Source organism: Flavobacterium adiutor (assembly GCF_048282555.1).
In the GTDB taxonomy this organism is placed as follows: Bacteria; Bacteroidota; Bacteroidia; order Flavobacteriales; family Flavobacteriaceae; genus Flavobacterium.
Genome location: NZ_CP182487.1, coordinates 1095756 through 1153426, shown reverse-complemented (window position 1 = coordinate 1153426; position 57671 = coordinate 1095756). Strand labels below are relative to the sequence as shown.

General features: G+C 34.0%; 58 protein-coding genes and 1 pseudogene (2 of these 59 cut by a window edge). 33 read left to right on the top strand and 26 right to left on the bottom strand.

Annotated features, from left to right (window positions below; genetic code table 11):
* Positions 1-2994: the 3' portion of a PKD domain-containing protein gene (locus tag ACNC7R_RS05080; RefSeq protein ID WP_417939887.1), read on the top strand. 1371 nt of this gene lie to the left of the window's left edge; the window shows 2994 of its 4365 coding nt (coding positions 1372-4365); its start codon lies off the left edge, out of view; the stop codon is at positions 2992-2994.
* Positions 2995-3011: 17 nt separating this feature from the next.
* Positions 3012-4013: a type IX secretion system membrane protein PorP/SprF gene (locus tag ACNC7R_RS05075; RefSeq protein ID WP_417939886.1), complete on the top strand. Its 1002-nt coding sequence runs from the start codon at positions 3012-3014 to the stop codon at positions 4011-4013.
* A gap of 65 nt (positions 4014-4078) precedes the next feature.
* On the opposite strand, the gene ACNC7R_RS05070 is transcribed toward ACNC7R_RS05075, so the two are convergent.
* Positions 4079-5002, bottom strand: coding sequence for a hypothetical protein (locus ACNC7R_RS05070; RefSeq protein ID WP_417939885.1), 924 nt, complete (start codon positions 5000-5002; stop codon positions 4079-4081).
* A gap of 313 nt (positions 5003-5315) precedes the next feature.
* Between ACNC7R_RS05070 and ACNC7R_RS05065 the strand changes: the two genes are divergently transcribed.
* The 14 genes from ACNC7R_RS05065 (at position 5316) to ACNC7R_RS05000 (ending at position 13830) form a co-directional block, all read left to right on the top strand.
* Positions 5316-5495: a hypothetical protein gene (locus ACNC7R_RS05065; protein WP_417939884.1), complete on the top strand. Its 180-nt coding sequence runs from the start codon at positions 5316-5318 to the stop codon at positions 5493-5495.
* A gap of 77 nt (positions 5496-5572) precedes the next feature.
* On the top strand, positions 5573-7249 hold the full coding sequence (locus ACNC7R_RS05060) for a tetratricopeptide repeat-containing sensor histidine kinase (protein WP_417939883.1): 1677 nt from the start codon (positions 5573-5575) through the stop codon (positions 7247-7249).
* Between the two features lie 6 nt (positions 7250-7255).
* Positions 7256-7924 carry a response regulator transcription factor gene (locus tag ACNC7R_RS05055; protein WP_417939882.1) on the top strand — a complete coding sequence of 223 codons (669 nt, stop codon included), beginning with the start codon at positions 7256-7258 and terminating at the stop codon, positions 7922-7924.
* 145 nt (positions 7925-8069) lie between these two features.
* On the top strand, positions 8070-8228 hold the full coding sequence (locus ACNC7R_RS05050) for a hypothetical protein (protein WP_417939881.1): 159 nt from the start codon (positions 8070-8072) through the stop codon (positions 8226-8228).
* A gap of 53 nt (positions 8229-8281) precedes the next feature.
* Positions 8282-8539 carry a DUF4236 domain-containing protein gene (locus ACNC7R_RS05045; protein ID WP_417939880.1) on the top strand — a complete coding sequence of 86 codons (258 nt, stop codon included), beginning with the start codon at positions 8282-8284 and terminating at the stop codon, positions 8537-8539.
* Between the two features lie 8 nt (positions 8540-8547).
* The gene (locus tag ACNC7R_RS05040) at positions 8548-8754 is read left to right on the top strand and encodes an excalibur calcium-binding domain-containing protein (RefSeq protein ID WP_417939879.1); all 207 of its coding nucleotides are present in this window, start codon (positions 8548-8550) and stop codon (positions 8752-8754) included.
* A 21-nt stretch (positions 8755-8775) separates the two neighbouring features.
* Entirely contained in the window at positions 8776-9171 is a 396-nt protein-coding gene (locus ACNC7R_RS05035; protein ID WP_417939878.1) for a hypothetical protein, read from the top strand.
* A gap of 3 nt (positions 9172-9174) precedes the next feature.
* Positions 9175-10443, top strand: coding sequence for an ABC transporter permease (locus tag ACNC7R_RS05030; RefSeq protein ID WP_417939877.1), 1269 nt, complete (start codon positions 9175-9177; stop codon positions 10441-10443).
* Between the two features lie 4 nt (positions 10444-10447).
* Positions 10448-11350: a hypothetical protein gene (locus tag ACNC7R_RS05025; RefSeq protein WP_417939876.1), complete on the top strand. Its 903-nt coding sequence runs from the start codon at positions 10448-10450 to the stop codon at positions 11348-11350.
* Positions 11351-11453: 103 nt separating this feature from the next.
* Positions 11454-12518: a type I restriction endonuclease gene (locus ACNC7R_RS05020; protein WP_417939875.1), complete on the top strand. Its 1065-nt coding sequence runs from the start codon at positions 11454-11456 to the stop codon at positions 12516-12518.
* Between the two features lie 53 nt (positions 12519-12571).
* Entirely contained in the window at positions 12572-12805 is a 234-nt protein-coding gene (locus tag ACNC7R_RS05015) for a hypothetical protein (protein WP_417939874.1), read from the top strand.
* Positions 12802-13083 carry a membrane protein insertion efficiency factor YidD gene (gene yidD, locus ACNC7R_RS05010; RefSeq protein WP_417939873.1) on the top strand — a complete coding sequence of 94 codons (282 nt, stop codon included), beginning with the start codon at positions 12802-12804 and terminating at the stop codon, positions 13081-13083. Before ACNC7R_RS05015 ends, yidD begins: the two co-directional genes overlap by 4 nt.
* Positions 13084-13191: 108 nt before the next feature.
* Complete coding sequence (locus ACNC7R_RS05005; RefSeq protein ID WP_417939872.1) at positions 13192-13602, top strand: hypothetical protein; 411 nt, start codon at positions 13192-13194, stop codon at positions 13600-13602.
* 12 nt (positions 13603-13614) lie between these two features.
* A complete protein-coding gene (locus ACNC7R_RS05000; RefSeq protein WP_417939871.1) occupies positions 13615-13830 on the top strand; it encodes a hypothetical protein in 216 nt (71 codons plus the stop codon).
* A 51-nt stretch (positions 13831-13881) separates the two neighbouring features.
* Here ACNC7R_RS05000 and ACNC7R_RS04995 read toward each other — a convergent pair whose 3' ends face one another.
* The 7 genes from ACNC7R_RS04995 to ACNC7R_RS04965 form a co-directional block, all read right to left on the bottom strand.
* Entirely contained in the window at positions 13882-14292 is a 411-nt protein-coding gene (locus tag ACNC7R_RS04995; RefSeq protein ID WP_417939870.1) for a VOC family protein, read from the bottom strand.
* 199 nt (positions 14293-14491) lie between these two features.
* Complete coding sequence (locus ACNC7R_RS04990) at positions 14492-14905, bottom strand: lipocalin family protein (protein ID WP_417939869.1); 414 nt, start codon at positions 14903-14905, stop codon at positions 14492-14494.
* A gap of 213 nt (positions 14906-15118) precedes the next feature.
* Positions 15119-15589: a hypothetical protein gene (locus tag ACNC7R_RS04985; protein WP_417939868.1), complete on the bottom strand. Its 471-nt coding sequence runs from the start codon at positions 15587-15589 to the stop codon at positions 15119-15121.
* Positions 15590-15794: 205 nt separating this feature from the next.
* Positions 15795-17234 (bottom strand): TolC family protein, encoded by a 1440-nt coding sequence (locus ACNC7R_RS04980; RefSeq protein WP_417939867.1) that lies wholly within the window; start codon positions 17232-17234, stop codon positions 15795-15797.
* Positions 17227-20394, bottom strand: coding sequence for an efflux RND transporter permease subunit (locus ACNC7R_RS04975; RefSeq protein WP_417939866.1), 3168 nt, complete (start codon positions 20392-20394; stop codon positions 17227-17229). Before ACNC7R_RS04975 ends, ACNC7R_RS04980 begins: the two co-directional genes overlap by 8 nt.
* A gap of 89 nt (positions 20395-20483) precedes the next feature.
* Entirely contained in the window at positions 20484-21563 is a 1080-nt protein-coding gene (locus ACNC7R_RS04970) for an efflux RND transporter periplasmic adaptor subunit (RefSeq protein WP_417939865.1), read from the bottom strand.
* A 170-nt stretch (positions 21564-21733) separates the two neighbouring features.
* Positions 21734-22087: a hypothetical protein gene (locus tag ACNC7R_RS04965; RefSeq protein ID WP_417939864.1), complete on the bottom strand. Its 354-nt coding sequence runs from the start codon at positions 22085-22087 to the stop codon at positions 21734-21736.
* 355 nt (positions 22088-22442) lie between these two features.
* Between ACNC7R_RS04965 and ACNC7R_RS04960 the strand changes: the two genes are divergently transcribed.
* The 7 genes from ACNC7R_RS04960 to ACNC7R_RS04930 all read left to right on the top strand — a co-directional run bounded on the left by ACNC7R_RS04960 (position 22443) and on the right by ACNC7R_RS04930 (position 28900).
* Positions 22443-22943, top strand: coding sequence for a tetratricopeptide repeat protein (locus tag ACNC7R_RS04960; protein ID WP_417939863.1), 501 nt, complete (start codon positions 22443-22445; stop codon positions 22941-22943).
* A gap of 189 nt (positions 22944-23132) precedes the next feature.
* Complete coding sequence (locus ACNC7R_RS04955) at positions 23133-24032, top strand: MerR family transcriptional regulator (RefSeq protein WP_417939862.1); 900 nt, start codon at positions 23133-23135, stop codon at positions 24030-24032.
* Positions 24033-24066: 34 nt separating this feature from the next.
* Positions 24067-25527: a phytoene desaturase family protein gene (locus tag ACNC7R_RS04950; protein WP_417939861.1), complete on the top strand. Its 1461-nt coding sequence runs from the start codon at positions 24067-24069 to the stop codon at positions 25525-25527.
* 10 nt (positions 25528-25537) lie between these two features.
* A complete protein-coding gene (locus tag ACNC7R_RS04945; protein ID WP_417939860.1) occupies positions 25538-26377 on the top strand; it encodes a phytoene/squalene synthase family protein in 840 nt (279 codons plus the stop codon).
* A gap of 14 nt (positions 26378-26391) precedes the next feature.
* Complete coding sequence (locus tag ACNC7R_RS04940; RefSeq protein WP_417939859.1) at positions 26392-26832, top strand: carotene hydroxylase; 441 nt, start codon at positions 26392-26394, stop codon at positions 26830-26832.
* Between the two features lie 122 nt (positions 26833-26954).
* Positions 26955-27422 (top strand): SRPBCC family protein, encoded by a 468-nt coding sequence (locus ACNC7R_RS04935; protein WP_417939858.1) that lies wholly within the window; start codon positions 26955-26957, stop codon positions 27420-27422.
* A 182-nt stretch (positions 27423-27604) separates the two neighbouring features.
* Positions 27605-28900 (top strand): cryptochrome/photolyase family protein, encoded by a 1296-nt coding sequence (locus ACNC7R_RS04930; RefSeq protein WP_417939857.1) that lies wholly within the window; start codon positions 27605-27607, stop codon positions 28898-28900.
* A 73-nt stretch (positions 28901-28973) separates the two neighbouring features.
* Here the strand turns inward: ACNC7R_RS04930 and ACNC7R_RS04925 are convergent, their stop codons facing one another.
* The 7 genes from ACNC7R_RS04925 to ACNC7R_RS04895 form a co-directional block, all read right to left on the bottom strand.
* Complete coding sequence (locus tag ACNC7R_RS04925; RefSeq protein WP_417939856.1) at positions 28974-29492, bottom strand: hypothetical protein; 519 nt, start codon at positions 29490-29492, stop codon at positions 28974-28976.
* Positions 29493-30091: 599 nt separating this feature from the next.
* Positions 30092-32320: a hypothetical protein gene (locus ACNC7R_RS04920; RefSeq protein WP_417939855.1), complete on the bottom strand. Its 2229-nt coding sequence runs from the start codon at positions 32318-32320 to the stop codon at positions 30092-30094.
* 334 nt (positions 32321-32654) lie between these two features.
* Complete coding sequence (locus tag ACNC7R_RS04915; protein WP_417939854.1) at positions 32655-34073, bottom strand: SDR family oxidoreductase; 1419 nt, start codon at positions 34071-34073, stop codon at positions 32655-32657.
* Between the two features lie 6 nt (positions 34074-34079).
* Positions 34080-34763, bottom strand: coding sequence for an SDR family NAD(P)-dependent oxidoreductase (locus ACNC7R_RS04910; protein ID WP_417939853.1), 684 nt, complete (start codon positions 34761-34763; stop codon positions 34080-34082).
* Entirely contained in the window at positions 34760-35026 is a 267-nt protein-coding gene (locus tag ACNC7R_RS04905; RefSeq protein WP_417939852.1) for a TIGR03643 family protein, read from the bottom strand. The genes ACNC7R_RS04910 and ACNC7R_RS04905 overlap by 4 nt, the downstream gene beginning before the upstream one ends.
* Before the next feature lie 8 nt (positions 35027-35034).
* Complete coding sequence (locus ACNC7R_RS04900; protein ID WP_417939851.1) at positions 35035-36342, bottom strand: ABC1 kinase family protein; 1308 nt, start codon at positions 36340-36342, stop codon at positions 35035-35037.
* Positions 36339-37001, bottom strand: a complete 663-nt coding sequence (locus tag ACNC7R_RS04895; RefSeq protein WP_417943142.1) for a TetR family transcriptional regulator C-terminal domain-containing protein — start codon at positions 36999-37001, stop codon at positions 36339-36341. The genes ACNC7R_RS04900 and ACNC7R_RS04895 overlap by 4 nt, the downstream gene beginning before the upstream one ends.
* A 98-nt stretch (positions 37002-37099) precedes the next feature.
* Here ACNC7R_RS04895 and ACNC7R_RS04890 point away from each other — a divergent pair, with 98 nt between their 5' ends.
* Entirely contained in the window at positions 37100-38011 is a 912-nt protein-coding gene (locus ACNC7R_RS04890; RefSeq protein ID WP_417939850.1) for a TIGR01777 family oxidoreductase, read from the top strand.
* Between the two features lie 5 nt (positions 38012-38016).
* On the opposite strand, the gene ACNC7R_RS04885 is transcribed toward ACNC7R_RS04890, so the two are convergent.
* From ACNC7R_RS04885 to rmuC, 4 genes are all read right to left on the bottom strand, one after another.
* Complete coding sequence (locus tag ACNC7R_RS04885) at positions 38017-38586, bottom strand: YceI family protein (protein ID WP_417939849.1); 570 nt, start codon at positions 38584-38586, stop codon at positions 38017-38019.
* A 210-nt stretch (positions 38587-38796) separates the two neighbouring features.
* Positions 38797-39192 (bottom strand): VOC family protein, encoded by a 396-nt coding sequence (locus ACNC7R_RS04880; protein ID WP_417939848.1) that lies wholly within the window; start codon positions 39190-39192, stop codon positions 38797-38799.
* A gap of 17 nt (positions 39193-39209) precedes the next feature.
* The gene (locus ACNC7R_RS04875) at positions 39210-39758 is read right to left on the bottom strand and encodes an acyl-CoA thioesterase (RefSeq protein WP_417939847.1); all 549 of its coding nucleotides are present in this window, start codon (positions 39756-39758) and stop codon (positions 39210-39212) included.
* 46 nt (positions 39759-39804) lie between these two features.
* Positions 39805-41178 (bottom strand): DNA recombination protein RmuC, encoded by a 1374-nt coding sequence (gene rmuC, locus ACNC7R_RS04870; protein WP_417939846.1) that lies wholly within the window; start codon positions 41176-41178, stop codon positions 39805-39807.
* A 181-nt stretch (positions 41179-41359) separates the two neighbouring features.
* Between rmuC and ACNC7R_RS04865 the strand changes: the two genes are divergently transcribed.
* The 4 genes from ACNC7R_RS04865 (at position 41360) to ACNC7R_RS04850 (ending at position 45375) form a co-directional block, all read left to right on the top strand.
* A complete protein-coding gene (locus tag ACNC7R_RS04865) occupies positions 41360-42217 on the top strand; it encodes a protease complex subunit PrcB family protein (RefSeq protein ID WP_417939845.1) in 858 nt (285 codons plus the stop codon).
* A gap of 140 nt (positions 42218-42357) precedes the next feature.
* Positions 42358-42909, top strand: coding sequence for an RNA polymerase sigma factor (locus ACNC7R_RS04860; RefSeq protein ID WP_417943141.1), 552 nt, complete (start codon positions 42358-42360; stop codon positions 42907-42909).
* Positions 42906-44831, top strand: a complete 1926-nt coding sequence (locus ACNC7R_RS04855; RefSeq protein ID WP_417939844.1) for a hypothetical protein — start codon at positions 42906-42908, stop codon at positions 44829-44831. The genes ACNC7R_RS04860 and ACNC7R_RS04855 overlap by 4 nt, the downstream gene beginning before the upstream one ends.
* 10 nt (positions 44832-44841) lie before the next feature.
* On the top strand, positions 44842-45375 hold the full coding sequence (locus tag ACNC7R_RS04850) for a MepB family protein (RefSeq protein ID WP_417939843.1): 534 nt from the start codon (positions 44842-44844) through the stop codon (positions 45373-45375).
* Positions 45376-45429: 54 nt separating this feature from the next.
* Here ACNC7R_RS04850 and ACNC7R_RS04845 read toward each other — a convergent pair whose 3' ends face one another.
* The 3 genes from ACNC7R_RS04845 to ACNC7R_RS04835 all read right to left on the bottom strand — a co-directional run bounded on the left by ACNC7R_RS04845 (position 45430) and on the right by ACNC7R_RS04835 (position 50382).
* Positions 45430-48828, bottom strand: coding sequence for a choice-of-anchor J domain-containing protein (locus tag ACNC7R_RS04845; protein ID WP_417939842.1), 3399 nt, complete (start codon positions 48826-48828; stop codon positions 45430-45432).
* Between the two features lie 278 nt (positions 48829-49106).
* Positions 49107-49859, bottom strand: coding sequence for an SDR family NAD(P)-dependent oxidoreductase (locus tag ACNC7R_RS04840; protein WP_417939841.1), 753 nt, complete (start codon positions 49857-49859; stop codon positions 49107-49109).
* A 145-nt stretch (positions 49860-50004) separates the two neighbouring features.
* Positions 50005-50382 carry a hypothetical protein gene (locus ACNC7R_RS04835; protein WP_417939840.1) on the bottom strand — a complete coding sequence of 126 codons (378 nt, stop codon included), beginning with the start codon at positions 50380-50382 and terminating at the stop codon, positions 50005-50007.
* A 141-nt stretch (positions 50383-50523) separates the two neighbouring features.
* Here ACNC7R_RS04835 and ACNC7R_RS04830 point away from each other — a divergent pair, with 141 nt between their 5' ends.
* On the top strand, positions 50524-51096 hold the full coding sequence (locus tag ACNC7R_RS04830) for a pseudouridine synthase (protein WP_417939839.1): 573 nt from the start codon (positions 50524-50526) through the stop codon (positions 51094-51096).
* An 80-nt stretch (positions 51097-51176) separates the two neighbouring features.
* Complete coding sequence (locus ACNC7R_RS04825) at positions 51177-51632, top strand: tRNA (cytidine(34)-2'-O)-methyltransferase (protein WP_417939838.1); 456 nt, start codon at positions 51177-51179, stop codon at positions 51630-51632.
* Between the two features lie 109 nt (positions 51633-51741).
* Here the strand turns inward: ACNC7R_RS04825 and ACNC7R_RS04820 are convergent, their stop codons facing one another.
* The 4 genes and pseudogenes from ACNC7R_RS04820 to ACNC7R_RS04805 all read right to left on the bottom strand — a co-directional run bounded on the left by ACNC7R_RS04820 (position 51742) and on the right by ACNC7R_RS04805 (position 55341).
* Complete coding sequence (locus ACNC7R_RS04820; protein ID WP_417939837.1) at positions 51742-52518, bottom strand: ABC transporter ATP-binding protein; 777 nt, start codon at positions 52516-52518, stop codon at positions 51742-51744.
* Between the two features lie 98 nt (positions 52519-52616).
* Positions 52617-53029 (bottom strand): annotated as a pseudogene (locus tag ACNC7R_RS04815) (GxxExxY protein).
* Between the two features lie 139 nt (positions 53030-53168).
* Positions 53169-54137, bottom strand: a complete 969-nt coding sequence (locus tag ACNC7R_RS04810; RefSeq protein WP_417943140.1) for an iron chelate uptake ABC transporter family permease subunit — start codon at positions 54135-54137, stop codon at positions 53169-53171.
* Between the two features lie 61 nt (positions 54138-54198).
* On the bottom strand, positions 54199-55341 hold the full coding sequence (locus ACNC7R_RS04805; protein ID WP_417939836.1) for an ABC transporter substrate-binding protein: 1143 nt from the start codon (positions 55339-55341) through the stop codon (positions 54199-54201).
* 148 nt (positions 55342-55489) lie between these two features.
* Between ACNC7R_RS04805 and ACNC7R_RS04800 the strand changes: the two genes are divergently transcribed.
* From ACNC7R_RS04800 to cobT, 3 genes are all read left to right on the top strand, one after another.
* Positions 55490-55852, top strand: coding sequence for a DUF5522 domain-containing protein (locus ACNC7R_RS04800; RefSeq protein WP_417939835.1), 363 nt, complete (start codon positions 55490-55492; stop codon positions 55850-55852).
* Positions 55853-56012: 160 nt separating this feature from the next.
* The gene (gene cobU / locus ACNC7R_RS04795; protein WP_417939834.1) at positions 56013-56522 is read left to right on the top strand and encodes a bifunctional adenosylcobinamide kinase/adenosylcobinamide-phosphate guanylyltransferase; all 510 of its coding nucleotides are present in this window, start codon (positions 56013-56015) and stop codon (positions 56520-56522) included.
* Positions 56523-56724: 202 nt separating this feature from the next.
* Positions 56725-57671, top strand: the 5' portion of a protein-coding gene (gene cobT / locus ACNC7R_RS04790) for a nicotinate-nucleotide--dimethylbenzimidazole phosphoribosyltransferase (RefSeq protein WP_417939833.1). The gene runs 733 nt beyond the window's last position; only the first 947 of its 1680 coding nucleotides appear in the window; its start codon is at positions 56725-56727; the stop codon falls past the right edge of the window.

Below are 57671 nucleotides of genomic sequence, written 5' to 3'. Positions count from 1 at the left end.
ACCGGTTATTCTCCAACCTATTGTGGTAAAGAAACTTCACCAGGATCAGGAAAAGGTCAATGGAATTTTGCAAACGGAACATATTCCTCTTCTAAAAACCCTGCTTTTAATTTTATAACCCCTGGAATTTATTATCTAAGACTTAGAACATGGAATTCTTGTGGAATAGAGCGTGAAACCACTCAGGCAATCCATGTAAAAAAGAAACCTGTTATTTCCATAAAACCAATTTCAGATTTTTGTAAAACGGCAACGATTTACCCTGAAGGAAAAGTAGAAGAAACCTGTTCTCCTGCTTCAGAAATAACATACGAATGGAGTTTCCCTGGAGGTACACCTTCAACTTCTACGTTACTTAATCCTGGCCCTATCAATTATACCAAAACAGGTAATTATGAAGCCATTTTTAAGGTTACAAATAGTTGTGGTACAGAAACAAAGAGTACAAGATTCTCTGTAGATATGGTTCTTTCTCCTGTTATAACTCCTAAAACAGCAAAAATATGCAGTGGTAATTCTTTTCAAGTTACACCTGTAAGCAACGGCACAACCGATAATGTCCCCTCAGGAACTACTTATGTATGGTCTAATCCAGTAGTTTCTCCTCCGGGTGCAATAAGTGGTGCGAGTGCACAATCGAGTCCTAGAACAAGTATTAGTCAGACATTAATAAACAATACAGCTAGTCCGGCAACAGTAACGTATACTGTATCACCATTATCTTCATCGTGCCCTGGACCTGATTTTACAGTTACCGTTACGGTAGAACCAACAATAAAAGTAGTTCAGACTATAAAAAATGGCAAATGTTATGGGTCAAATGACGGGAGTATCAGCATAGTTGTAAGTGGAGGAACACCTTATGTGACAGGAACCCCTTACATAATATCGTGGACAAGTCCTAACGGATTTACGAGTTCAGATCAGAATATCTCTAATTTAAAAGCGGGTACCTATTATTTATCAATCAGAGATAATGGAGGCTGTCCTTTTACTACTTCATATAATGTATCAGAGCCGGGAGAATTTAGAATTACAGGCGAAAGTAAAAATGACATCACCTGTTTTGGATTAAAAAACGGAACTATCAATACTTCTGTAACCGGCGGTACACCTCCTTACAATTTTGTCTGGACAAAAGATGGAAGTCCTTATCCCGGTAATTCCGGAAACCTGAATAATCTGGAAAAAGGAGTTTATCAGGTAAAAATAACGGAAGCCAATAATTGTGGTGGGCTTACAGGACAAAGTTTTACTATTATCGAGCCACCATTACTGGAAGTAAAATGGGAAAGCCAGGTTGATGTTTTATGCTACGGATATAATACTGGTGAAATTAATGTAAGTTCATCAGGAGGAAGACTTCCTCATCGTTACAGCTGGACAGGACCAAACGGATTTAGGAGTAATCTTCAAAATTTAAAGAACCTCTATGCCGGAACTTATAATTTAACGGTTACGGATAATTCAGGCTGTACAAAAGATTTAAAAGTTGAAATACTTCAAAACCCTGAAATTAAATTAGACTACTCTGTAACTCATTTGACTTGCTACAGTATTAGGGACGGAGTCATAAAAATTAATAACATAACCGGCGGCGTTCCTTTTGCAACCGGCGATCCGTATATTATAAAATGGAGCAATTTAGGAACTGGCATGGAGCAATCTAATTTATCTGCCGGAAATTATTCAATTACAATTACAGATGCCTTAGGATGTCCGAAAGTATTTCCGATAACGGTTAACAATGCGCCAGTTTTTAAAATCGATCCGGATTTCCAAAACATTTCGTGTCACGGTGCAAATGATGCACATATCCGACTTAATCTTGTTGGCGGGCAGGCACCGCTTAAACTAGAATGGAGTGATGGTTCTACAGCCGGAATTGAAAGAAATAACCTTGTTCCTGGAAGCTATAAAGTAAAAATTACCGATGCCAAATTATGTGTACTAGAGGCAGAATATATCGTAGTTGATCCGCTTGAATTAAAAATAAGAGGAGATGTCTCCAACCCGCTTGACTGCGTTAAAGCAAATACCGGTGTTATAGACCTTATTGTTACAGGAGGTACAGCCCCTTATACCTATGCCTGGTCTAATGGCGCAACAACTGAAGATTTGAGCCAGCTTACACCTGATAACTATACGGTTACAGTAACCGATTCCAGAGGCTGTAAAAAATCAGATACTTTTAAAATTATCCGATTTGAGCAGCTTACCCCTACAATTGAAGTTTTAACTGATTTTAATTGTGATACCCGATTTGTAGATCAGACATTCGTGGGACATGTAAAAGGAGGAATTCCGCCTTATACTTTAAAATGGTCAGACGGAGTTGTTTCCGGTGTCAATGGCGAAATAATGAAAACCGATAATAAAGGATTAATCATTTTTACTGTGACCGATAGTTTTGGCTGTACTATGGAGGCAAATCATAATGTGGTTAAACCTGTTTTAGGTGTCGCAAATTTCTCTACAAACTCTTACGGAAAAGAGATGTTTGATCTTTATTCTATTTACGATCCAGTTAAATTTACAAATCAGGCTACAGGAGATTTCACAAGTACATCATGGGATTTTGGAGACGGTAACTTTTCAACAGAAACAAGTCCAGAACATATTTATACCAGAGAAGGCACCTATACCATCAAACAAGTTGTGAACTATCCTTTTGGCTGCCAGTATTCTTATGAAACCAGTATTCTGGTAGAAAAAGGATATAAGCTCATTATGCCAAATGCCTTTACGCCTAACAATGACGGAATCAACGATTCGTTTTCACCTGCATTTCAAGGACTTAACAATGTAACTCTGGATATTTATGACACATGGGGAGGTATCATCTACACAGAAACAGGTGTAAATATTCATGGCTGGCGAGGAAAAATTAAAGATCTGGATGCTGAAAACGGCAATTATTATTACAGGATAACGGCCAAAACTTTCTACAATCATACCATAACCGAAAAAGGATCATTAACATTAATTAAATAAAAGCAACATATTAAAAAATGAGATTAAAATTACTAGCTGTTATACTGATAACATGTTGTTTTTATACCAAAACAAGAGCACAGGATCCAATTTTTACACAATATTTTTTAGTTCCCGAAACCCTAAATGCTGGTTTTACCGGTTTCATGGAAACTACCTATGCCGGAATTATACATCGCGAACAGTGGCCAGAATTAGATTTAAGTGTCGATACAGATTATGCCTTTGTAAATACCTGGAGTGACAAACTTAACAGTGGAATTGGATTAAATATTTTAAATCAAAGAGAAAACGCTTCCAAATATAATTTTACACAAATCAATGCCAATTATGCCTACAGGGTAAGAATTAATGACACCTGGACTTTCAGACCGGGTATTGAAGCAGGATTTGGATTAAAATCATTTGCCTTTGGTAACTTATTACTGGAAGATCAGATTAATATAGGCGGTTCAAACAATGCAGCTTCTATCGATCCGCTGCTAGCCAATGACAGGGTTACTTTTTTTGATGTATCTGCAGGAATGGTTTTCAATACAGATGATCTTTGGATCGGTCTCTCGATGAAACACCTCAACAGACCAAATATTGCCCTGAGTGCAAATGGAAACCTGCCATTAAATACTTTTTTCTCGCTAAGCAGCGGATATGAATTTCTGGTAGCCGATTATATTGATGTATTGTTTTTTCCGTACGAAACTAAAATGTTTTTTACTTCAAACTACATGCAGCAAGGGAGATATAACCGATTTGATTTAGGTGCTTCCATCTTATTCGAAAAAATGTTTTTTGGAACTACATTTGTTACCAATCCTGCTAAAAATGGGATGAATAATGAATTATTAACTTCTGTAAACTTTTTTACAGGACTGCAGTACGAGCATTTGCGATTGGGACTTTCATACGACCTGAACACGACCAAAATAGGAAGAACAGGAGGCGTTTATGAACTTTCATTAACCTATCAGTTTGATTTGTCACGAAAATGTTTCGGATGCCCGAATTACGGGGATAACTAAATTTTAAAAACGATAACATTCATTTAACCTCACGGAAGCAATTTCGGGAGGTTTTTTAATTTCAGCTATTTATTTATCACGTATTTATCAATAATATATTTCGTTACGGGTCTTAATGGTTTTTTCTTTTGTTCGGGATGCATACCATGTGTATTAAAAAACTCTACACTATCTCCTGTTTTCGCATACCAAATAACTGCTTCTCCGTTTTTAAAAAAAGTAGTGGTATCGCAAACCTTAATTTTTCTAAGATTGATTATTCTTTCATCGAAAGGTTCGACCACATTGTAGGTTCCTATTCCCTGTATTTCTAAATCACAGCTTACTTCTTCATAATGATCACCAGACCATTGCATACATTCGTTTTTTTGTGCGAAGTAATAATAAGCTAAAAATAACAGACAAAAAACACCTGCAGTTATTATAAATATATTTTTTGTTGTTCCAACAGCTTTTTTTGGAGGTTGCTCTTTTTCGACATCGATAAATAAACTTACTGGTTTAAAAAATATATCTGAACTATTCGTTTCATTTTGTTCATTTATTTCACCTTCACAAGTACTTCCCTCTTTATCTTTTTGTTCATCTTTTGAGATAGATAATTCTATTGTTTTAGCCTCTTCAAATATGCCTTTAGATTTAAATTTATTATAAGGCCTCGGATAAAAATCAACTAAAATTGCTGCCATTTCAATTCTAGACCTGTTAGCTGTATTTCCGCCTTTTAAAAAAGAGATTATAGGCTTAAATTTTCCAATATTAAAATTCTCAATTGATTTCTTCAAATAAAAATTTTCCTTCGCCTCTAGAAATATTTTCATGATTTCTTCATCAGCATTAGTCAAACCTTTTTCAAAGATTCTCAAATAAAAATCTCGTAATTGAGCAGGTGTGGGATCTGATAATATTCCTGAGACATCCTCTTTAGTGGCTACTTCATATTTAGCAAGAATGGCTTTTTTGTAATCTTCAATAGTAATGTTACTCATAATTTTCTACGGAATTATTAGAAATATCAGAATCATCGGAAATATCGGAATCATCTATAAACACAGCAAAAAAACTGCTGTTACTTTGCTTCAACAAAACGAGTTAACACTTTGATCTGCAGACCTAAAACAAAAGTACAAAACTAGTTCAATTAAAAGTGCGGAAAACCGTAAGACGGACTTTATCCGGGAAGTATAAATAAAATTTTACTGTTCTGCGCACTTCACTTCCCAACCAAAATTTGGTATTGAAACATGATCCGGAAAAGTTTCGGACGGCAATACCCATGTCTAATTTTTAAATCAAAAAAAGATGAAAACTTTATTTTTAATGGGAGCGTTTGCGCTATTGACAACTACATTATTTTCCTGCACTGCAGATGAATATGAAACAGCTGAGAAAAAAAACGAAATAAATAAACCAATTCCCGCAGAGAATACTGCACAGGGCCCTGATGATGATCCTGTACCAGTTACACCTCCAAAAAAATGACAAATAAAATTAAGCGTGTATAATTAATTAGTAAATTCGGGAAAAGTAAAATTATGTTGCGATTCCCGAATTTTTACATGTTCATCTTTCTCGTTTGTGTCTCTTGTCAGGAAAAAACAACTGTTACTTTTAAACCAAATTTGCCTAATGAAGGGGCTAAGTCTTTACAGGAAAAAGGAATAGCTCATTTTCAAGAAAGCAATTATAATAATGCTTTTTATTATTTCAACAAGTCTAAAGTATTATTTGAAACCTCTAAAGACAGTGCCAACATTGTTTTCAATTTAATCCAGATGGCCAACATCCAACAAATAAATGGCGATTATTATGGAAGCAAAGAAACTTTAACAGAAGCGTTACCTTACAGCAAAAATGACAATAATTATATTGTAGCTATCAATAATTTTTTTGGAATTGCTGACAAAGAACTTTCTATTTATGATGACGCTATTTTTTATTACAATCAGGCCATTAAATCTTCTAAAGACTCCATTTCAATACAATCGCCTTTAAACAATATTGCGGTTGTTTATATCAAGCAGAAAAAATATGATAAGGCAATTGAGCTTCTGAAATCTATTTTAAACAAAAAGATTGTAGATAATCAATTATCATTAAAAAGTAAAGCAAGAGTTATCGATAATCTTGGTTTTGCCTATTTTAAAAAAGGCATGAACAATAGCGGCATTGAACTCCTGAATGAAGGCTTAAAATTAAGATTGGAAGCGAATGATGACTACGGAAGTATTGGCAGTTACCTTCATTTAGCCGAATTTTTCTCAAAAACTAATTTTGAAAAATCAAATGAATACGCTAAAAAAGCTTATGAAAAAGCAACCAAATTTAACAGTGTTGACGAGCGTTTGAAAGCATTATCCCTTCTAATTTCGAATGGTTCAGGGACAGTATATGCACAAAAATATATTGCAATAAACGATAGCATAATAAAAATCAGAAATAATTACAAAAACAAATTTGCCAAAATCAAATACGATTCTAAAAAAGAAAAAGATGAAAACCAGAAACTGCGGTTAGAAAAAGCAGAAAATTTACTGACGATTCAGGAAGCAAAATATCAAAGAATCTTTTTTATAATTGGAATTATTTCTCTATTCTGTTTACTGGCTTATCTGAAAAAAAGGTATGAAAACCAAAACCGAATAGATAAAATAAAAACAGCCTACGACACCGAAACCAGAATAGCTAAAGATATCCATGACGAGCTGGCTAATGATGTTTTTCAAGCTATCACTTACACACAAACCCAATCTTTAAATTCGGGAGACAATAAAGAAACCTTATTGCAAAACCTCGATCATATTTATTCACGCGTTCGCGGAATTTCCAGAGAGAATAGCAATATTGAAACCGGCCCCAATTATGCTGCTAACTTAAAAGAAATGCTTTCGACTTATAATAGCGACAGCACCAATGTTATTATTACAAACATTGAAAAGATAAACTGGGAGAATCTGGATGATGAAAAAAAGGTTGCTATTCATAGAATACTTCAGGAATTAATGGTCAATATGAAAAAGCACAGTGAAGCTCATTTGGTCGCTATTACGTTTGACAGCAAATCGAATTTGGTAACGATCAAATATAGTGATAACGGAAAAGGCTGCGAAAAATCAAAAATCATAAAAAATGGTTTAAACAATATGGAAAACCGTATTCTGGCCATAAAAGGAACAATTACTTTTGACACAGAACCTAGTAAAGGTTTTAAAGTAAAAATAACAATGCCAAAATAAAAGCCTATGTTTAAAAAAGTAATAATAGCCGAAGATCTTGATGCAATGAATTTAGGAATTCAGGAAGTCTTAAAAGATTTAAAGATTGTTAATTTTCAGCATTCAAAATATTGTGATGAAGCATTTTTAAAAATCCGAAAAGCCATTCAGGATCATGATCCTTATGATTTATTAATCAGTGATCTTTCATTCAGAACAGATCATCGTGAAGTAAAAATTGCCAATGGTGATGAACTCATTCAAAAAGTACGTGAAATACAGCCCGATATTAAAATCATAGCGTATTCAGTAGAAGATAAAAGTTTCCGGATTAAATCGGTTTTTGATAACGCCGGAATTGATGCTTTTGTGCTTAAAGGTTTAAACAGTATTGAAGAATTAAAGAAAGCAATCAACATTATTTCGACTTCAGACCAAAAGTTCATCTCTCCGGAAGTTGCTTCTGCCTTACAGGAAAAAAATAATTACGAAATTGACGATGTAGATATTCTGATTCTTAAACATCTGTCTGCCGGAACTTCTCAGGATGAAATCATCGAGATTTTTAAAAGCTCAGATATTAAACCCAACAGTAAAAGTGCCGTAGAAAAAAGATTGGCTAAACTCAAAGACTTTTTTAAAGCAAACAATACAGTTCATCTGGTTTCAATTACAAAAGATATGGGGATTATTTAATTTCTCCTCATTATATTTTTCAAGCTCCTTAGGGAGCTTTTTTTATTGCTAAAATTTAAAGTTTACGGATTATGGTTTTCCGTAAAATACTGATTTAAAATAGGTTTAAGTTTGAATTATCAAAATCAATTTAAAATTTAAAAACATGAAAAAATTAGTCGTTTTATGCAGTTTGTTCTTCCTTATTATAGGAAGCAGTATTGAAGCTCAAAGTGGTCATTATAAGGGTGGCAAAGGCAGCTCCCATAAAGGAGGAAAGTACAAAAACTCAAGTACTCATAATCACTACAAAAAAAGAAAATAACATTTCTCAACTTCGATTAACATGAAAAAGAAAAGTCAAAAGAAGTTTCATTAATGGTAAAGCTTTTATTAACTAAACTTAAAATCATGGGCTTTCGATTTCAAAAAAGAATTAAGCTTGGAGGCGGACTCGGACTAAATATTAGCAAATCGGGAATTTCTCCAAGTTTAAGAACTAAAATAGGCACATTTAGTAAAAATGGGTATTCTGCAAAAACAGGAATTCCCGGAGTTCGATACCAAAACAGCGGATGTTTGATATTATTTGCCTTTACAGGCTTTATCACATTTTTAATTTATAATCTAAAATAATTTTAACCATGAAAACCAAAAAAATTACAACACTTCTATTTTCAATTCTAGCAATTTTTATACTAGTTATTTCTTGTTCAGAATCTGATTCAGATTGTCCGACAAAAACCTGTGGCGATTTTGCAACTCATGCGGAAGCACAAGCAGCATTCAACAGTAATAGAAGCTGTTACAAAAATCTGGATGCAGATGGAGATGGAATTGCATGCGAATAAACAAATAAATAACCAAAAACCATGATAACACTAGAACTAAAAAGTCATTTTTTAAGATTATATCAAATGGCATTATCAGATGACCACTTTGATGTTTTGGAACTTCAAATGCTGTATCATTTTGCAGATGAAAGAGGCATTCCAAAAGAGGAACTTGACAAGCTTTTTTCAAACCCAGTCAATACCGATTTTGTAGTTCCAGAAGCCTTAACTACAAAAATTGAATATCTGTATGATCTTACCCGAATTATCTGGGCTGACGGAAAAGTTACGGATGATGAATTGAATATGCTTAGAAAATATTGCAGAAAATTTGATTTCGTTGAAGAAAACATCAATGATTTATCTGACTATCTAATCGATTGCGTACAGAAAAACATTGGTAAAGAAGAAATTATTAGTCAACTAAACGCTTAAGCCATGAAAACACTTTCACAATTATTTAGTTTAAAAAAGTCCACAGATGCTACTTCTAACCTTTTCGAAGAAAATGAAGAAGACAGAGAACAAATCAGAATTACCTATTATCAGAGCGGTTTCGCTGCTTCAATAAAAGCAACAGGCAAACCAATTGTCCTGAAAGCCTGTTTACAAAACTTATACATGAGTTTTGAAGATCAGTGCCGAAAACAAAAATTAGAACAGGACAGATTAAAACAGCCTTATCGGGAAGAACAGGAAAAGAATCGCACAGAGCTCAAAAAGTGTGAAGCCGCAATAGGAATTTACGAAAGAAAAGAGCAAGATATCAACGAGTCTGCTGATCTGATAAAAAATGAAATCATCGAAGTGAAACGCAATCCTGATAAATTCGGAATTGAAGATGGTAAAGGTTTAAAGGCACAGTTTTATATTGGTTTGTTTTTGCTGCTCCCTATTACACTTTATGTTTTAGTGTTTTACATCTCGGCTTCTTATTCTGCTTTTTTCAAAGAATTCTCAAATGATAGTTTAACGGCAGCCATTTTTGATGCCGATGCCTTAACAAATTCTTTTAAAGCGAGCTGGTTGGAAGGTGTTTTGGTAATAACAATCCCTTTTGTATTCATGGGATTGGGGTATGTAATTCACATGGTACAAAAAGGAAAAGGAATCAAAAATATTTTCAGAATGATTGCCCTTTTTCTCACTACCTTTCTATTTGATGCTTTATTAGCTTATCAAATCGAAAAAAAAATTTATGAATTTAATAAAACCACAGATTCTGCTCCTTATAACTTAAATATCGCTTTGGGCGAAGCCGAATTCTGGATGATCATATTTGCAGGTTTTGTTGTCTATATTATTTGGGGACTTGTTTTTGATTTTGTAATGAAAGAATTTGAAAACATTGATAAAATCAGAGCTTTTATAAGAGGTAAAAAAGAAAATCTGATGGATCTGGAAAAACTGAAAACAGAATATACCAATAAGATAAATGATTTCAAACAGCAGATTGTAACGGCAAACGGAAGAATCTCAGAACTCCAGTCTAAAATTGACGGATTTGTATTTCCGGTAAAAGAATACCTGCACTATCATCATCAATACAAAGAAGGATGGTTTCAGGCCATAAATACCGAGATTGCTTTGGCACATAAAGAAAAAACAGAGCTTTTGGAAAGCTGCGAACTTCACTCTGAAGAACATCTGAGCAAATTAAACCTGGTTGATCCTGATTTTCAGCATTTGGTATATTCTAAAAATTAATATTATGAACAATATTCTTAAAATTTTCACCCTATCATCTCTAATCTTTTTGACATTTTCCTGCAAACAGGAACCTGAAAAAAACAAAGAAGAAGTTGGCTCTAAAAATACTAAATCCGAAAACTACAACATTAGCATACTTCTCGATTTATCGGACAGAATAAGTATCCAAAAAAATCCTAACCCAACGATGGAATATTACCAAAGAGATTTGGGATACATAAAATCAGTTTCAGAAGCTTTTACAGCACATTTAAAATCGAAAAGAATAAGACAAATTGATGATAAAATGCAGTTATTTTTTAATCCTGAACCCAAAGATCCGGGTATCAACTCAATTTCACAGGAGTTAAAAATTGTTATTGATAAAAATAATGCTTCAAAGGATTTACTGAATTCCATCAATGCAAATTACACTTCACAGACTTTAAAAATATATGAATCTGCTATAAAGGATAACAACTTTGTCGGCTCTGACATCTGGAACTTTTTTGATACTAAAGTAAAAGATCAGTGCATAGAAAGCGATGACCGAAATATTCTGGTCATACTAACAGATGGCTATATGTTTTATGATAATACCATAATGAAAGAAGGAAACCGGACATCCTACATTACTCCCGAATGGATTCGGAAAAATGGTTTAAATACCAAAGACTGGGAAAAGGATTTTAAGAATAAGGATTTTGGTTTCATTAAGACAAGTGATGATTTATCTAATCTGGAAGTTTTGGTTTTAGGAATTAATCCGAATCAAAATAATCCTTATGAAGAGAAAGTAATAAAAGCCTATTGGACAAAATGGTTTACCGAGATGAAGATCAAACATTTTGAAATTAAAAATGCTGATCTGCCTTCAAACATGGAGAAAATCATTAAGGACTTTATACTAGAAAAGAAATCCTGAATCGATTTGAATTAAAATTTTATAATCAGCCTTTACGGATTTCCATAAAATACTGATTTTAATTGACTCTACATTTGAATAAATTAATTTAAACCAATAAAAAATGGAAATCAATATTCAACTAAAATCATTAGCCGATAAAATCAATCAGCTAAAAAACAAAATTGATACAGAAGAATCTACCAAACACGCTTTTGTTTTGCCTTTTATACACGTTCTAGGATATGATGCTTTTAATCCGCTTGAAGTGGTACCTGAATTTACAGCCGATCTTGGCTTGAAAAAAGGAGAAAAAGTAGATTATGCTATTTTCCAGAACGGAGAACCCATCATAATAGTAGAATGCAAAAGCTGGAAAGAAAAACTGACCATTCATAATTCGCAGTTGTTTCGTTATTTCCATGTTACCAAAACCAGATTCGCTCTTTTGACAAATGGAATTAATTACCAGTTTTTTACCGACTTAGATGCTCCGAATAAAATGGATGAAAAACCATTTCTGGAATTTGACGTTACGAATCTTAAAGAAAATACGATTAATGAGATTACCAAATTTCACAAGTCCAATTTCAATGTGGATAATATTGTCAGCAATGCCAGTTCTTTAAAATACATCAAGGAAATTAAAAAGCAGATCAATGCAGAACTCGAAAATCCATCGAATGATTTTACTAAACTTTTTGCCAGTAAAGTGTATTCTGGAAGATTAACTGAAAAAGTCGTGGACGAATTTAAAGATTTGGTTCAGAAATCGGTTAGTCAGTACATAAACGACCGGATTAATGATCGTCTCAACGCTGCACTAACAAAAGAAACAATTAAGCAGCAGGATGAAGAAATCGTAATTCCTGAAGAAGAAGGCAAAATAGTTACCACAGAGGAAGAACTGGAAGCGTACCGAATTGTTGTGGCGATTTTGAGAAGAAAAATTCCAATTAAGAGAATCGTTCACCGGGACACACAATCCTATTTCGGAATCCTTTTAGACGATAATAACCGAAAACCCCTGTGCAGGTTACATCTTAACGGTGGAAAAAAATACATCAGCCTTTTTAATGATAATAAAACCGAGTCAAAAACAGCCATTTTATCTATCGATGACATTTACCTTTTTGAAAAAGAATTGCTTGATACTGTGGAGATTTATGATGGCCAGGTTCAAGTGTAAAACATTTATTTTAGGAAATTCAAATCAAATATTTAATCTAATAAATCAAAAAAGTGGAATATAAAGTAGTACCGTTTGCCGCCTCAATTGACCCAAAAAAAGGAACCACAAATGATGTTGCGAAACAACTGGAAAGTTTGATAAAAAATTTTACAAATAATGGATGGGAATATGTACGTTTAGAAAGTGTATCAACATTTGTACATCCAGAATCAGGGTGTTTTGGAATTGGAGCTCAGCCAGGTTTCACAACAAATAATCAAATGGTTGTTTTTCAGAAAAAATGAAATATCTAATACTGTTCGTAATTCAAATATACTGGAAATTCATACCTGCTTCTAAAAGAAAAAAATGCATTTTCAAAAAATCCTGCTCAAATTATGTTTTTGAAACCACTCAAAAAGAAGGTTTTATAAGCGGTTTAAAAGCATTCCTGTTTCGATTCCAAAATTGCAGAGCAGGTTTTCAGGTCTTTAAAAATCCAATAAATGACAGAATACAAATAATTCTTCCCTCTCAAATTATAGTTGAAAGTGAAGAAATGGCAGAAAGATTTATTTATTAGGCTTTAAAAAAATAGTACTATTAAAATCAAGTATAAATACTGATTTTACAATAGCAGAATTGTATTTAGATTCATCCCCACATTGACCAGCTTTAAACCAAATCGCCTATGAAAAAAAACTACTCCATCCTGTCTTTACTATTTTTTATATTTTCCTGCAAAAAAACTGATGCTCCGCCTCTACCACAAATCAACTCTTTTTATAAAGAAGTTACCTCAGCAGATGACCGTAAAACCATTACACCAGAAGAAGCCAAAACGTATCATGTGGACAAAACGTATCAATACGAATACAGAACCGGATATTCAGGACATTATGAGTATAATTATGATGTAAAAGGAATCAATAATAAAGGCGATTCTGTTTTCGGAAATATAAACGTCGAAGGAAAATACGGTGCCGGAATTTTAATGAACGATAGCATTGGCGATATTGAAATTAATACTGAATGGATTTCTTTTGGGAAACTAAAAGCTTTTGATAAAAAAAGAAACGAATATTATTTAATGGTCAAATAAATAACACTATACATGAAATATAATCTATTATTAATTCTCATGGTTGTTTTGCTTTCTTCTTTTCAGCCTGTAGAGAACAGTGTTTTTATATGCGGCCCAAGAGGTGCAAAAAAATATCACTATTCTGAAAATTGCCGCGGACTTACTGCCTGCAGACACGAAATTATAAAAACTTCGCTGAAACAGGCTCAGGGCTATGGACTCACACTTTGTGGTTGGGAAGATTGAAAAAGAATAACCTCTCTGAATATATCTGAGAGGTTTATAACCAATAGAATACTAAGCTGGTTCCCAAAGTTCAATTTTATTTCCTTCAGCATCCATAATATGCACAAATTTCCCGTAATCGTAAGTTGCAATATCATCTAGTATAGTTACTCCGTTTTCTGTGAGTTGCGCTACTAAACCCTCAATATTCTGAACGCGATAATTAATCATAAAATCTTTTTTCGACGGAGAAAAATAGTCATCTCCTTTTTTGAAAGGACTCCATTGGAGCGAATTTATTTCTTCTGGTTTGTTGAGGTCTCTGGATTCAAAACTAGAAGTACCCCAGTCACTGATTTCAAAACCTAAATTTTTAGCATACCAGTCTTTGGTTTTCTGCGGATCATCTGAAAAGAAAAAAATCCCGCCAATTCCTGTAACCTTGGGTATTAAACTATCTGCATTATTTTTTTGATCTTCCATATTTATTGTTTTGAGTTAGTCAAAATCATCAACTAATATAATCAAAATCAATTGTGTGTTATTTTATTTATAAACAAAATTCCATTTGAACTGTTTCATTTTATTTTCGCCTTATAAATAAAAAAAACGGAAATAACATCTGTCAGTTATTGCCGTTTTTGGTACTAATTCAAATAAATATTGTTGACTTAAGACATCACTATCTTTTATAAACTGTAATAACACCGGTTGTTTTGTCTTTTAATTTCAACTCTTTATTAGTAAGATTCATAATATCAGAAGTTGTACTTATATTACCAAAAGTAAGTGTCAAATCATTATGTGATCTTACATAAGTTCCTGTTGTTTCTGTTTTGTTACAATTATCATTATAATCCCCCATAACTGCAGCATTACTCAATCTTAGTTCTAAATAATCTTTTTCTGTAGCACAATCTTGCTCAACATCAATTAAAACCTCTTTCCCATCGACTATTCCTCCAGTTTGGCTTAATTCGTATTTCCCCTGAATTGGCACTATTGTTTCTCCGTCATTGTCTTCATTGCTGCAAGATGTTGTTACGAATAATCCAAAACTTAAGGCTAATACATATAAAAAATTTCTATTTTTCATGTTTTTTGATTTTAAAAATTATAATTTGATTTTATTTTACGAATTTACATTCGGTACAATTGAAATCTGTTTCATAATTTTCAAAATGATTTACATAATTGATTTTTGAATGATAAAAAAATGCTTTTAGGTGAGTTATAGTGAGAATTAAATAAAAAAACTAAAATCTGGAGACTGACCGAAAAGTAAGGACAGCCCCCAATCTGGTGTATCCTATGATATTTCAAAGATTTTCTGAAAGTTTTTCTCAAATTTTTTCTTCCTATAATTCATCCTTAAATTTGAAATTATTCCTATAATAATTAAGAAAGAATTAAAAAGTATACAAACTATTATTGGTGGTCTATGAATAATAAATATGATGTTTATTATAAAAAAAATAATAAAAGGAAAATAACGAATCCAATAATATCCAAAACTAATTGGAGTAATTTGATACGTAACTTCTGTTTGGTTTGTACTCTTGTATCTAATTTCTCCCTTTAAAATAAACGGAATTGGATATAATATTGCATTTGAGGTTATTTTAAAATCATTTTGATTTAATCTGCCAAAAAACAGTTTATTTTTTTCACCAACCATATTAAAAGCATGAAATGGAGTACCGCTAATTTTTGGGTTACCTAATTTAGTATTTAGTTCCAATCTCTTTCGGAATTCATCAATGCCAATTTGTGATATCATTTTATTTATTTTTCAGCGTGGTTGCAAAATTGCAAATAAACATTAATACCAGAAATAAAAATATACTTGAATTTATCTCTGCTAATATAACAATCTTATTATTACAAAAGAATTTCAACCACCAAATGATCGACAAAAAAACCTCCCGAAAATGCTAACTTTTCCGGGAGGTTCAATCCTACAACTATTAATAAAAAAAATGATATTATTTCCAGCCGCCTCCTAAGTCTCTGTAGACATAGACTGCTGCGTTGAGCTGTTCTTTTTTGGTGTCTATCAATTCTAATTTTGATTCTAAAGCGTCACGCTGTGTCATCAAAACTTCGAAATAATCTACTCTTGCCGATTTAAACAAATCATTCGAAACCTCAATCGATTTATTTAAGGCATCCACCTGCTGTGATTTTAAATCGTAGCTTTTTTGTAAATTATCAATTTTAGAAAGCTGATTCGAAACTTCCAGATAGGCATTCAAAATGGTACGGTCGTAGTTGTACAACGCCTGAAGCTGTCTGGCATTGGCACTTGAGAACTCAGCTTTAATAGCATTTCTGTTAATCAGCGGTGCTGCAAGATCTCCTGCCAGCGAGTACAAAATAGATTCCGGAAACGTGAACAAATAAGACGGTTTAAAAGCCTGTACGCCAAAAGCTGCCGAAATATCCAATGAAGGATAAAACTCGGCACGGGCTACTTTTACATCCAATTTGGCTGCCACCAGTTCTAATTCGGCTTGTTTCACATCGGGACGGTTCATCAATAACTGAGACGGAATTCCGGATTTTACTTCTGCAGGCAATAACGTTAAAAAGTTAGTATTGGTTCTCTTTACTTCCTGCGGATATCTTCCTAATAAGAAATTGATTTTATTCTCATTTTCTTTAATTTTCTGAAGAATATCAAACTCTAAACTTTTAGAAGTCAACACCTCAGCCTGAAACTTCTGCACGCCAAGTTCTGTAGCTCTGGCAGCTTGCTTTTGAATTTTTACAATTTCTAAAGCATTGGTTTGCAATTCAATAGTTTGTTTTACAATATCCAGCTGACTGTCTAAAGCTAATAATTCGTAATAGGAATCGGCAATCTCAGCAATCAGGTTGGTAATCACAAAGTTTTTGCCTTCTACAGTTGCCAGATAACGGTTCAATGCTGCTTTTTTAGAATTGCGCAGTTTTTTCCAGATATCTACTTCCCAGTTGGCATAGGCTGCAATGGTAAAATCTCCTAAAGGATCTGGCATTTCTACACCTGGTTTAATTTCAGTAGTAGCATCACCCGCACCCTGACTGGTGTAGCGCCCTACTTTTTCTACTCCTGCACCTGCTCGTACACCTACAGATGGCAGTAAAAGTCCCTTTTTAACACGGATATCATTTTTTGCAATTTCGATTTCCTGCAAAGTAATGTTTAGTTCCTGATTGTTTTTTAAGGCTGCATCAATTAGGTCAATCAGATTTTGGTCCTTAAAAAATGTCCTCCACTTCATAGAACCAGTATTGACTGTATCCAGATTTTTGACTGCTCCAAAAGATTCCGGAACAGGGGCACTTGCCGTTGCGGTCTCGGCTACAGGGGCTTTACAGCCCACTACAGCAAGACAAAGACCTAATGCAATACTATATTGATATGCTTTGAATTTATACATGATTGTTGTCAATTTCTTCAGTTAATGGATTTTCTTCTTCATGTTTTACCAGTTTATGTTTCTCGGCAATTTTAGCAAAGATGTAATACAAGCCCGGAATTACGAATACTCCGCAAATAGTTCCGATTAACATCCCTCCTGCTGCTGCTGTACCAATAGTTCGGTTACCAATTTTTCCCGGACCAGTGGCAAAAACAAGCGGTATTAATCCGGCAATAAATGCGAATGAAGTCATCAAAATAGGACGGAACCTTGCTTTTGCACCTTCCATAGCCGCCTCTAAAACCGTTTTGCCTGCAGCATGTCTCTGGATCGCAAACTCTACAATCAATACGGCATTTTTACCTAATAATCCGATAAGCATTACCATGGCTACCTGCGCATAAATGTTGTTTTCCAATCCTGCAATCTGCAATAAAAGGAAAGCACCAAAAATACCGGCAGGAAGAGAAAGAATTACAGATAATGGCAAAATAAAACTTTCGTACTGAGCTGCCAGAACCAGATATACGAATCCTAAACAAATTAAAAATACCCAGATTGCCTGATTGCCCTGTGCTACCTCATCGGCAGAGATTCCAGCCCAGTCAATATCATATCCTCTTGGTAATTTTTTCGCAGCCACTTCCTGAATCACTTTAATAGCGGTACCAGAACTGTAACCCGCAGCCGGAGAACCGCTAATCTGCGTAGAAGTGTACATATTATGACGTGTAATCTCTGAAAGTCCATAAACTTTCTCCAATCTCATAAAAGCAGAATACGGCACCATCTCATCACGATTGTTTTTCACATACAACTTCAAAATATCATCTGGCTGTGCACGATATTCCGGTGAAGCCTGAACGATTACTTTATAGTTAATTCCAAATTTGATAAAACTGATTTCATAATTACTCCCCACAAGAGTTGACAGGGAATTCATGGCATTTTCGATTGAAACCCCTTTCTGCTGCGCCAGATCATTATCTACTTTCATCATAAATTGTGGGAAACTCGCACTGTAAAAACTAAATACATTAGATAATTCAGGCTGCTTGTTTAATTCAGCTACAAAATCGTTGTTTACTTGCTCCATTTTCTTGTAATCTCCTGAACCTGTTTTATCTAACAAACGAAGCTCAAATCCTCCTGCTGCTCCATAACCAGGTACGGCTGGCGGTTGGAAAAACTCAATATTAGCTCCTGCGATATCTTTGCATTCTTCCTCCATTTCATGCATAATCTCCACAACAGATTCTTTTCTTTCACTCCAGTCTTTTAAATTCACCAAACAAGTCCCTGAGTTTGCTCCTGTACCTTCTGAGAGGATTTCATAACCTGCTAATGAAGAAACTGATTTCACTCCATCAATATGCTCTGCAATTTTTTGAACTCTCTCTGCAATATTGTTGGTTCTTTCTAGTGAAGATCCTGGTGGTGTCTGGATAACCGCATAAAACATTCCCTGATCCTCATTTGGAATAAATCCAGAAGGTACATTACTGCTTATTAGCCATGTTCCGGCACAAAATCCTAAAAGCGCCACAATAGTAACCACTCTTCTGTTGACAATTTTACGTAATAAATTCTGGTACTTGCCCTGCGCCAGATTAAATTTGTTATTGAATCCATCGATAAACCGATCAGCAAGAGTTTTTTTCTTAGGTTTACCATGATTGTTTTTTAACATCATTGCGCACAAAGCCGGAGTCAGTGTCAATGCTACAATACCTGACAGGATAATTGCCGTTGCCATGGTAACCGAAAATTGTCTGTAAAATACTCCAACAGGGCCTGACATAAACGCTACCGGAATAAATACTGCCGCCATAAGAAAAGTAATTGCAATGATTGCCCCCGCAATTTCATGCATCGCTTTTTTAGTAGCCTTAAATGGCGACAGATGTTCCTCTTCCATCTTCGCATGAACGGCTTCGATAACCACAATCGCATCATCGACGACGACTCCAATTGCTAATACCAAAGCGAATAACGTAATTAAGTTCAGCGAAATATCAAAAAATGTCATAAACACAAAGGTTCCTACCAGCGATACCGGAACCGCAATGGCCGGAATAACCGTTGAACGCCAGTCTCCAAGGAAAAGGAAAACGACCAAACCTACCAGTATAAAAGCTTCAACCAGCGTGTGAATTACCTTTTCAATAGAAGCGTCAAGGAATTTAGAAACGTCATACGAAATTTCATAATCCATTCCTTTTGGAAATCTTTGCTTGATTTTTTCCAGTTTTGCTTTTACTTCTTCAATAACCTGATTGGCATTACTTCCAAAAGATTGTTTTAATACAATTGCTGCTGAAGGTCTTCCGTTCAAATTCGAATAAATATCATACATTGAGCTTCCAAACTCTACTCTAGCAATATCTTTTAAACGTAAAAGTTCTCCGTTTGGATTTGATTTTACGACAATATTCTCATATTGTTCTTTTGTAGTAAAACGCCCAGAATATTTCAACACATATTCAAATGCCTGAGAGCGTTTTCCTGAACTTTCCCCTGTTTTACCCGGAGAGGCCTCCAGACTCTGGCTGGATAAAGCTTCCATCACCTCATCGGCAGAAATTTTATAAGCCAGCATACGATCCGGTTTCAGCCAGATACGCATGGCATATTCACGTGTCCCTAAGATATCTCCTGAACCAATACCGTTCACCCTTTTTAATTCTGAAAGTACGTTAATATCGGCATAGTTGTATAAGAACTTCATGTCGGTATTTGGGTCTGTACTATAAAGGTTCACGTACATCAGCATACTTGGTACCTCTCTGGTAATTTTGATACCTTCACGAATTACCAAAGGAGGAAGTTTATTGGTAACAGAAGCCACACGGTTCTGAACGTTAATCGCAGCCTGGTTAGGATCTGTACCTAAGTTAAAAACTACTTTTATTGTTGCTTCACCATCGTTTCCGGCATCTGAAGACATATACTTCATTCCAGGAACTCCGTTTAAGGCTCTTTCCAAAGGAATTACAACCGCCTTAACCATTAATTCTCCATTAGATCCCGGATAATCTGCAGTAACATTCACCATTGGAGGTGAAATGGTAGGGAATTGAGTAATAGGCAAACTCAATACCGACAATACCCCTAAAAAGACAATTATCAACGATATTACTATCGAAAGAACAGGTCTTTGAATAAATTTATTAAACATTTTTGTATTTTTTAATGATTAAACTTACTGAAGTTTAAAGCTGTTTCAGGTTTCAGATTCAGCCTTCAGTTGAAACTAGTAAAACAAACCTATTCAGCTTTTAAACGTAAATGATTCATAACCTCTTTAGGAGATTGGTAATCAAACTTAATTTTGTCGTTCTCTTTTACTTTCTGTATCCCTTCAAGTAAGATTCTGTCCTGTTCTGTAATACCGCTTTTAATCACATATAAATCCGGAATTTCCCCTGTAATTGTAATTTCTCTCGAAGTTACTTTGTCATTTTTATCAACTACAAAAACATATTTTTTATCCTGAATTTCGTAAGTCGCTTTTTGTGGAATCACAATAGCATTTTTCAACGGAACCAGCATCTGAACTTTTCCGGTTTCTCCGTTTCTAAGTAATTTTGAATTGTTGGCGAATCTTGCTCTAAAAGCAATATTTCCGGTTTCGTTATCAAATTCGCTTTCGATAACCTCCACATTTCCTTTGTATTTAAAAGGCTCTCCGTTGGCCAATAGCAGACCAACTTTTGTTTCTGCACGGTCTTTTACATCTGTTTGATATTGCAGATATTCCGGCTCAGAGACATTAAAATAAGCAAACATCTGAGAGTTGTCTGAAAGGCTGGTTAACAACTCGCCTTCATCAATAAGACTTCCTAATTTTAACGGAATACGGTCAATAGTTCCGTCAAAAGGTGCTCTGATTTCGGTAAATGACAAATGAAGTTTAGCCAGTGCCACCTCTGCTTTTGCCGACTGCAGTTTTGCCTGGGCAACACTTAGTTCATTTTTAGAAACAATATTTTTATCTGCCAGGGTCTTTGCGTTTAAAACTTCAATTTCTGCAGATTTTTGTTCTGACTGGGCTTTTAGCAATTCAGCCTGATACATGTTGGGCATGATTTTGAATAATAACTGACCTGCTTTTACAAATTGCCCTTCATCCACATAAATATTTTGTAAAAAACCTTTCTCCTGGGCGCGGATTTCGATGTTTCGTACAGAACGAATCTGCGAAACATACTCTTTGGTAAACGAAGTGTCAATTTTTACAGGATTGGTTACTGTAAATTTTTCTGCTTCCTCTTTTTCTTCTTTTTTAGATGTACAACTGGTTAGGCACACTAAGGCAATTAAGCCTGTGAAAATAATTCTTTTCATGATTTAAGTATGGAAATTAAGCGATTGAATGCTTGGAATAAAAGACTCCTTTAGAGATAAAAAGCATCAGTAACCATAGTTAGAACAGAACTGTCCCATGTGAAGAAGTAAAAATATACATCACGAGATATGAATGCTCATAACTCAGGCAACCGATGTATAAGTATTGATCAGATTCTTAGAACGCGCTGCGTAATGTAAATAGGATTGGAATAGCCACAGAATGGCACAAAGAATTTGAAATAACGGTGATAATTTAAAGCAATCTGATCTGAGAACGTCAGATACCAATTATCAAGCAGACTATAATTTGGGGCAAAAATTTTTCCTCCTAAATCATTTTTAAGAGTATCGTCACCTAAAAATTCCTCATCCAGATCAACATCTGCTTCTTCAATGATAGAAGTTCCCTGTTCATGGGTGATATATTTTACGCGGTGTTTATGCCCATAATTTTGTGCTGAAGAATTTTGATATGTACCAGCATTGATATATTGCCCTCCGCCAAGCAGAAGGAAATTCATGAATACCAGAAATATAATTATTCTTCTCATATTGGTTGCGAAAGTAAGCAAAGAATTGAAACAAAAAAATAAATTTTAATAAGGTTTAACAACTATAAACAAACTAAAACGTTTTCTTTCGTTCATCAAAAATGTAATAATTCATTTTTTGGATTTAATTTGTAAAGAATAGAAGACTTTTTTTATTTAAACAAATATCTTTCTGTTTTTTTTAACAACTGGTTATCATTTAAATAACGCACAAAAACAAATTTATTTCTTCATTTGAGTCTATTTTTAGGCAAAAGAAATTCTCTTACAAATAAATATTTCTATATTCGTTTAACAAATATCAATTAACCCCAAATTAGTTTTTATGAAACACGTATTACTTACTTTATTTTTTATGGCGACCTGTTCAGTATGGTCGCAATCAGCAACTGCTTATTTCGACAAAGCGATGAAGAAAGCCGAAGCCGGTAACACAAAAGGCGCAATTGCAGACTACACTAAGGCAATCAGTATGAACTCAAAATTTGTAGAAGCCTATCAAAACAGAGGTGTCGCAAAATTCAAGCTAAACGACTTACAGGGAGCTTTGGCTGATTTTAACAAAACCATTGAGTTAGACAACATGAATGCTGATGCTTTTACCGGCAGAGCTAATGTCAATTACAAAATGCTGAATTATGCTGATGTTATAAAGGATTGCTCTTATTCTATTATGCTAAATCCTAAAGATTATGTAGCCTATAACCTTAGAGCTTTGGCTTATAACAAATCCGGGGACAAGAAAAATTGCTGTAAAGACTTCTCCAAAGCAATAGAACTAGGCAGCCAGAGCGCTATTAAAAACAGGGCTACTTTCTGTAAATAAAAAATATTATAACAAATCACACTAAAGCAATCTGTAGATGTACTTTTACAGATTGCTTTTTTACATAAACTCAAAATCTTTACTGCCCGAAAATTACCTTTTAACCTGGCGTTCTAAATCTGTCATTTTAATCATGTTCTAAATATAATCTCAGATTTTATTTTATTTTTGTCTATCCAACAACAAAAAATGGCAAACAATATAAAAACCGTTTTCAGCATAAAAGATCTGGAAAACTTATCCGGCATTAAAGCACATACTATTCGCATATGGGAAAAAAGATATAACATTCTAGAACCAATGCGAACGGATACCAATATAAGACTTTATAATCTGGTCAGTTTGCAAAAGCTGCTCAACATTACACTGCTACATGATTACGGTTACAAAATATCTAAAATAGCCACATTTCCTGAAGAAAAAATTCCGCAGCTAGTTCGAGAAATTATTTCCGTGAAAAATTCGCAAAACTATGCCATCAATTCTTTTAAAATGGCCATGATGAATTTTGATCAGGAACTTTTTTTTAACACCTTTGACTGGCTTATTTCTGAAAAATCATTCCAGCAGGTTTTTAAAGAGCATTTTCTCCCCCTATTGAAAGAATTAGGACTTTTATGGCAATCACAAACCATCAGTCCGGCAAATGAACATTTCATGAGCCATCTGATCAAGCAAAAAATATTAATTTACACTGAAGGGCTTCAAATTCTGAAACCTACCAGAACAGACAAAGTATTTGTACTTTCATTACCATTAAATGAAATTCATCAGATTGGATTAATGTACCTTCAATACGAGATTTTACTTAAAGGTTATAAAAGTATTTATCTGGGCGAAAGTATGCCAATAGAAAATCTGGAGGACCTTACTAAGCATTTCAACACCATCACATTTGTAACTTTTATGACGGTGCAGCCTGATCGCAGTATTGTGAATCAATATGTAAAAATAATGGAACAAAAATTACTTTTAAAAAGTAATGAGATTTGGCTGTTAGGTAAAATGACAGAACATATTGATCGAAAAAAACTTTCTGAAAGAACTTTTGTTTTTGACAGCATGGAAGAAACACTTCAAAAAATATAAATTTGTTTAAAGTTTTTGTACATTTGTTAAACAAATGAAAAGAAACATCTCTATAATAGGGTCCGGGTTCTCTGCCTTAGCTGCTTCCTGCTATCTGGCAAAACAAGGCCATACAGTAACAATTTACGAAAAAAATGATTCAATTGGCGGCAGGGCACGACAATTTAAAAGCAGCGGTTTCACCTTTGATATGGGACCAAGCTGGTATTGGATGCCGGATGTTTTTGAACGTTTCTTTCAGGATTTCGATAAAAAACAATCAGATTATTATGAGCTTATCAAGTTAAATCCGGCATACCGGGTTTATTTTGGAACTGATGATTTTATCAATATTTATGATAATCTTGAAGCGATAAAATCTACTTTCGAATCTATCGAAAAAGGAAGCGGTGAAAAGCTGCAAACTTTCATCAGTAATGCTAAAAGCAATTACGATATTGCCATAAAAGATCTGGTATATCGCCCCGGGGTTTCTGCTTTGGAATTAATAACGCCCAAAACTATTTTAAAACTTAATCAGTTCCTTAGCAATGTCAGCTCTGATATCCGGAAAGAATTCAAAAATGAGAGATTAATCCAGATTCTGGAATTCCCGGTTTTGTTTCTGGGTGCGAAACCTTCCAAAACTCCTTCATTCTACAATTTCATGAATTATGCCGATTTTGGCTTAGGCACCTGGCATCCCAAAACCGGAATGTTTGATGTGGTTCGCGGAATCGAAAAACTGGCTTTAGAATTAGGGGTGAAAATCAAAACCAATTCTGCAATTGAAAAAATAATTATTGAAAACAAAACCGCAACCGGAATTGTAATTAACGGAAAAACAATCCCGTCGGACATTATTTTAAGCGGTGCCGATTACCAGCATACCGAAACTTTACTCGAAAAACAACATCGCGCTTATTCTGACAACTATTGGGAGAGCCGTGTCTTTGCACCTTCTTCCCTCCTGTTCTTTATCGGTTTTGATAAAAAAATAGAAAACATAACGCATCATGCCTTATTCTTTGATGTCGATTTCAATCAGCATGCCGCAGATATTTATGATGCCCCTAAATGGCCTGATGCGCCATTGTTTTATGCTAATTTTCCATCAAAAACAGATCCGACAGCAGCACCAGAAGGAATGGAAACTGGCTTTTTTTTAATCCCGTTAGCACCGGGAATAAATGATAGTGAAGCACTTAGGGAAAAATATTTTGAAAAAATTATCTCTCGTTTTGAGCAAATTACACAACAAAAATTAAAAAATAATATTATATTTAAGAAATCATTCTGTAAAAACGATTTTGTAGCGGATTACAATGCATACAAAGGAAATGCCTATGGAATGGCAAATACCTTATTACAAACCGCTTTTTTAAGGCCAAAGCTAAAAAGCAAAAAAGTACGTAACTTATTTTTCACAGGACAATTAACAGTTCCTGGCCCAGGGGTTCCGCCTGCTTTAATTTCAGGAAAACTGGTTGCTGAGTTAATTCAAAAATCACTTTAGATCTTATAAAATGAAATCATTGTTCGACACCGTTTCTTTCAAATGCAGTAAGCTGGTTACCAAAAACTACAGCACTTCTTTTTCGCTTGCCGTACACATGCTGGCACCAAGCATTCGCGATGCCATTTACAGCATTTACGGATTTGTACGTTTTGCTGACGAAATTGTAGATTCTTTTCATGACTATGAGAAAGAATACCTTATTGACGATTTCGAAAAAGAATATTACAAAGCAAAACAATTAGGAATTAGCCTCAATCCTATTCTTAATTCTTTTCAGCATACTGTCAAAGAATATAACATCACAGACGATCTGGTTCAGGCATTTTTAAAAAGCATGAAACTTGACCTCATCAAATCAAACTACAACACCCAGACCGAATATGAAGATTATATTTACGGTTCAGCAGATGTTGTGGGCTTAATGTGTCTGAAAGTTTTCGTGAAGGGAAACAATCAAAAATATGAGGAGCTCAAAAATCAAGCGATGCGATTAGGATCAGCTTTTCAAAAAGTGAATTTTCTAAGGGATTTAAAAGATGACAATCTTGTTTTGAACCGAAATTATTTTCCGGGAGTTAATCTGAATTCATTCGATGAAAATGCAAAAACAGCCATCATCAATGAAATTGAAGAAGATTTCAAAGTCGCCTATCAGGGAATCATAAAACTACCCATTGAAGCTAAATTTGGGGTTTACACCGCTTTTGTCTATTATAAAAAACTACTAAAAAAGCTTAAAAAGACACCCTGCTCCGAAATTGGAAATTCAAGAATCCGTGTTTCAAATTACACTAAAGCAGGCCTTTTGGCTCAGTCTTTCGTAACTTACAAATTAAAATTAGTCTAAAAAATAAAATAAAAATGATTTCTTTTTTAATCTTTTTAGGGGTTTTTCTGTTTATGGAATGCGTTACCTGGCTCACGCACAAATACATTATGCATGGGCTGATGTGGTATTTCCATGCAGATCATCACCAGCCTAAATACGAACATACTTTTGAGCGGAACGATATTTTCTTTGTTATTTTCGCCGTTCCGAGTATTGTGCTGTTTTACTTTGGAGTCCAAGGTGGTTTCAATTATTTATTTTTTATAGCCTGTGGCATTACAACCTATGGTATCTGTTATTTTTTGATTCACGATGTATTAATCCACCAGCGTTTTAAATGGTTCAAAAACACCAAAAACAGATATCTTGTTGGCCTCCGAAAAGCACATAAAATTCACCATAAACATTTAGGAAAAGAACACGGGGAATGTTTCGGAATGTTATTCGTGCCTTTCAAGTATTATAAAATGTAAAATGATTTGGGCGTTCCCCAGGGGTCGGGTTTTCCGTTCCCGCTTCCCGATAAAAAATCGGGAGAGCTCCACTGCAACCCCTAACGCATTCGTAAATCAAGAACTTTCTCAAATGCAAGTCTATGAAAATATATAAAATAGAAACCGTTCAGCATCTTAACGCTACTATTGAAGAATGCTGGGACTTTTTCTCAAGCCCCGAAAACCTTCAAACCATCACACCCAATGACATGAACTTCGAAATTCAGGATTTTGACGGAAAGCGCATGTATCCTGGACAAATCATAACCTATACTTTAAAACCTTTGTTCGGAATTAAAATCAATTGGGTAACCATTATTACCGTTTCTCAGGAAAACCAATATTTCATAGATGAACAGCGTTTTGGACCTTATGCTTTATGGCACCACAAACACTTTTTTGAACCGGCAGAAAATGGCGGAACCAAAATGACAGACATTGTACATTATGCTATTCCTTTGGGGTTTCTGGGACGAATAATGAATACGTTGGTCGTAAATAAAAAAATCAAAGGCATCTTTGATTTTCGTCGTACCAAAATCGATGAATTATTCAATTCGAAAGTGTAATTACAGATTTTAAGTTTAAACACTTAGAAACATAGAATCTACTTCTGGTTAGAGGCGCTTCACCTGTATAAAAAACACATAGCTATGTGTTGAGAAATATGTTTCTCTTTTTATACACTTTTCCATAAAATTAAAATCTATGTCCCTATGTGGTAAAAAAATATTCATTGAAAACTTATACAATGCCAAAACAAAAAGTTACCTTTTTCTGGTTCAGACGTGATTTGCGTTTAGAAGACAATACTGGTTTGTTTCACGCCTTGCAATCTGATTCCCCTGTGATTCCGCTTTTCATTTTTGACGATGCAATTCTGGATAATCTCCCAAAAAATGATGCGAGAGTCAGTTTTATTTATGATTCACTTGAAAAAATAAATCAGGAACTTAAAACAATTGATTCTTCACTTCTAATCAGAAAAGGAAAAACATTTGAAGTATGGAATTCGCTTATTGCCGAATTTGACATTCAAAATGTTTTTTTTAATAAAGATTATGAACCGTATGCTATCAAACGGGATTTGACCATTGGCGAATTATTAAAACAAAATAACATCGAAGCCTTTTCTTTCAAAGACCATGTTATTTTTGAAGAAAAAGAAATCACAAAAACGGACGGACTTCCTTACACGGTTTACACGCCATACAAAAACAAATGGCTGGAGAAATATCAGCTTTGCGGGCAAGCACCTGAATATGACACCAAACCATTATGGAGCAACTTTGCAAAAACACAATTTCCTTTTCCTGAATTATCTAAAATTGGTTTTGAAAGAAGTACCATAAAAGTTCAGCCACACAACTTAGCCCAGATTGGAAATTATAAAGAAACACGTGATTTTCCGGCTTTAGACAGTACCTCTTATCTTTCACCACATCTGCGTTTTGGAACGGTAAGCATCCGTAAATTAGTGAACTGGGCGAATCGTAAAAATCAGACTTTTTTAAGCGAACTGATCTGGAGGGAATTCTTTATTCAGATTCTGTTTAGCTTTCCGAAATGTGTCCGTCATAATTTCAAGCCGGCTTATGATGGAATCCAATGGCGTAACAACGAAGACGATTTCAAACGTTGGTGTTCCGGAACTACCGGATATCCGATGGTTGATGCCGGAATGAGACAGCTCAATGAAACCGGCTACATGCACAACCGTGTTCGCATGGTGGTAGCGAGTTTTTTATGCAAGCATTTACTCATTAACTGGCAATGGGGAGAAGCGTATTTTGCAGAGAAATTATTAGATTTTGAATTAGCTTCCAACGTAGGCAACTGGCAATGGGCTGCCGGAACGGGCTGTGATGCTGCTCCGTATTTCAGGGTTTTTAATCCGGAAATCCAGCAAAAGAAATTCGACGAAAAAGGAACCTACATCCGCAAATGGATTCCTGAATTTGATTTGGGTTACAATGAACCTATGATTGATCATGCCTTTGCGAGGGATCGTGCGATTGCTGCTTATAAGGCTGGGATTATTAAGTAGATGACTTCGTCCGTTCGCCAAGGCTCGGGTGTTCGTGCTACCCACGCAACGAAACTCTTGCTGTTAGCTGTTGTTATTTTCTTTTTCGCATCTTATAGTTTAAGTTTTGGTTTCTAAAAAATGTTTCCAATTTTCGCCAATCTTCATAAGTTACTAAAAAATCGTCTTTATTTATTTTCAGCTCTTTACTATATGAATAATGGTCGCATCCAAAACATAAATCTATATATAACCATTTTTTTTCTTTATAAAGAAATATGGTATGATGTGGCTCAAAACAATAATTACCGTCGTATACTAAACTGTCTTTTTTTTGGTTTGAAATAATATTAATTAATTCGTTCTTTAATTTCAAATCTAAATAAATTTGTTTTTTTATTATTTTCTTATTAGGCTTTTCATTTTTTAATAGAGGTCTAAATTTGGTTTTTCTTTCTCCTGTCTTTTTGATAAACAACTCAAAATCCTCGTGACTAGTTAGTAAAATTTTTTTAGCATTTTTCATTGAAGTTATTAAACTATCATTTGCAATTTGAGAAAAACTAAAGAGAGAATTTAAGAATAGAACAAGTATAATTATTTTTTTTATCATATTCTTTAGACAAAGATTTTATAACAACAGTTAACGTTCTGGTACTACAGCGGGCTTGAGACTAAATTAAGCCCATTCTTCGGATTTACCATTTCGGGGTTAGCGAAAGTCGAAGCAAATCATACCAAATACAAAACCAACTTTAAATTAAACCTAATGTCCAAATTGCTTGTAGCATGTATTGAACTAAACCTTCGGTAGCACTTACCGTGATTTTATACCTTACGAATATAATTAAAATCTGTAAGATATGACTACAAAAAAAAGAATGTTGAAAAATTAAGAGAAAACAAAATCCTCAACGAGGCTAAGCGGGAAGTTCCGGGTTTTGAGAAACTCATCAATCGTTTTGAGCGTACGGTTTTGGTTTTAGGCAGTAGTCAAAGTTCTTTTAAATATGATGATCAAAATTGAGGAAAACACTTAAAAACCAATCTTAAAAACCACTTCAAAAAAAATAGGCGCAATAGCCTCTTGAAATTCTTCTGACTCCTTTATCGAAAACCCCATAGTAGCGGAATCTCAGCGGTTTCGTTCAACACGGGCTTCATTGTTCGTGCTTCGCACGCAACGAATCCCTTGCTGTTAGCGGAAGGCTTTTATATTGGTTTTAACTCATCAAGATCATTCACAATTCCTTTTTCTTCAAATGGACTCGTTAAACTTAACATTGTTATTTTTCGGTCCTTTCTCCATTTTATAAGGAATATAAAAGAGATTAGAATTAATGCCTTTAGTTCTTTATCATCATCTGTAATATATTCTTTTTTTAATGCTGAATTTTCAGGTAAGTTTATATCTATAACATTTGAATATAATTTATATTCATCATCAAGTAAATTAAGTTTGAATTTTTCTATTTCTTTTTCAGGTAAGTCTTTGGATTCAAATTTAGGAAGATACTCTTTGTCAAGTATAAAAAAGATATCATTTAAGTGGGGATTTGTCGATGGGATTTCCACAATAATATCCTCATATTTTGACTTTTTAAGTAATTGTCTAGAATCGAAATTAGGTCTAATTAGAATAATTATTTTATTATCTGAATTTTTAATAATCCTATCTAAACCATCTATTAATTGTTTTCTTTCAATAAGGTATCTATTGGTTTTTGCTAGTAAAAATGTATTTGGCAGGAAATAATTAATCTTATTTTTAGCTATATGTTGTGAATAAATAGAATCGAAATTAATATTTGGAATATCATTTTCAGTAAATGATGATTTTGAAGAAATTATTAGTTCACCATTTATTGAAGATATAATATTGTTATCAACGTTAAGGAAATCTGACTCATTTTCAATTACCTTGTAGGTTTTGAATGCTTTGGTGATATTTTCTTTAGTTGTATTTGTAAATAGTTCAATTTTATCTTCAGATAAATTTGCTTTTAACTTTTCTAAATCAATTTTATTCTTGATATTAGCTTCTAATTCATTAAAAGTCTCAATTATTTCTGCATCATTTATAGTAAAATCTAAAATGTTTAATAAGTCAACATTTGAAATAATTTTCTCTATACAATTTCTAAAATATGGTAATCTTTCATTGTATGAATATAGCTCTTGTAAATCATCAGTTAAATTATGAAATATTTTAAAATTTTGATATATAAAAATAGTTTGTTGTGTAAACTGCCTAACGAATAATAGTGAAATGTATAAGCAAATATTATGGTTTATATCTCTACTTATTCCTAAATTATCAATCTCTGGGAAATAATATTTATAGTCAATTGGTTCATCAAAATTTTTAAATTCATTACTGAAATGATCAAACCAATAAAAAATATCATCCATTGTTTGGGGCAATAAAGGATACGTTGGTGGTTGTGACTGAGAAAACGTTAAGATATATTTTAAAGAAGTAAAATTATTTTGATAATATAATAAGCCTCCTAAAGCAAAATTTAATTCTAGAAAACGTTTTCTTTCTTTATCTACTTTTTGTATTTCTTCTTGATTTATGATTTCTCTTATATTATATTCTGGAATTATTCTTGAAAGACTATAATTGAAATATTGTGAAGCCGAATGCCAATAATTTGAAATTAATTCTTTATTCTTGCTAGAATCAACTATGTTTCTCCAAATCCAATTATAGGTAATTTTAGAAATTTTGTTATACCCAGAGCTTTCTCCTAATAACCAAGTTCCTGAGGTAGCTTTATGCTCAATTGCTTTCAGTTTTTTATTTTTATTTTCAATTGAGGTAGTAATTATCTCATTAGTAATATTATATAAATCATTTGGATAAATTGGACCCTCTTCTTGATTAAAATTTTCTTTATAACTAATAAATAAGCTTGAGTAAAAATCTAGCAATGATGCTTGTAAATGTATGTCTTGATTTTCTATTGCATAAATTGTAAATTCATTTATGGTTTTTAAGACATATGTTTTAGATTGATTTTCCTCTTTTAGATTTTCATATTTGTTAATTAGATATTTCAATAATTCAGATGCTTTTCCTTGATAAAGCATTATTTTATTTAGCCAGTAAAAAAAAGAAAAAGTTAAAAAAGCAGTTAATAAAAATATTATAATATCTGCGGAGTTTTTTATAAAAATATTTTCTTTAAAATAGTCAATAGGTTGAAATGAAAAAATTTTAAAGATAAAACTGGATATAGTTAATATTAAAACTAGTTGAAAGATTGAATTTTTTTTAAATATTTTATTTTGAGGAAATTCAGAATCAAATATATTTGGCAAGTATTCAGACTTATATTTCGTTCCAATGTTCGAGATTTTATCTACTAAAATAGGATAAGCTATACCTAAAACTGCAATATCAATTGCAACACAAATTTCAATTATATAATTCATTTACTTTTATTTTTTCCTGCATTATTCTCAGCTTTCCGCTAACTTATATATATGTATGACAACATACAAAGCCACCATATTTTGGGTAGATCTATCTGACAACTACATAAAATAGTTATTTACGAATGTATAAATAAATATTTACAAATTATGAGATATAATTCTATTGGATGTACTCTGTAATAAAAAAACCTCTTGTAAAAACTAATGCCCTAGCCCAGATGGAAACAACATCCTTTTGTGCGGTCCCGATAACTATACGGAGCAAACAAAAGATAGAGTGTACAGCTGACACGAGCGATAGCGAACTGACGAAGTAAATTAGCTCCTGAAACTACTTAATCAATTTATTGAGCATTCCGTTGAAGATAAAGCCGTGAAAAGGCAGTACGGAATACCAATATAATTTTCCTAAGAAGCCGTTTGGTTTAAATGTTGCAGCCTGATATAAGGTATTGTGAATAATTTTGAATTCGAGCCAGGCCTCTCCAGGCAGTTTCATTTCGGCGTACAAAATCAGTTTTCCTTCTTTTTTATTGGCATAGAGTACACGCCAAAAATCGAGTGCATCGCCGGCATAAAGAGTATGTTTATTGGTTCTTCCGCGACGGGAGCCTACACCACCAAACAGTTTATCGATAAAACCTCTCAAACTCCAGAGCCAATCGCCATAATACCAGCCGGTTTCGCCTCCTATGGACCAGATTTTATTAATGGTATAATCACGATCCACAATTTCTTTTTTTCGCCGGTCAATGTAACAGTCTTTTTTAGGTACTTTTATATGTGAAGAAAGACTTTGGCTAAACCTTCCGCTGATGAGGGAATCTTTCCAGCTTGATACGACTTTGTCTTCATCTACTTTCAACAAGGCTCTCGAAAGTGCTTCTTTATAACTGATGGGCTGAACATCTAAAAGTTCATTGATACGATGATCGCTGCAAATGACCTCAACTTTCATACTGCTTACCAAAGCTGTTGCCAATTTATAAGAGGTCGAGGTTACAAAATAGAGCCAGTACGATGACAATTTAGGTGTCATTACGGGAATGGTAAAAATATATCTTTTTAGTTTTTTTGCTTCGGCGAAAGCCAGTAACATTTCTTTGTAGGTTAGAATATCAGGACCTCCAATATCGAAACTCTGGTTGTAAGTAACCGGGTTTAAAAGTGATTTTGAAAGAAATTCCAATACATCACTGATGGCGATAGGCTGGCATTTTGTATTGAGCCATTTGGGCGTAATCATGACAGGAAGTTTGTTAACCAGATCACGGATAATTTCGAAAGAAGCACTTCCTGAACCTACTATAATTCCTGCTCTTAAAGTAGTCAACGGAACTTTTGATTTTGCTAAAATACTTTCGACATTTTTTCGCGAAGAAAGATGTTTTGAGAGCGATTTATCATTTACGATTCCGCTTAAATATAAGATTTGCTGTGCGTGGGTTTGATTGATTCTTTCTGAAAAATTAGTTGCCGAAATACTTTCTAATTCATCATAATTGGTATCCGAACCGGACATGGAATGGATGAGATAGAATGCGGCATCAATATCTGCCGGGATATTTATTAAAGTTTCCTTATCTAAAAAATCAACTTCAATAACCTGTATTTTTTTTCTGAAATCTTCCGGAACATAAAATCTGTTTTTATCTCTTACACAGCAAACTACTTCGTTACCTTGTGCAGCCAAAATAGGCAAAATGCGTTTGCCTATATAACCTGTAGCGCCTGTTAAGAGGATTTTCATGATCGCTTAGATTTTAAAAGTCACGAGACCATAATCCATTTCAAAAACCTGACCTGAAATAGAATTTGCTTTTTCTGAAATCAGGAAATCGACCATGTTCGCTACTTCATCAGGTTTTAAATAACTTTTCATGGGATGGCGTTCGACCATATTTTCTTTCATACGATCATTTCTAAGAATAGATGCTGAAAGTGAAGTTTCGGTGATTGTGGGTGCTATTGCATTGACGCGTATTGTGGGAGCCAGTTCAGCTCCTAGTGATTTTACCAAACCTTCAACACCCGCTTTTGCAGTTGCAATACTGGCATGAAAAGGCATTCCTAATTTAGCCGCAACGGTGCTGAACAAAACAATGGAAGGCTGCTTGCCTTTTTTTAAAACAGGCAGGTATTTCTGAATTACTTTTACAGCACCAATGACATTGATTTCAAAGTCATTTCTGAAATCATCAACACTCAAACCCGAAATAGGTTTTAAATTAATCGATCCCGGACAATAAATCAAGGTGTCAATATTTTCGATATCAGGAAGTTCATCCTGCAAAACATCTAAACTAAAATGAGTCAGGTTATCATTGGTCAAACTTGGTGCTGTCCTACTGATATTAAAAACGTTATTATGCTCTAACTGCTCCTTCAAAACAGCATTTCCAATACCTTTACTCCCTCCGATAATTAGAATATTTCTCATCTTTTTGAAATTTTATTATGACTTATATTTCTTTGTCTGGAACATTTAAAACGACCTTCTCTAAAGTTTCGCAATTTTTCATGCTTGGTTTTTCGCCCCTGAACACGTTCTCGCCACATTTTAAAACTTGAAGCTTTCATTTCGATTCGCATTAAATGAATAACTTCCTGTTCCTTTAAACCAAATTGCATAAAGATGGCCTCAAAAGTAGTTCTGTCTTCCCAGGCCATTTCTATGATCCTGTCTTTTTCCAGATCTGTCATTTCTTCTATCAATTATATTTTTGAAATTGGTTAACGACAATTTTCGCTTTCAGATCAAACATTAAATTATACAAACCAAAGAACGTACGGTTCATGTAAATAAAGTGTTTGGAGCCACGATTACCGTTCATTTTTTTCAGGTTGGTATCTTCTGAGAAACGTTTTCCTAATTCGGCAATAGCGTTGAAGAATTCCTCATTAGAAAAATCGAAAGTTTCATTTTGAAATGGTTTGGTAAACAGTGACAACAAATCATGAAACATGGCTGTAAAATAGTCAACCTCAGCAGGTGAATCATCTGTGCGAAGGATTTCTAATTCGAATAATTTATCGTTGAAAAGTTTTTTATCGGTAATGACATTTTTATTGATCAATTCGAAATACGGAATATAAAAGTCATTTGGAATTTGTTTCATACAGCCAAAATCCAAGGCAATCAGTCGGTTTTGATCATCAACCAAAAAGTTTCCGGGATGTGGATCAGCGTGTACTTTTCGCAAAACATGGATTTGGTACATGTAGAAATCCCAAAGCGCCTGACCTATTTTATCTCCGGTCTGCCGATCAAAATCTTTAGCCGTAAACTCCGAAAGGTGGATTCCGGTCATCCAGTCCATCGTAATGATTTTTTCTGATGAAAATTCCGGATAGTAATTCGGGAAAAGAATGTTTTCAATTTTACTACAGGCTTTTACAACTTCTTCACTTTGCTTTAATTCCAGCAAATAATTGGTTTCTTCGATGAGTTTGTCTTCAACTTCCTTAAAATACTTATCTGAATCTTTTCCCTGCAAATTAAACATTCGGATAGCAATTGGTTTTACCAAAGCTAAATCAGACGAAATACTGTTGGCAACACCCGGATACTGAATTTTTACTGCCAGTTTCTTTCCGTCTTTTTTAGCCATATGCACCTGACCTATACTGGCAGCGTTAACCGAATTAGCATTGAATTCATCAAAAATTTCATAAGGCGTTTTGCCAAAATTGTTTTTGAAAGTCTTTAAAACCAAAGGAGCTGAAAGTGGCGGAACAGAAAACTGTGACAGCGAAAATTTCTCAACATATGCCTGAGGCAGAAAGTTTTTGTCCATGCTCAGCATCTGGGCAACTTTAAGAGCGCTTCCTTTTAGGCTTTTTAGTCCGTCATAAATATCTTCGGCATTATTTTCATTGAGTTTATCGCGGGTCAAATCGGGATTGACTATTTTTTCGGCATAATGTTTAACGTAGTTTACGCCAATTTTCGCTCCTGTCTGCACCAGTTTTCCCGCTCTTTCTATTTTTGACGTCGGTATATAATCGATTGTTTTCATGGTTTACTGTATATTTTTTCTTTGAATAGAAATTTTCCTAAATCTATCAGGTGGTTCATTGGTGTCACATTCATTAACTCAAAAGAAGCATTAACGGATTTTTCGATAAAAACATCTGTTTTTTCAAAAGCCGCAGATTCATCATCTTTCCAGAATTTTATCGTCAGCATCAATTGAAGCCAGGCACTTTCCTGAATAGCTTTTTCCTGAAACTGCTGCAGTTTTTCAACTTCAAGCCGGTAATCATCCGTCAGGATTTCAGCAACATATTTTTTAAAACTGTCCCTGAGCGAAGTAAGCTGCGTTAAGTTTTTCAATGGATTTCTGTCGATTTTCAGTGATTGCAGTACATAACTTCTGTTGGCAGTCAGGATTTCGAAAAACGTGAAATAAAAACTCAGCATTTTGTTTTTCATATCATATTGCGGATATTCCTCGTGTTGCTGCAATAATTTGACGGTATTCTCAAAAAACAATCTGAAAATTTCTTTTTCCAAACCTTCCAGCGTTCCAAAAAAAGTATAAAATTCAGCCTCCGTAAAATCTTTATCTTTAACAAAATGGTAAACGGATTTTGGTTTTTCGCCTTTTTCCAGCACGTGATTCATGTATGTTGAAACAATATCTTCTTTACTGATTACCTTCTTTTTAGGAGCCATTTCTTTTAAATTTAGAATTTGCATTAAAGATAAGAAATGTTTAACTATCTTTACGAATACTTAAACAATAGGTACTGTTAAATAAATGATAAACTGTTATGACTAAAAATGTATTACTTACAGGAGGAACCGGATTCATTGGCAAACATCTTACCAGTGTACTAATCGCTAACGGCTTTTCGGTATCGATTTTAAGCAGAAACCCCCGAAATAATACAGAACATATTACCTATTACAAATGGAATCCCGATCAGGATTATATTGATGAAGAAGCTATTATTTCTGCAGACTATATCATTCACCTTGCAGGTGAAGGAATTGTCGAGAAAAGATGGACTGCTAAACGTAAAAAAGCGATTTTAGAGAGCCGCATAAAACCTATTGAACTTATTTATTCTGTTTTAGAAAAAAAGAACAAATCCCTGAAAGCGTTTATTTCTGCCTCAGCAGTTGGAATATACGGAGGGGAAACTTCTGATGAAATTTGTACGGAGAACAGCCCTTATGCCAATGACTTTTTAGGCACTACCTGCCAAAAATGGGAAGACGCAGTAACTAAAATTGAATCTTTAGACATCAGATGTGTGAAAATCAGAACCGGAATTGTTCTAGGCAGAAACGAAGGTTTCCTTAAAAAACTATTACCCGGTTTTAAAATGGGTTTCGGAACCATATTAGGAACAGGAAAACAATATTTGCCCTGGATTCATATTGAAGATTTATGTAGTATCTATTTAAAGGCCATTAAAGACGAAAAAATAAATGATTCTTATAACGCCACTGTTTTAGATAATACTACAAATGAGCTATTGTCTAAAACTCTTGCCAATTTGCTCGGTTACTCTATTTGGCTTCCAAAAGTTCCGGCTTTTGTTCTTAAAATAGTTCTGGGCGAAATGAGTATTGCTGTACTTACAGGAAAAAGGGTTTCACCTGAAAAACTAAAACAATCAGGTTTCAGTTTTCGGTTTGAAGATCTGAAAGCAGCACTTTCAAACTGTATCTCCTGAAAATATTATTTCAAAGTCAGAAGCATCATCTCGTCATTTCCTATAATACCGCTTAGCTCTGTATTAACTGTTTTAGCAATTTTATAAGCAATTCTGTCCGGAACTGCAATATCAAAATCGGCAATAGCTATTGGAAAATCAGACTTGATTTGTATTCCTCCATATACTTTTTTAAGAAAAGCTTTTACCTCAATCTCTTTGTTTTTACCACGAATCATCAGTTTTCCTTTGATTGTATACTCTTTTTCAGTTTCATCAATATCCTTTAAATCAAATTTTGCGATTTTACCTTTAAAAACAGCTTTTGGATACCGATCACTTTCCAGATAATTTTCATTAAAATGCTGTTCCATCAAATCCAGCTTAAAATGAAAATCACGCATCGGAACAGTACATAAAAAAGTACTTGCTTTTGGATCTAAAATAATCATAACCGATTTATTTACCGCTTTAATTTCTTCAAAACAAGGTACAGTAGCTTCAAAATTGATTATTGCCTTATTTGTAGAAATCTTTTCCTGAGCAATTATTGAACAGGCTGTAAACATTAAAATAAAAAATATAGTTCTTTTCATAATCGTCATCATTTAAACAATTATGTCATTCAATTTTTTTAAGAAATAAAAAACTAAGATGAAAAATTGAATGGCTTACTCCGTAAAAATTTGGTAACTCTTTGATTACACACTTAAATTTACGAATTTTTAAGGAGGAGGTTTAATGATTTTATGCTAAATTTTTGTGAAATATAGCTTACAGATATACGAAAACGATTGAAACTACCATTAATTTTCAACTGCTGTACAGATTTCAATCAGAAAACCATTCAGATCCCTTACATAAGCCACAATCTGCCCCCAGGGTTTCTGTTTAGGTTCAGTAACTAAAACAGCTCCTAAAGAAGTTGCCTTTTGTACCAATTCCCCAACATCATCAGTTATAAAACCTAATTCTATCGCAAAAGGTTTATCTTCTAAGCTGCTTTCTGTAAAACCTTCAGGTAAATTTTGAGAGGCCAGTTTTTTGGAAGCAAATGAAATTGTAGTTTCGCCTGTGCTTAATTCACCATAGTCATTTTGAGGAGTTACAAATTTCCGTGAAAACCCAAAAGCATTTTCGTAAAATGCCAGCGATATTTCTACATCTTCTACATATAATATTGTATAACCGAACTTTATCATTTTGTTTTAATTATTTGTTATCCAATCTCTACCAATACATTGTACTTGTCTAAATTTGCCAAATCTTCAATTGAGTTTACTTTGGCTTCCTTTGCATGTTCTTCTATTTCTTTTTTAGTTTCAATTTGTTTAATGCATTTTCTGAAACGGCGTACTTCGTCCAGATTGGTTAAAATTAATCCTGGAACCTGAACACTTTTGCCTTCTTTATCTTTTGCAACCATCGTAAAATAAGAGGAGTTGCAATGTTTGACAATACCGGTCTGAATGTGCTCTGCCTCTACTCTAATGCCTACTACCATAGAGCTTCTTCCGACATAATTAACAGAGGCTTTCATCGTAACAAGCTCGCCCACTTCAATAGGTTTTAAAAAGTTTACCGTATCTACGGAAGCCGTTACACAATAATTGCCGCAAAATTTAGAGGCACAGGCAAAAGCAATCTGATCCAGCAATTGTAAAATATATCCTCCGTGAATTTTTCCGCTAAAGTTGGTATGTGACGGAAGCATTAATTCGGAAATACTAATTTTTGATGAAGAAACGGGTTTAAAATCTGTAGTCATTTATGTTGTAATTTATAGTTTGGTTCGTTTTATTTAAAATGAAAATTTAATTTAATAGTTGGTTTTCATCAGAATTAGAAGCTCTGGCAATCATATTTTCCGGAAGTGTTTTTTTAGCCTTGGCTCCCATTTTTCTTAGCTTTTCAACACTGGAAATCAGGTTTCCTCTTCCTTCAACCAGTTTGTTCATTGCATTTTCATATTCTGTTTTGGTATCTTTTATTTTATTGCCAATTTTTAACAAATCCCCTACAAAACCTTCAAACTTATCATACAATGCACCGGCCTGACGCGCAATTTCAAAAGCATTTTCCTGTTGTTTCTGATTGACCCACATACTGTCAATGGTACGCAAAGTAGCCAGCAAAGTCGTTGGCGTCACAATCACGATATTTCGTGCAAAAGCTTTATTGTACAACTCCGGATCTTGGTTTAAAGCTATAGCAAAGGCAGGTTCTATTGGAACAAAAAGTAAAACAAAATCCGGACTTTCAATCTGGTACAAATCGTGGTAGTTTTTGCTTCCAAGTTGCTCTACATGCCTTTTTAAAGAGTTAAGATGCTCTTTTAGGAATTCCGCCTTGAAAATTTCATCTTCTTCATTTGACCATTTTTCATAAGCTGTTAAAGATACTTTTGAATCAACAATCATTTTTTTACCATCAGGCAGATTAATTACCACATCCGGAAATACACGATTCCCATCTGCATTTGTAAAACTTTGCTGTACTTCGTACTCTCTTCCTTTTTCAAGCCCCGATTTTTCGAGCACACGTTCCAGAACCAGTTCGCCCCAGTTACCCTGCATTTTACTGTCTCCTTTCAGCGCTTTTGTTAAATTCAAAGTTTCTTTGCTCATTTGCATATTCATTTCGCTTAAACCTAAAATCTGCTGACGAAGCGCTGCATGGTAATCAATGCTTTCTTTGTGGGTTTGTTCTACTTTTTGCTCAAATACCTGAATTTTATCCTGTAAAGGAAGCAGTATATTTTTCATGTTTACGGAATTTTGTTCGGTAAATTTGGCCGACTTTTCTTCAAGAATTTTATTAGCCAGATTTTCAAATTCTTTGGTGAATTTTTCCTGTAGGGCAGTTATCTCTGCTTTTTGTTCTTTATGACGCTCCCACAAATTTTCAAAATCGACTTCTTTTTTAGAAAGCTGAATTGCCAGGCTGTCTTTTTCGTTTCGGATGTTTTCTTTCTCAGAATTGAATAGATGAAGCTGTTTTTCGAAACTGTTTTTTTCACTTAAAAATTGTTCTTTTTGGAGCAAAAGCTGCGAATTTGCCGCATTAAGTTTTTCATTCAAACTCACTTTTTGTGATTCAAATTTAGCCGAAGACACTATTCTTCCTAAATAAATACCTAAAAATACAGCAACTACAAAAACTAATAACAGCGGAAGAATATCCAACATAACTACGTTTATTTTTACGTAAAAGTACGCAATAATACGTAGTTTCAATCTTTAGAAATAAAATTTCACGAATTAGTAACCATTCTAAATTAAATAAACAATTGAGTTAACTAAAAAATATTTTCAACGCAACCTTTTTAAAATCATTACATCTACTATTTATAAACCTAAAAATAAAATGATGAAAAAATTAGTACTAAGCTTATTTATAGCTTTTGGATTCAGTGCCTGTTCGCTGAATGATGATTTGCCTCAGGATACTTGTGGAGTATATACGAATGTTACTTTTACCGGTTATCCTCTTGCTTGTAATTATACCCTTAAAGAACAATTTCCTAATCCTGCTGCTTTAATTATAAATACACAGGAAAAACTGAATCAGTATTTTACAAAAAATACTAATTCATGTCCTGGAAGCGATCCAAACATCAATTTTACCAATAATTTTCTGGTTGGAATTTTTTCAGGACAAAAAACAACAACGGGTTATGGTATAAAGATTACTTCTATTGTAGAAAACAATTGCCAGATTTTTATCAATTTTTATGAGTACGGTCCACAAACGGGAGAAACGACTAATCCAACTGTAAACTATCCTTCTGATTATGTTTTGATTCCTAAAACAACAAAACCTATCTATTTTAACAAGACCATAGAAAACAAAGACAATATTGTAATTGGAACTTACGGTGCCGCTAATGACTTTTTCCAGCTAAATGATTATAACATTCTTAAATTCTTAAATGTCACTACTGGCAATTATGAATTTGGTCAGTATAAATATAGTGCCACAATAAAAAGAGGTGAATACACCCTATTCCTGAAAAGTGTACCAACTGAAATTTTAAACTTAAAAGGTCAGACTAAAACCTACGGATCTCCTGACCCTGCAAATCAGGGTGGTGTCTATTTTGAACTACATCAAGGAGCCAGCACAACAAAAATCTATATCGACAATGTTGATACAGCAGATCAGAGTACAGAAGTAAAAGCGTTTAAGAAGGCTATTAAAGACAAAATTTCACTTTTAAAAGTCTAACCAATCAAGGCAAAATTAAAAAAAAACATAAAGTCTTGATAATCAAAATACAAAAACAACTAAATACACTTAGGCTATCTATAATAAATAGGTTAAGAGTATAAAAAAAGTTATTTTTGCCAAAACCAACCACCCAATTTTTGAAAGACGATTTAAACATATATATTAAACAATGTATTCAAAATGACAGAGCAGGACAACTGAAAATTTATCAGTTGTTCTCGCCTGTTTTATATGGTATTTGTTTAAAATATATGAAGAATGAAGACGATGCCAAGGATGTTTTTCAGGAAGCATTTATTATTGTTTTTCAAAAAATACATCAGTACAAATTTGAAGGCAGTTTTGAAGGCTGGTTAAAACGAATCTTTATCAATAAATTAATCGAAACATTAAATAAGAAGAAGAAAGAAAGTTTCTTTTTGGATGTTTTTGATCCTGATACCGATTTTGTAGAAGAAGAAGAATTAGAAATTATTCCTGTTGCACAAGAAAAATTACTCGAATATATCAGGGAATTACCAGATCAGTACCGGATGGTTTTTAACTTATATGTTTTTGAGAAAATGAAACACAGGGAAATTGCGGAACAACTCAAAATTTCAGAAGGAACTTCGAAATCCAATTTAAACAGGGCGAAAAGAATTTTACAAAAAAGAATTTTGAGTATTAAAAATTTTAAAACAGCATGAAAAAGCAAAAAATAGAAGATATTTTTTCATCAATTGAGAATTTTTCGAGTGTTCCCCCACCCGAATTATGGCATAAAATTGAAGAAGAACTTGATAAACCTAAAAAGAAAAAGAGAGCAATTCTTTGGTGGTCAGCTGCTGCATGCCTGTTACTAGGATTATTGCTTCCTACTGTTTCTAATTTTAATTCAAATTCTGGAATTGAAAAAATAAATAACGGATCTACTGAAAAAAACGTTGTTATCGATGAAAACAACAATGACCTAAACAAGCAGACAAGATCTATTGAAAAAAACAACCTCGAAATTAAACCTGCTATTATTGAAAATCCATCTGTAGAAAATGGAAGAAATCAATCTAATAATACACCAAAAAACAAGACGTATAAAACAACAATTACTCATACCGACTCTAAAAAGAAAATCAATTCCGGAATTACTAAACAAAATCCGAACATTGATACAGAAAATCTGAATAAGGCTGTAGCCGAAAAAACATATATTGGAGAAAAACAAAACTCATTTAATTCTCTTTCAAACAATTCTATACCAACTGAAAAAGCAGATATGAATCAGAATATAACTGAGAAAAGTTTCGCTGCAGAAAAACAAAATTCGTTCAGTTCTTTTTCAAATAATCTGATCCCAACTGAAAAAACAAATATGAATCAGAATATAGCTGAGAAAAGTTTCGCTGCAGAAAAACAAAATTCGTTCAGTTCTTTTTCAAATAATCTGATCCCAACTGAAAAAACAAATATGAATCAGAATATAGCTGAGAAAAGTTTCGCTGCAGAAAAACAGCATGCATCCAGTTCTTTTTCAAATAATCTTATACCAACTGAAGAAACAAACATAAACCAGAATATAGCTGAGAAAAGTTTCGCTGCAGAAAAACAAAATTCGTTCAGTTCTTTTTCAAATAATGAAATGCCGAATACAGTTTTGGAAGACAAAGTAAACTCCAAAAACAACGCAGCTGTTGCTTTAAATTCTTCAAATGTAACTTCATATCCTCATTCAAAAAATAGTCAAAAAGAAAGCGCTGATACCACAACAGCAAACAAATCTATCATCGCTGATAATTTTCAAAAAAACAGCTCTATCTCTGCTAATTCATTAAGCAGTAAAGACTCTGTTCAGCTGGCAGAATTACAAAATTTAGAAAAAGGTATTGCTGCGGTTAAAACAGAAAAAGATAAAGATATCAATAATGTGCCTGATTCTGAGAAATGGTCTTTGGACGTTTTTGCAGGAATAGCAAATTCTGAGAACTACAACAATCAAAAAACACTCGGAAATGTTAATGAATCAAAACAAACAAATTCATACGGAGTAAAAGCCAACTATAAACTTAATAAAAAGTGGGCTGTTAGTTCTGGTTTAAAAATTAACGAACTAGGACAAAGTATTGCCAATGTTTCTTTTTATAATCATTATGAAACATCAGCATACCCATTAACAAGCAGCTATTCATACGATAGTCCTTCAGTAATTACGCCACAAATAACAAGTAATTCTAATTATGTTTTTGTTTCAAAAAATACACAAGCCGCATTAAAAAGCGATAATTTAGAAACTGGTAATATGGATCAGAGTTTAAAATATATCGAAATGCCCCTTGAAGTTTCCTATTCTATACTTAATAAAAACAAAACAAATATTAGCTTGAATACAGGCGGGTTTGTTGGAAAATTAATTTCAAACAATGTGACTTTAAACGGAAATTCTATAGGAGAAAATTTAAATGCAAATGATTTTATTTACGGTTCTTTGTTAAGCAGTACTCTTCAATACCAATTATACAAAAAAACACATGTTTTTGTTGAACCGGGAATGAATTACTACATCAATCCGCTTAATAATCAAACTTTTAACCAATTTCAATGGTCGTTCAATTTTGGTCTGAATGTTTCTTTTTAAGTTATAGCTAATGGCAGATCATAATTCATGGACTAATCCAGAATCAATATCAGATGATTTAATTCGTGCAAAAGAACAGTTTTTTGACCTTTGTGACTTAACATGCACTGAACCGCACCCAGAAGCCGAAAGTGCAGAATATAGCGCTTATCATTTTGAGATCAACAATAAAAAAATCTGCTACAGAAAAGCCAAAATTACACCAACAAAAACGGGACAGTTTGTTACTTTGTGGAAACGTAATCTCTCAGGAATTATTGAACCATTTGATTATTTAGATCTGATAGATTTTGTCATTATTAGTGTGCAAAGAGAAAATAATTTTGGGCAATTTATATTTCCAAAAGCTGTTCTGTTAGAAAAAGGAATTTTCTCTACCTCAACAAAAGAGGGTAAAAGAGCTATGAGGGTTTATCCTCCATGGGATCTTACTACCAGCAAACAGGCTCAAAAAACGCAGCAATGGCAACTGGATTATTTTTTAGAAATATCAGAAAATGATTTTAATGTTTCAGGAGCCAAAAAAATATTTGGGATAGAATAGAAAAAAACAGGCAGCCCCAAATGAGCTGCCTGTTTTAGTTTATATGAGTATCCGTTATTTTTTTATAACCTTTCCTTTAAAGATGACTTTATTATTCTCTGCCAAAGTATAAATATAGATTCCTGAATTCAAATGACTCACCGGAATTTCGGTCGTACTTATATCCTGACCCGCTTTTACATCAATTGAATTTCCAGTCAAATGCCCATTGATATCATAAAATCTCAATTTCAGGTTTTTATCTGTATTTTTCACATCAAAACGAACAACATCGGTCACTGGATTTGGATATGCTTTTACATAAAAATTGTTTTTAGCAAAATCTGGCGTTGATAATAAATCCTGCTTCAACTGAAAACGAGCAATTACAGGTCCGTGATCTGAAGTTGTTTCAGTATAATCTGTAATTTCATTACGAGGATCATAAACTGCCGTAGAACCTTGAATATATTGATTAACTAACTCATTTGAAATCGTGATATGATCTAAAAATCCGCCTGAACTTAAAAAGCTATAGGCACCCGCCTGGCTAATTTCTAAAGTTAGTGCTTTATAATTATTGGTATCTGTTACAAAAGCTTCGTAAGAAGATGGCTGTCCCGCAATAACAGATGCTTTTACATCGTCATTATAATCTCCTAAAAGAATCAAATTAGCATTTGCATAATGTGCATCTAAGCTGTCTTTTAGCACCTGTGTGTCGTATTTACGCATATTATAGCGCGCAAGGTCCGTTCCGCTGTTAGCACGAGCGTGAAGATCTATAAAATTGATTTCGTTTTTAACACCATTAAGATTCGTTTCTAAAGTCACCATATAAGGCAGGCGGCCAGAAGAAAAGAAACTGCTGTTAGAACCTCCGGGATAATTAGCCAAAGTTTTGGTTCCGGCACGTAATTCATCATAAAAATCTTTAAACATTACACGAGTCTTTTTAATCGTAGTAGTTTGAGTATTATAAATTACAACCAATTTCTGAGGCGGAAAAGTTGGATCTGAAGGGTTTGAATCCCAAGAATACGACCATGATGTTGAAATGGCTTTATCGAATGTTTTTCCGTTTACATTTAGTTTTTGAATCAAATTATCAATTTGAGCATCGCTTGAAACTTCCTGAACTACATATACGTCCGCATCTAGTTTATTCATCACTGTTGCTACATTATCCAGCTGTAATGTTTTATTCGTTGGTCCGTAAGCAGCGGTTGGAGCACCAAAAAACTCTAAATTATAGGTTACCACATCAAAAGTATCTGCTTTTTGAAGTGAAGATCCAGTTAAAGAACCTACTTGTTTGTTTAAAGAAGTTCCTGTAACTGTTAGCGGGCCGGCAATTTTAAATTCTTTTGCAGTCGGCGCGAATCTAGCATACAAAGTTTTTCCAGCAAAAGCATCGGCTTCTGTCAAAATAATGCTGTTTTGGAATGTACTATTATCTACGGATATCTGATAACCTGCAGGTGCAATAATCGTTACATCTCCATATCCTTTGGCTTTAAAAGCAAAAGATTGTGAAGTCGAAATCGTGTTTTGATCTACAGTTCCAAAATCTAAAACAGGGTTTGAAGCCACATAACCAGATTCGTTTGTAATGGCATAATCATCAAGTGACCATTCTGCAGCATTTCCTGAACCACCCCCAATTGCAGTTTCATAAACCCAGGCTACATAAGTATGATTAGTTTTAAAAGCTGATAAATCAATATATTGAGATTTAACATACGAATCTGTTGTAGTTGGAAAATTGCCATCGATTTCTGTCCATGTTGCTGTTTCCGGACTGCTTACTCCATCATAATTGGTAGAAACCATTAATTTTAAAGCAGGCCCCTGAAAGTACTTACGGGAATAAAAAGATAACAATGGTAATTTGTCAAAAGTATCTAAACGTAATTTTGGCGAAATCAACCAGTCTTTACTCGCACCGCTATCCGAATAGCCATTCATAAGAACCGCTCCCGTTCCAGAATTTACATTTCTTGCTGTTGTAGTGTATGCCCATTTATTGGCAGTTCCAGCTACATCGTATTGTGTCCAGCCACTGTTGCTTAAGACATTTGGATCATCAAAATTTTGTAAGTATGGATTGAATCCTCTTCCTGCTAAAGATAAATTTTTAATAACAGAAGTAGATTCATGTGTAATCTGACCTGTAAAAGCACCCGCCAAATTTGGATTAAATCTTACATAAACCGTCTGTGAAGCATTTGAAGCAAAATCAGCGGCAGTATAAATAAGTGTTGAAACAAACGTTACATTATCTTTTGAGATTGAAAAATTTGGTGTAACACTAACCGTTAAATCACTTAGAAGATCTGTTGCCTGAATTTGATAACTTTTAGATGCTGATTCGAAGTTTAATTCATTAGCACCCAAATCTAAAGCACTTACAGAAGTTGTTACTACTGGTAGTGCTGTTGCTGCTGTTGTAACATCTACTTTATTTACAACAGACTGAATATTGCCATAAAGATCTTCTGAAACTGAAAAAACAGCGTAAGTTGTATTCAGGTTTAATCCGGTAAAACTTTTTACATATTCCTGAGAGAAATCTGCTATATCTAAATAACCTGACTGTAAAGCAACAGCTCCGGACGCATCCTGACCGGCTTTTACCTGAGCCACTGATGGTACTGTACTTCCTCCAGGCAACAAAACATAATACGTTTTACCTATCTCATTTATTTTATTTACAAAATCAAAACTTTTCCCCAGGATATTATTTGCTTTTGGATAATCAGTACTATTAACCGGAGCATATACATCACTTCTTATTTCGATATTATCAATTGCAAAAGATGGTCGGGATCCTCCACCCGATACTTGCCTTGAAATCCATCTGATTTGCACTAATGGCTGATTATTGCACTCTGCAGGCAAAGTCAGTTTTATAGTTTCTGGATTTTGCGCTTTAATAACTCCCGAACCAGTTTGTGTAGTCGTATTATTTCTATAAGCTGTTTCTAATAATGATGTAAAAGGCGCAGTAGTACCTACCCTGTATTGCAGAACCATTTCATTAATACGGGTGTTGCTCCCTCCATCATAAGGATTACGGATTGTCATGGCATCATATTGTACCATTATTGCAGACTGTCCTGTTGCATTAAATGCAAAACCAATTGTTAAATCTGAACTACTATTATTCAGAAAACCAATTTTGCCGTTATAATTATGAATATTTCCACTGGTAGTACTAGCAGAACTACTTGCTGTTAATGGTTTGTCTCCTGCAAGTGTCGCACTTGTATTAAAAACAGATCCTGGAGCAGATGCTGCGTTCCATCCCTGAAATCCAGATGGATAAACTATAGAACTCGCTGATAAGCCAGCAAAAGTTTCTGTGTATGGTAATGATCCTACCGGGTCTGGCATTGTCTGTGCTGTCAGATTAGCTGACAAGCCGAACAGACATAAAAATACCATTAAATACCTGAAGTAAATGTTTTTCATAAGCTTTAAAATAATTTTTTAAGACAATAAAATTATACTCTTTAAAGTTAAGAGAATATTACAAAATCATCAACTTAAAATCTTACAACTTATAAACATTTAACAACAAAACACTGTTTTCAAACAACTTATATTAAATATTATCAACAGAAAAACAATTAAGTAATAAAATTAACATTTTTACATCGCTAATTTATTAACAAAAAAGCAGCAAATAAAGCATATAAAAAAGGCCATCTGAAAAAACAGACAGCCTTAAATAATTTCTTTCAAAATTCTTAAACCGCAGTATAACCCCCGTCGGCAATTATGTAACTTCCGGTAGTAAAGGAAGATTTTTCAGAACTCAGAAATACAACCAGTTCTGCAATTTCTTCTGATGTACCTAAACGATTCATTGGCGCTTTTGCAGCCACAGCATCCATCATACTTTTATCTAAATTGTCTTTTAACAGAGCGGTTTCGATATAACCGGGCCCTACTGCATTACAGCGAATATTTTTTTGAGCATATTCTGCCGCTATGTTTTTTGTTAATCCTACAACGCCATGTTTTGAAGCAGTATAAGCCGGACTATTTGGAGCCGCAACCTGTCCGTGAATCGAAGCAATGTTGACAATGCTGCCTCCTCCGTTTTTCTCCATCTGTTCCAGTTGATAACGACAGGCATAAAATACACCACTCAAATTCAGCGCAATCACTTTGTCCCAGGCTTCTGGTTCGTATTCTCCGGTTGGTTTTGCAGGACCTCCCATTCCGGCATTGTTACACGCAATATCCAGACGTCCGTATTTTGATACTGCAACTTCAACCATATGTTTGTTATCTGATGAACTTGAAGAATCGCCTTTGACAAAAAAGGCCTCTCCTCCGTTATTGTTTATATTTTTTACAGTCTCTTCACCATGCTCAACATTAATATCTGAAACTATTACTTTTGCCCCTTCCCGGGCGTAGGCTTCTGCTACAGCGCGTCCGATTCCAGAACCGCCACCTGAAACAAAAGCTACTTTGTTTTCTAAAAGTGCCATATTCATAAATTTTAAAATTGTCATTTAAATTTACGAAGTCATTCCTTAAGTTACCTTCACAAAACTGAGTTTGTCATAATATTAACCTTATATGCTAATCAAATGTTATTTTTACCAAAAAGCCTGTAGAATCTTTCATTTTTTATTATTTTTTATCTTCATCTAGTTTCATATTGCCTCTGTCTTCATGACTTTCAGGATTTGAATTTAAATAACGGTTTGGCGTAATATCCGAATTATGGTCTTTGTTTTCAATGGTCTTTTTCGCCTCTTCTTCTGTAGAAACTCCTCTGTTCGAATTTGGATTATCTGGATTTATATCACCTTTAACTTTTCTAATATCTTCGTTTACATTTCTTGCTCTTTCAACAACTGTTTTATTACCACTGGTATCGATAACTACTTCTTTTTTTAAATTTACATCATCGGTTTTTCTGTCATGTGAAATATTTTTCCCTTTTTGTTCGTCTATATTTTTTTGTACTCCATTTATTTTTTTAGCACCTAAATCATTCGTTTCCATATCATTTATTTTTAAAGTTTCTATTATAATATTACGAATTCTAAATTTTAAAACTCAACGGTTTAACATTGCTTTGGGTTTATTCGTTGATTAATTTTCAATGAAGATGAAACAAAAGCTATCTTTGCAAAAAATATAAATATGCATCGCCACTTCCTTCTTTTTAAACCCTACGGCTACCTTAGCCAGTTTATTTATGAATTAAAAAGAAAGAAAAAACTTTTGGGCGAATTGTACGATTTCCCGGAAGGCACAATGGCAATTGGAAGACTTGATGAAGATTCTGAGGGTTTGCTTTTGCTCACTACTGATGGAAAAGTAAGTGAACTAATCAGAAGCAAAAAAGTAGATAAGGAATATTACGTTCAGGTTGACGGGGTCATAACTCCCGAAGCGATAGAACAGCTCCAAAAAGGCGTAGAAATAGGTTTTGATGGCGGAAAATATAAAACGAAACCCTGTAAAGCTTTTATCGTTACTGAAATCCCTGATTTTGGTCCGCGTGCCAAAAAGATCAGGGATGAACGTCATGGTCCGACATCATGGGCTTCGATAACGGTTAATGAAGGAAAGTTTCGTCAGGTTCGAAAAATGACTGCAGCAGTTGGTTTTCCTACTTTACGATTAGTTCGTGTTCGTATAGGAAATGTATATTTGCAAAACTTAAAAGCAGGTGAAGTTTTAGAGGTTTCTGATTTTGAATTAGATAATTAGAAAATGTGATAATTAGATAATTTTGAAAACTCTTAACCAATAACTCTTAACCAATAACCCATAACTTTTAACCTAAAAAAATGCTAAACGTTGTTCTCGTAGAACCAGAAATACCGAATAATACCGGAAATATCGGGCGCTTATGTGTGGGTACCGAAAGCCGTCTTCATTTAATTCATCCTTTTGGATTCGTGATTAATGATAAAAACCTGAAACGTTCGGGATTGGACTATTGGGTACATCTTGATGTAACCGAGTATCAAAATGCTGAAGAATGGATTCAGCAAATCCCAGATAAATCCCGAGTATTTTTGATGAGTTCACATGCTGAGAAATCGTATCTGGAAAACGAATTTCAGGATGGTGACTGGCTGGTTTTCGGAAAAGAAAGTGTTGGTTTGAGCAAAGATTTTATGGCAAGATTCGAAAATCATCTGACGATTCCGATGTCTCCGCTTATTCGCAGTTTTAATATTGCGAATTCTGTGGCTTTTGTAGTTGGGGAAGCTAAAAGACAGATTGGATTGAAGAAATAGTCAACTACCCTCCTGCAAGGTTTTTAAAACCTTGTAGGTATATTATTTCTCGCCCAAATATAAATTTTAAACCTACAAGGTTTTGAAAACCTTGCAGGAAGAATCGAAATCAACTCACAATAAACTTCCCTTTCTCAGTATCAAAAACAATATGTTCGTCTTTGAACAAAGTATTAAAGCTTCCTTTCGAAATTAAATTACACGGTTCGTCCTGCACCACCATTTCCGGTGTCATAATAATCATTTCATCACTCAGTTGAATTGCCAGATCGATGTCGTGGGTCGAAAACAAAATGCATTTTTGGGTTTCCTGTGTTAGTTTTTTTAGCAATTTGAACAATGAAACTTTGTGCAGTAAATCGAGATGCGTTGTAGGTTCATCTAAAATAATCAGTGGTGTATCCTGAGCCAGAGCCCTTGCAATCAAAACCTTTTGTAATTGTCCGTCGCTAATTTCAAAATGTCTTTTTGAAGCCAAATGTTCGATTTGGGTTAATACCATTGCTTTCTGAACTTTTTCAATATCTGTTGGATACAAAGTTCCAATCCAATTTGTGTAAGGCTGTCTTCCTAAAGCAACCAATTCAAAAACAGAAAGATTACTTGGGGGCAGTTTTTCAGTTAAAACCAAACTCAGATTTTGTGCTAAATCTAAGGGTTTATATGTACTGATGCTTTTCCCTTTCAGAAAAACACTTCCTTCCAATGGTTTTTGGATACCGGTAATCGTTCTCAGCAAAGTTGACTTCCCTATTCCGTTTGCACCGATCAAAGCAATGAGTTTTCCAGAATCAAAAGTTAGATTTAAATCCTGTGCAATAACCACGATTCCTTTCTTGGACTTATAGCCAATACTTAGATCTGTAGTGTTTAATATGGTTTTCATTATAGCTTATTTTTTAAACACATAGAGAACATAGTTTCTTTGTTTAATTTATTAGTTGGTTTAAAATTTACTTGTAAATTAACACATAGCTTTTGTGATTAAATTTTTGATAATAATTTGTAGTATTCATTTACAAATGTTTTCTGCCCTTCTTTAAAAATATTATGGCAATTAAAGTTAATTATAATTCCTTTTGGTGCTTTGGATAATTTCATATAAGTCAAGAGTTGTGCTTCATGGATGGTGCTTATTTCAGAAACCGTTTTTAATTCGACAACCAAACAATTTTCTACAAATAAATCACACCTTAGATCTGCTTTCAGCTCTTTATTTTTATAAATCAAAGGTACTTTCATTTCGGTGAGAAAATTTATTTTAGATGATTTAATTCCTCCTTTAGACATTGATGATAAACATTTTCAAGTAATCCCTTCCCAATTATTTTATGCAATTCTATACAGGCTCCAATTACATTATATGTTAATTCGTCTAAATATTTTTGAGTAATCATTTCTAATTAGTTTAAGATAGAAATCATTTTTTTATTTTCACTCCAACTATGATTTTTGAGAAAAAGTGAAACGCCTTTTTCAAGCTTATAAAACTATGATTCTATGTGTTTAAAAACTAAAGATACAAAAAGTAAGTTTTTACTGCGAATTTCTTTTTCGAACTAAAAGCCAAATCACAACCGGAGCTCCAATTATAGATGTAATGGCATTTATGGGAAGCGTCACATCAAATCCAGGCATTTGAGAAACTATATCGCAAAATAGTACGATAATAGCTCCAAAAAGTAATGTGCTCCAAAACAAAATCATATGATTACTGGTTTGAAAAGTTAGCTTTGCAATATGCGGAACTGCAAGACCAATAAAAGCAATAGGGCCTGCGAAAGCAGTTATACTTCCAGCTAAAATACTGGTTGCAAAAATAATGATCAAACGAGCTTTCCTGAAATTCAAACCCATGCTTTTTGCATAATTTTCGCCCAGAAGCAAAGCGTTCAAAGGCTTAATACTGCCCGCGCTCAGAACTAAACCAAAAACAACACTCACAGCTAAAACTGTAATGGATTTCCAGGAAAGGTTTCCGAGATTACCTAATGACCAGAAAGTAAATTTCTGAAGCTGTTCTGCCGTACTAAAATAGGTTAAAACACTCACGATTGCCGTGGTAAAACTTCCAAACATTAAGCCCACAATCAAAATTGCCATTGTATCTCTTAGTCTTTGGGAAACCAATAAGACCAATAGTAAAACGAGCGTACTTCCTAAAGTCGAAGCCAAGACAATTCCGTAAGATGACAAGGCGATTATTTTTAGAAAAGAGGGTAAAAATCCAGCACCCAAAATAACAAATGCCACTCCTAAACTTGCACCTGAACTTAATCCTAAAACATAAGGCCCCGCAAGCGGATTTCTGAATAATGTCTGCATCAACAAACCACTTATTGAAAGTCCTGTTCCAACTAAAACCGCTGTAATAGCTTTTGGCAGTCGGTAGTTAATTATGATATACTCCCAGGTCGATTTACTGGCATTACCGCCTGTTAAACTCGTATAAACATCTCTAAACGGAATATTCACAGAGCCTAAACTAATGCTGGCAAAGAACATTAAAAGCATACCTAAAGCCAACAGAGCAAATAAAATTGTATTTCGTTTTTTGTTAATCAATTTAATTCAGTTTTGTTGCAAAGGTAAATTCATAACCCGGTAATAAATCCGGATGGAAAATTTTGATATAATCTTTCAACACCAAATCCGGTCGGCTTGGGGATAATTCATAATAAACAGTTCCTCCGGTAGCACCAAACTTACTTTCTAAACAATAAACGGTTTTATTAGCAAAAGCATCAAACTCACTATAATGCGGATTCGCTTTTTGCAATTCGTCTAAGGTTCTAAAAGATCCTGAAACAATCCAAAAATTGGCAGTTTTGGCTTTATCGAGAACTTTCTCAAATGACAAACCTTCACTTCCGGTTCCTTTCAAATCAGACCATAAATAATTAGCCTGGGCATCCTTCATAAATTTGGCAACCCAGCTGTTTCCTTTGGCAACATACCACACATCTTCGTACATTGAACCATATAAAACAGTAAAAACTGGTTGTTTTTCGGCTACCAATTTCAAAGCCTGATTGTAACTTTTCACAATTTTATCGAATAATTCTTTTGCTTTGTCTTCTTTTCCAAACAAAGCGCCGTAAAGTTTTATCCATTCAGCTTTTCCAAGTGGGGACTGCTCCATCCAGTCTGCCTGAATTAACACATTTAAACCGCTCTTTTTCAAATTATCCAGCATTGGATTATTGTTATCTACGCCAAAAGCCACTATTAAATCCGGTGATAATTCTATTAACTGTTCGATATTTAATTTTTCGTTCTGACCCACATTTTTAACTCTACCTTTATCAATTAAAGCCCTGGTTTTTTCAGAAGAAATATAATCCGGATGCGGAAAACCGGTAAGCTTATTTTCTACATCGAGCATTTCAAGAAATGGAATATTGGTTGTTGAAGTTACCACAATAGACTCCAACGGAATTTTAATTGTTGTATAATTACTCAGGCTATCAGGTACTTCAGCATTTTTTTCCTTTAAAACATATTTAAAATTTTCATCTGCATTTGGCCATGGATTCGAAACGGTTACTATTGAATATCCTTTGTATTTTACGATAGAAAGTCCGGAAGCATATTCGATACTGTTTTGAGAAATTGCAGAAGTTATCATCTCTGTGTTTTCATTTTTCTTACATCCTGTCAGAAGAAAAAAAGAGATCATAAAAATAAATTTGGGAAATAAATGTTTCATATGAGTACTATTGTTTCAGGGAATATGGCATTATTATTGTCAACACAGATTCATGTCTTTATCAATAATGACAAAGGTAACGTAATTTATTATTTTTTTTATTTATCTTTATTCTTACAAATTTAAACAAACCAATTTTTACATATTTATGAATAGTATAAAAACAAAAGTTTGTTCGAGCTGTGAATCCTCTTTTGGGTGCGGAAATATTTCTCCTAAAAACAATTGCTGGTGCAATGATTTCCCTCCTATTTTTAATCTTTCAGAAGGAGATGATTGTCTTTGTCCGGAATGTTTTAAAGAAGCCTGTATAGACAAGATAGATGCTTATGTCGAAACTATCACTCCTATAAAAGCGCTTAAAAACAAAGCAATAACTTTACCAAAAACCGAGAAATTAATTGAAGATGTTGACTATTATATCGAGAATGGCAATTATGTTTTTAAAACGTGGTTTCACTTAAAAAGAGGAAGCTGCTGCGGAAATGCATGTCGCCATTGCCCATATTAATTCCCTATAAAGATAAATCTTCATACATTAGCCGAAATTAATAACTCCCCCATGCGTTAGGGATAGCAGTGGAAAGCCCACAGTCCCGTCTTTTGACGGGACGAGGACTTGAAACGAATAGCCCGACCGGAGGGAACGCCCAAAATACTATACTTTTACAATGATTTACTTAATTACCGGAGGCGAACGATCAGGAAAAAGCCGTTATGCTCAAAATCTGGCTTTACAACTTTCGAATGCGCCAATTTATGTCGCTACGGCCAGAAAATGGGATGCCGATTTCCAAAACCGAATTGACCGCCATCAACAGGAACGCAACGAAAGATGGACCAATATAGAGAAAGAAAAGTACTTGAGTGAAATTAATTTTACGGGCAAAACAGCTTTAATTGACTGTGTAACGCTCTGGCTGACCAATTTTTTTGTTGATACCAAAAATGATGTTTCGCTATCTCTTGATGAAGCAAAAAGCGAATTTGAAAAAATAGCCTGTCAACCCAATACGAACCTGATTATTGTAACAAATGAAATTGGAATGGGCGTTCATGCCGATACCCACATTGGCAGAAAATTTACCGAATTGCAAGGCTGGATGAATCAGTTTCTCGCTTCAAATGCCGATGAAGTAGTTTTGATGGTTTCAGGGATTCCGGTTAAAATAAAAGGATAGGCAAATTTCAATGGCAATTTCAAAAATCAATATAAATAAAGAAATTCCAAATTTTAAATTGCTTCGCCTGTTCGCTGTCGCTCGGGTCCAAATTCCAAAGTTCTGTCTTAACTTTACATAAATTTAAACATCAGGATTATTGCAATTGATTTTGCCATTGCAATTGATTTTTGAAAAATGTAACTGTAATTGATTTTTGAAAATGAGCAATCTGGAAGACATATTAAAATCACGACGTGATACCCGGCATTTTACAGCCGATGAAGTTCCTGATGAAGTGATTGAAAAAGCTTTACAGGCCGGACATTGGGCACCATCTGTAGGACTTACGGATGCCACCAGATATTATATCATAAAATCTACAGAAGTAAAAAACGCTGTTAAAAACCTGTTTTTGGATTACAATAGAAAGGCGGAAGAGCTTACTGATAATCCAGAACAAAAAGAACTTTACAAATCCCTGAAACTGGAAGCCATTGAGGAAGCTCCAATTGGACTTATTATTGCGTATGACCGATCTGTACTAAATCAGTTTACAATTGGAACTGTTGGCAGTAATGAAGCTGTGAAATTTAGTTCGGTTTGTGCAGTACAAAATATCTGGCTTTCGCTGACAGAACAAGGTTATGGCATGGGGTGGGTTTCGATTTTGAATTATTATCAGTTTAAAAAAATACTTGATTTACCTGAAAACATTGAGCCTCTGGGTTATTTCTGCATAGGAAAACCGGCCACCAATTACGGCAATCAGCCCATGTTACAGCAATTGAACTGGAAACAAAAATCGGAAGCACCGGTTTGTACAGAAATTAAAAATGTGATTAAAAATCGTGTTTCAGATTTTGTTTTAAAACCACAATGTGACATTGAAGACGAAACCAATTTCAGCAGTCTTTTACAGGAAAAAATAGATTCGAAGACCAAACCTGTTGGTGCTTTGGGGACTTTAGAAACGCTTGCTTTTCAAATCGGATCTATTTTTAAAACCTTAAATCCAAAAATAATAAATCCAAATATTGTGGTTTTCGCAGCTGACCACGGAATTGCAAATCATGATGTCAGTGCTTATCCGCAGGACGTCACAAGGCAGATGGTCAATAATTTTCTGGAGGGTGGTGCTGCGATTAATGTTTTTTGCAAACAACATGA

Bases quoted from the DNA above. Each gene is read 5' to 3' on its own strand.
- ACNC7R_RS04960 (WP_417939863.1), top strand. From the start codon at position 22,443: ATGAAACACGTATTACTTACTTTATTTTTTATGGCGACCTGTTCAGTA.
- ACNC7R_RS04875 (WP_417939847.1), bottom strand. From the start codon at position 39,758: ATGACTACAGATTTTAAACCCGTTTCTTCATCAAAAATTAGTATTTCC.
- cobU (WP_417939834.1), top strand. From the start codon at position 56,013: ATGATTTACTTAATTACCGGAGGCGAACGATCAGGAAAAAGCCGTTAT.
- ACNC7R_RS04905 (WP_417939852.1), bottom strand. From the start codon at position 35,026: ATGACAGATCTGGAAAAAGACAGGATCATAGAAATGGCCTGGGAAGAC.
- ACNC7R_RS04950 (WP_417939861.1), top strand. From the start codon at position 24,067: ATGAAAAGAAACATCTCTATAATAGGGTCCGGGTTCTCTGCCTTAGCT.
- ACNC7R_RS04845 (WP_417939842.1), bottom strand. From the start codon at position 48,828: ATGAAAAACATTTACTTCAGGTATTTAATGGTATTTTTATGTCTGTTC.
- ACNC7R_RS05050 (WP_417939881.1), top strand. From the start codon at position 8,070: ATGAAAAAATTAGTCGTTTTATGCAGTTTGTTCTTCCTTATTATAGGA.
- ACNC7R_RS04915 (WP_417939854.1), bottom strand. From the start codon at position 34,073: ATGAAAATCCTCTTAACAGGCGCTACAGGTTATATAGGCAAACGCATT.
- ACNC7R_RS04885 (WP_417939849.1), bottom strand. From the start codon at position 38,586: ATGAAAAGAACTATATTTTTTATTTTAATGTTTACAGCCTGTTCAATA.
- ACNC7R_RS05040 (WP_417939879.1), top strand. From the start codon at position 8,548: ATGAAAACCAAAAAAATTACAACACTTCTATTTTCAATTCTAGCAATT.
- ACNC7R_RS04940 (WP_417939859.1), top strand. From the start codon at position 26,392: ATGATTTCTTTTTTAATCTTTTTAGGGGTTTTTCTGTTTATGGAATGC.
- ACNC7R_RS04855 (WP_417939844.1), top strand. From the start codon at position 42,906: ATGAAAAAGCAAAAAATAGAAGATATTTTTTCATCAATTGAGAATTTT.
- ACNC7R_RS04965 (WP_417939864.1), bottom strand. From the start codon at position 22,087: ATGAATTTCCTTCTGCTTGGCGGAGGGCAATATATCAATGCTGGTACA.
- ACNC7R_RS04820 (WP_417939837.1), bottom strand. From the start codon at position 52,518: ATGAAAACCATATTAAACACTACAGATCTAAGTATTGGCTATAAGTCC.
- ACNC7R_RS05000 (WP_417939871.1), top strand. From the start codon at position 13,615: ATGAAATATAATCTATTATTAATTCTCATGGTTGTTTTGCTTTCTTCT.
- ACNC7R_RS05035 (WP_417939878.1), top strand. From the start codon at position 8,776: ATGATAACACTAGAACTAAAAAGTCATTTTTTAAGATTATATCAAATG.
- ACNC7R_RS04945 (WP_417939860.1), top strand. From the start codon at position 25,538: ATGAAATCATTGTTCGACACCGTTTCTTTCAAATGCAGTAAGCTGGTT.
- ACNC7R_RS04970 (WP_417939865.1), bottom strand. From the start codon at position 21,563: ATGAAAAGAATTATTTTCACAGGCTTAATTGCCTTAGTGTGCCTAACC.
- ACNC7R_RS04910 (WP_417939853.1), bottom strand. From the start codon at position 34,763: ATGAGAAATATTCTAATTATCGGAGGGAGTAAAGGTATTGGAAATGCT.
- ACNC7R_RS04985 (WP_417939868.1), bottom strand. From the start codon at position 15,589: ATGATATCACAAATTGGCATTGATGAATTCCGAAAGAGATTGGAACTA.
- ACNC7R_RS05045 (WP_417939880.1), top strand. From the start codon at position 8,282: ATGGTAAAGCTTTTATTAACTAAACTTAAAATCATGGGCTTTCGATTT.
- ACNC7R_RS05075 (WP_417939886.1), top strand. From the start codon at position 3,012: ATGAGATTAAAATTACTAGCTGTTATACTGATAACATGTTGTTTTTAT.
- ACNC7R_RS04920 (WP_417939855.1), bottom strand. From the start codon at position 32,320: ATGAATTATATAATTGAAATTTGTGTTGCAATTGATATTGCAGTTTTA.
- ACNC7R_RS04880 (WP_417939848.1), bottom strand. From the start codon at position 39,192: ATGATAAAGTTCGGTTATACAATATTATATGTAGAAGATGTAGAAATA.
- ACNC7R_RS04835 (WP_417939840.1), bottom strand. From the start codon at position 50,382: ATGGAAACGAATGATTTAGGTGCTAAAAAAATAAATGGAGTACAAAAA.
- rmuC (WP_417939846.1), bottom strand. From the start codon at position 41,178: ATGTTGGATATTCTTCCGCTGTTATTAGTTTTTGTAGTTGCTGTATTT.
- ACNC7R_RS04900 (WP_417939851.1), bottom strand. From the start codon at position 36,342: ATGAAAACAATCGATTATATACCGACGTCAAAAATAGAAAGAGCGGGA.
- ACNC7R_RS05060 (WP_417939883.1), top strand. From the start codon at position 5,573: ATGTTCATCTTTCTCGTTTGTGTCTCTTGTCAGGAAAAAACAACTGTT.
- ACNC7R_RS05070 (WP_417939885.1), bottom strand. From the start codon at position 5,002: ATGAGTAACATTACTATTGAAGATTACAAAAAAGCCATTCTTGCTAAA.
- ACNC7R_RS05065 (WP_417939884.1), top strand. From the start codon at position 5,316: ATGAAAACTTTATTTTTAATGGGAGCGTTTGCGCTATTGACAACTACA.
- ACNC7R_RS04890 (WP_417939850.1), top strand. From the start codon at position 37,100: ATGACTAAAAATGTATTACTTACAGGAGGAACCGGATTCATTGGCAAA.
- ACNC7R_RS04955 (WP_417939862.1), top strand. From the start codon at position 23,133: ATGGCAAACAATATAAAAACCGTTTTCAGCATAAAAGATCTGGAAAAC.
- ACNC7R_RS04865 (WP_417939845.1), top strand. From the start codon at position 41,360: ATGAAAAAATTAGTACTAAGCTTATTTATAGCTTTTGGATTCAGTGCC.
- ACNC7R_RS05005 (WP_417939872.1), top strand. From the start codon at position 13,192: ATGAAAAAAAACTACTCCATCCTGTCTTTACTATTTTTTATATTTTCC.
- ACNC7R_RS04995 (WP_417939870.1), bottom strand. From the start codon at position 14,292: ATGGAAGATCAAAAAAATAATGCAGATAGTTTAATACCCAAGGTTACA.
- ACNC7R_RS04990 (WP_417939869.1), bottom strand. From the start codon at position 14,905: ATGAAAAATAGAAATTTTTTATATGTATTAGCCTTAAGTTTTGGATTA.
- ACNC7R_RS04800 (WP_417939835.1), top strand. From the start codon at position 55,490: ATGAATAGTATAAAAACAAAAGTTTGTTCGAGCTGTGAATCCTCTTTT.
- ACNC7R_RS04830 (WP_417939839.1), top strand. From the start codon at position 50,524: ATGCATCGCCACTTCCTTCTTTTTAAACCCTACGGCTACCTTAGCCAG.
- ACNC7R_RS04935 (WP_417939858.1), top strand. From the start codon at position 26,955: ATGAAAATATATAAAATAGAAACCGTTCAGCATCTTAACGCTACTATT.
- ACNC7R_RS04980 (WP_417939867.1), bottom strand. From the start codon at position 17,234: ATGTATAAATTCAAAGCATATCAATATAGTATTGCATTAGGTCTTTGT.
- ACNC7R_RS05055 (WP_417939882.1), top strand. From the start codon at position 7,256: ATGTTTAAAAAAGTAATAATAGCCGAAGATCTTGATGCAATGAATTTA.
- ACNC7R_RS04930 (WP_417939857.1), top strand. From the start codon at position 27,605: ATGCCAAAACAAAAAGTTACCTTTTTCTGGTTCAGACGTGATTTGCGT.
- ACNC7R_RS04895 (WP_417943142.1), bottom strand. From the start codon at position 37,001: ATGGCTCCTAAAAAGAAGGTAATCAGTAAAGAAGATATTGTTTCAACA.
- ACNC7R_RS04850 (WP_417939843.1), top strand. From the start codon at position 44,842: ATGGCAGATCATAATTCATGGACTAATCCAGAATCAATATCAGATGAT.
- ACNC7R_RS04805 (WP_417939836.1), bottom strand. From the start codon at position 55,341: ATGAAACATTTATTTCCCAAATTTATTTTTATGATCTCTTTTTTTCTT.
- ACNC7R_RS05020 (WP_417939875.1), top strand. From the start codon at position 11,454: ATGGAAATCAATATTCAACTAAAATCATTAGCCGATAAAATCAATCAG.
- ACNC7R_RS04810 (WP_417943140.1), bottom strand. From the start codon at position 54,137: ATGTTCTTTGCCAGCATTAGTTTAGGCTCTGTGAATATTCCGTTTAGA.
- ACNC7R_RS05030 (WP_417939877.1), top strand. From the start codon at position 9,175: ATGAAAACACTTTCACAATTATTTAGTTTAAAAAAGTCCACAGATGCT.
- ACNC7R_RS04925 (WP_417939856.1), bottom strand. From the start codon at position 29,492: ATGATAAAAAAAATAATTATACTTGTTCTATTCTTAAATTCTCTCTTT.
- ACNC7R_RS04840 (WP_417939841.1), bottom strand. From the start codon at position 49,859: ATGGCACTTTTAGAAAACAAAGTAGCTTTTGTTTCAGGTGGCGGTTCT.
- yidD (WP_417939873.1), top strand. From the start codon at position 12,802: ATGAAATATCTAATACTGTTCGTAATTCAAATATACTGGAAATTCATA.
- ACNC7R_RS05025 (WP_417939876.1), top strand. From the start codon at position 10,448: ATGAACAATATTCTTAAAATTTTCACCCTATCATCTCTAATCTTTTTG.
- ACNC7R_RS04825 (WP_417939838.1), top strand. From the start codon at position 51,177: ATGCTAAACGTTGTTCTCGTAGAACCAGAAATACCGAATAATACCGGA.
- ACNC7R_RS04975 (WP_417939866.1), bottom strand. From the start codon at position 20,394: ATGTTTAATAAATTTATTCAAAGACCTGTTCTTTCGATAGTAATATCG.